The sequence below is a fragment of the Variovorax sp. GW821-FHT10D07 genome (assembly GCF_059415325.1).
On the sequence record NZ_JBWKMZ010000010.1, the window covers coordinates 1 to 57,671 of the forward strand.

The 57,671-nt window shown below is 72.3% G+C and carries 28 protein-coding genes and 1 pseudogene (1 of these 29 running past the window's edge); 7 read left to right on the forward strand and 22 right to left on the reverse strand.

Going from position 1 to position 57,671, the window contains the following annotated elements:
• The 6 genes and pseudogenes from AC07PU_RS25965 to AC07PU_RS25990 form a co-directional block, all read left to right on the forward strand.
• The coding region (locus AC07PU_RS25965) for a response regulator (RefSeq protein ID WP_493196340.1) at positions 1-1,298 on the forward strand (1,298 nt) is incomplete at its 5' end.
• Positions 1,295-2,218, forward strand: a complete 924-nt coding sequence (locus AC07PU_RS25970) for a CheR family methyltransferase (protein ID WP_495321452.1) — start codon at positions 1,295-1,297, stop codon at positions 2,216-2,218. The genes AC07PU_RS25965 and AC07PU_RS25970, both read left to right, overlap by 4 nt.
• Entirely contained in the window at positions 2,215-2,820 is a 606-nt protein-coding gene (locus AC07PU_RS25975; RefSeq protein WP_208511741.1) for a chemotaxis protein CheB, read from the forward strand. The genes AC07PU_RS25970 and AC07PU_RS25975 overlap by 4 nt, the downstream gene beginning before the upstream one ends.
• Positions 2,810-4,033, forward strand: coding sequence for a hybrid sensor histidine kinase/response regulator (locus tag AC07PU_RS25980; RefSeq protein ID WP_495321453.1), 1,224 nt, complete (start codon positions 2,810-2,812; stop codon positions 4,031-4,033). The genes AC07PU_RS25975 and AC07PU_RS25980 overlap by 11 nt, the downstream gene beginning before the upstream one ends.
• Before the next feature lie 101 nt (positions 4,034-4,134).
• Positions 4,135-4,503, forward strand: a complete 369-nt coding sequence (locus AC07PU_RS25985; protein ID WP_177239277.1) for a response regulator — start codon at positions 4,135-4,137, stop codon at positions 4,501-4,503.
• Positions 4,504-4,534: 31 nt separating this feature from the next.
• Positions 4,535-5,601, forward strand: a pseudogene (locus AC07PU_RS25990) (S41 family peptidase).
• 1 nt (position 5,602) lies between these two features.
• Here the strand turns inward: AC07PU_RS25990 and AC07PU_RS25995 are convergent.
• The 21 genes from AC07PU_RS25995 to AC07PU_RS26095 all read right to left on the reverse strand — a co-directional run bounded on the left by AC07PU_RS25995 (position 5,603) and on the right by AC07PU_RS26095 (position 49,436).
• The gene (locus AC07PU_RS25995; protein WP_495321454.1) at positions 5,603-5,857 is read right to left on the reverse strand and encodes a hypothetical protein; all 255 of its coding nucleotides are present in this window, start codon (positions 5,855-5,857) and stop codon (positions 5,603-5,605) included.
• Between the two features lie 96 nt (positions 5,858-5,953).
• Positions 5,954-7,309, reverse strand: coding sequence for a SidA/IucD/PvdA family monooxygenase (locus AC07PU_RS26000; protein WP_495321455.1), 1,356 nt, complete (start codon positions 7,307-7,309; stop codon positions 5,954-5,956).
• A gap of 88 nt (positions 7,310-7,397) precedes the next feature.
• A complete protein-coding gene (locus AC07PU_RS26005) occupies positions 7,398-7,871 on the reverse strand; it encodes an energy transducer TonB (protein WP_296799654.1) in 474 nt (157 codons plus the stop codon).
• A gap of 46 nt (positions 7,872-7,917) precedes the next feature.
• Complete coding sequence (locus tag AC07PU_RS26010; RefSeq protein ID WP_093341888.1) at positions 7,918-8,652, reverse strand: S1 family peptidase; 735 nt, start codon at positions 8,650-8,652, stop codon at positions 7,918-7,920.
• Between the two features lie 98 nt (positions 8,653-8,750).
• Positions 8,751-21,131 (reverse strand): filamentous hemagglutinin family protein, encoded by a 12,381-nt coding sequence (locus AC07PU_RS26015; RefSeq protein WP_495321456.1) that lies wholly within the window; start codon positions 21,129-21,131, stop codon positions 8,751-8,753.
• Between the two features lie 290 nt (positions 21,132-21,421).
• Complete coding sequence (locus AC07PU_RS26020; RefSeq protein WP_495321457.1) at positions 21,422-22,432, reverse strand: FecR family protein; 1,011 nt, start codon at positions 22,430-22,432, stop codon at positions 21,422-21,424.
• Between the two features lie 112 nt (positions 22,433-22,544).
• A complete protein-coding gene (locus AC07PU_RS26025) occupies positions 22,545-23,063 on the reverse strand; it encodes an RNA polymerase sigma factor (protein ID WP_218159363.1) in 519 nt (172 codons plus the stop codon).
• Positions 23,060-23,656: a secretin and TonB N-terminal domain-containing protein gene (locus AC07PU_RS26030; RefSeq protein ID WP_495321458.1), complete on the reverse strand. Its 597-nt coding sequence runs from the start codon at positions 23,654-23,656 to the stop codon at positions 23,060-23,062. The genes AC07PU_RS26025 and AC07PU_RS26030 overlap by 4 nt, the downstream gene beginning before the upstream one ends.
• Before the next feature lie 231 nt (positions 23,657-23,887).
• Positions 23,888-24,121, reverse strand: a complete 234-nt coding sequence (locus tag AC07PU_RS26035; RefSeq protein ID WP_093341882.1) for a hypothetical protein — start codon at positions 24,119-24,121, stop codon at positions 23,888-23,890.
• 26 nt (positions 24,122-24,147) lie between these two features.
• The gene (locus AC07PU_RS26040; protein WP_495321459.1) at positions 24,148-24,684 is read right to left on the reverse strand and encodes a YbjN domain-containing protein; all 537 of its coding nucleotides are present in this window, start codon (positions 24,682-24,684) and stop codon (positions 24,148-24,150) included.
• 46 nt (positions 24,685-24,730) lie between these two features.
• A complete protein-coding gene (locus AC07PU_RS26045) occupies positions 24,731-25,672 on the reverse strand; it encodes a peptidylprolyl isomerase (RefSeq protein ID WP_495321460.1) in 942 nt (313 codons plus the stop codon).
• Between the two features lie 22 nt (positions 25,673-25,694).
• Positions 25,695-26,465: a hypothetical protein gene (locus AC07PU_RS26050; RefSeq protein ID WP_495321461.1), complete on the reverse strand. Its 771-nt coding sequence runs from the start codon at positions 26,463-26,465 to the stop codon at positions 25,695-25,697.
• 10 nt (positions 26,466-26,475) lie between these two features.
• On the reverse strand, positions 26,476-28,275 hold the full coding sequence (locus tag AC07PU_RS26055) for a putative porin (RefSeq protein ID WP_093342445.1): 1,800 nt from the start codon (positions 28,273-28,275) through the stop codon (positions 26,476-26,478).
• Positions 28,276-28,325: 50 nt separating this feature from the next.
• On the reverse strand, positions 28,326-29,072 hold the full coding sequence (locus tag AC07PU_RS26060; protein WP_256222422.1) for an energy transducer TonB family protein: 747 nt from the start codon (positions 29,070-29,072) through the stop codon (positions 28,326-28,328).
• A 10-nt stretch (positions 29,073-29,082) separates the two neighbouring features.
• Entirely contained in the window at positions 29,083-29,493 is a 411-nt protein-coding gene (locus tag AC07PU_RS26065) for an ExbD/TolR family protein (RefSeq protein WP_057590202.1), read from the reverse strand.
• Positions 29,494-29,503: 10 nt separating this feature from the next.
• A complete protein-coding gene (locus AC07PU_RS26070) occupies positions 29,504-31,387 on the reverse strand; it encodes a DUF2341 domain-containing protein (RefSeq protein ID WP_093341878.1) in 1,884 nt (627 codons plus the stop codon).
• 77 nt (positions 31,388-31,464) lie between these two features.
• Positions 31,465-33,156 (reverse strand): ShlB/FhaC/HecB family hemolysin secretion/activation protein, encoded by a 1,692-nt coding sequence (locus AC07PU_RS26075; protein WP_093341877.1) that lies wholly within the window; start codon positions 33,154-33,156, stop codon positions 31,465-31,467.
• 244 nt (positions 33,157-33,400) lie between these two features.
• Positions 33,401-46,984 carry a filamentous hemagglutinin family protein gene (locus tag AC07PU_RS26080; protein WP_495321462.1) on the reverse strand — a complete coding sequence of 4,528 codons (13,584 nt, stop codon included), beginning with the start codon at positions 46,982-46,984 and terminating at the stop codon, positions 33,401-33,403.
• A gap of 146 nt (positions 46,985-47,130) precedes the next feature.
• The gene (locus AC07PU_RS26085) at positions 47,131-48,093 is read right to left on the reverse strand and encodes a FecR family protein (protein ID WP_398494225.1); all 963 of its coding nucleotides are present in this window, start codon (positions 48,091-48,093) and stop codon (positions 47,131-47,133) included.
• 46 nt (positions 48,094-48,139) lie between these two features.
• Positions 48,140-48,700: an RNA polymerase sigma factor gene (locus AC07PU_RS26090; RefSeq protein WP_093341874.1), complete on the reverse strand. Its 561-nt coding sequence runs from the start codon at positions 48,698-48,700 to the stop codon at positions 48,140-48,142.
• Positions 48,701-48,710: 10 nt separating this feature from the next.
• On the reverse strand, positions 48,711-49,436 hold the full coding sequence (locus AC07PU_RS26095; RefSeq protein WP_495321463.1) for a secretin and TonB N-terminal domain-containing protein: 726 nt from the start codon (positions 49,434-49,436) through the stop codon (positions 48,711-48,713).
• Between the two features lie 212 nt (positions 49,437-49,648).
• Between AC07PU_RS26095 and AC07PU_RS26100 the strand changes: the two genes are divergently transcribed.
• Positions 49,649-50,002 (forward strand): hypothetical protein, encoded by a 354-nt coding sequence (locus tag AC07PU_RS26100; protein WP_490880280.1) that lies wholly within the window; start codon positions 49,649-49,651, stop codon positions 50,000-50,002.
• Positions 50,003-50,035: 33 nt separating this feature from the next.
• Here AC07PU_RS26100 and AC07PU_RS26105 read toward each other — a convergent pair whose 3' ends face one another.
• On the reverse strand, positions 50,036-57,671 hold the 3' portion of the coding sequence (locus AC07PU_RS26105; protein ID WP_495321464.1) for a putative filamentous hemagglutinin family protein. Its footprint extends 4,349 nt past the window's final position; the window shows 7,636 of its 11,985 coding nt (coding positions 4,350-11,985); its start codon lies off the right edge, out of view; the stop codon is at positions 50,036-50,038.

Genomic DNA, 57,671 nt, shown 5'->3' on the forward strand with positions numbered 1-57,671 from the left:
GCCTGCCCCCGCGCGCGCCGGTGCCCGCCGTGCCCCCGGCCCCGGCCGCGCCGGCCCCCGTGGTGCCCGCGCCGCAGTTCGCCGACGACCGCGCGCTGCCGCGCGACCTGCAGGTTCGGCGCGTGCTCGTGATCGAGGACGAGCCGCAGTTCGCCCACATCCTCTACGACCTGGCGCACGAGCTCGGCTACCGCTGCCTGGTCGCGCATGGCGCGGCCGACGGCTTCGCGCTGGCCAGCGAGTTCGTGCCCGACGCGATCCTGCTCGACATGCGGCTGCCCGACAGCACCGGCCTGGACGTGCTGCAGCGCCTGAAGGACTCGCCGCTCACGCGCCACATCCCGATCCACGTGGTCTCGGCCGCCGACAACGCCGAGGCCGCGCTGCACATGGGCGCGATCGGCTATGCGCGCAAGCCCGCCACGCGCGACGAGCTCACGCGCGTGTTCGCGCGGCTGGAGGAGAAGCTCACGCAGAAGGTCAAGACGGTGCTGCTGGTGGAGGACGACGACTTGCAGCGCCGCAGCGTGATCCAGCTGATCGGCGACGACGACATCGAGATCGTCGACGTGGCCTCGGGCGAGGAGGCGCTGGAGCTGCTGCGCAGCCGCATCTTCGACTGCATGATCACCGACCTGAAGCTGCCCGACATGCAGGGCAGCGAGCTGCTCAAGCGCATGGCCTCGGAGGACATCGTCTCGTTCCCGCCGGTGATCGTCTACACCGGGCGCAACCTCACGCGCGAGGAGGAGGCCGAGTTGCACCGCTACTCGCGCTCGATCATCATCAAGGGCGCGCGTTCGCCCGAGCGGCTGCTCGACGAGGTGACCCTGTTCCTGCACAAGGTCGAGGCCGAGCTCTCGAGCGAGCGCCAGGGCATGCTCAAGGCCGCGCGCGGACGCGACCGGATCTTCGAGGGCCGCACGGTGCTGCTGGTGGACGACGACGTGCGCAACATCTTCGCGCTCACGAGTGCGCTCGAGCAGCGCGGCGCGAAGGTCGAGATCGGCCGCAACGGCCGCGAGGCCCTCGAGCAGCTCGACCGCGTGAAGGAGATCGACCTCGTGCTGATGGACGTCATGATGCCGGAGATGGATGGCCTGGAAGCCACGCGCCACCTGCGCGCCGATCCGCGCTTCGCCAAGCTGCCGGTGATCGCCATCACCGCCAAGGCCATGAAGGACGACCGCGAGCAATGCCTGGCCGCGGGCGCCAGCGACTACCTCGCCAAGCCGGTGGACCTGGACCGCCTGTTCTCGCTGCTGCGCGTATGGATGCCGAAGATGGAGCGCCTGTGACCGGATCGCCGCCGCCCTCGCCGCCCGAACGGCCGTCGACCGGCCGCCCGGTCCTGCCCGCCTCGCCCGCCGTACCGGGCGCGATCGCCGCGCCGCCGCAGCCGCTGAGCGACACCGAGATCGAGCTGCGCCTGCTGATGGAGGCGATCTACCTCAAGTACAGCTACGACTTCCGCGACTACACGCTGGCCTCGCAGAAGCGCCGCGTGCTGCACGCGCTCACGCAACTCGGCCTGCCCTCGATCTCGGCGCTGCAGGACCGGGTGCTGCGCGACGCCGCGCTGTTCGGGCGCCTGCTGCAGTTCCTCACCGTCCCGGTCAGCGAGATGTTCCGCGACCCGGCCTACTTCCTGGGCCTGCGCCGACACGTGGTGCCGCTGCTGCACACCTATTCGTCGGTCAAGGTCTGGGTGGCGGGCTGCAGCACCGGCGAGGAGGTGTTCTCGCTCGCCATCCTGCTGCGCGAGGAAGGCCTGCTCGAACGTACGCAGATCTATGCCACCGACATCAACCCGGCCTCGCTCGAGAAGGCGCGCCAGGGCATCTTTCCGCTCGAGGCGATCCGCGGCTACACCGCCAACTACCAGCGCGCGGGCGGGCTGCGCGCGTTCTCCGACTACTACACCGCGGCCTACGACGCCGCGCGCTTCGACCCCTCGCTGTGCGCCGACACCATCTTTGCCGACCACAGCCTGGCCACCGACAGCGTGTTCGCCGAGACCCAGCTCGTGTCCTGCCGCAACGTGCTGATCTACTTCAACCGCGAGCTGCAGGACCGCGCGCTCGGCCTGTTCCACGAGTCGCTGAGCCACCGCGGCTTCCTCGGCCTGGGCGCCAAGGAGAGCATCGACTTCTCGGCCTACGCCGAGCGCTTCGAGCCGCTGGCGCGCCCCGAGCGCATCTACAGGAAGGCCACGTGAGACAGGCGCTGCCCTCCCACCTGCGCCGCCGCGTCGAGGCGGTGGTCATCGGCGCCTCCGCGGGCGGCATCGACGCGCTGCTCGCCCTGCTGATCGGCCTGCCCCTGGTCAGCCGCATCCCCAAGGTGGTGGTGCTGCACCTGCCCGAGGGGCACGACAGCCGGCTGGCCGAGGTGTTCGGCGAGCGCGTCGCCATGCCGGTGCGCGAGGCGGCGGACAAGATGCCGCTGGTTCCCGGCACGCTCTATTTCGCGCCGCCCGGCTACCACCTGTCGATCGAGCGCGATCGCTGTTTCTCGCTGAGCTGCGAGCCGCCCGTGCTGTTCTCGCGCCCCTCGATCGACGTGCTGATGGCCTCCGCGGCCGACGTCTACGGCGCCGGCCTCGCCGGCGTGTTGCTCACCGGTGCCAACGACGATGGCGCCGAGGGCATGGACCGCATTCACCGTGCCGGCGGGCTGACCGCCGTGCAGGACCCCCAAGAAGCCCTGGTTTCCGTCATGCCCAACGCCGCCATAGCGCGCCATTCGCCCGACTTCGTGCTGCCGCTGCGCGATCTCCACACCCTGCTGATGCACCTGGAGACCGCTCATGGAAATTGACGTCGAAAGCAAGCTGCTGATCGTCGACGACCTGCCCGAGAACCTGGTGGCGCTCGAGGCGCTGATCCGCGCGCCCGGGCGGCCCGTGTTCCGTGCCCAGTCGGCCGAGGAGGCGCTGACGCTGCTGCTCGAGCACGAGTTCGCGCTCGCCATCGTCGACGTGCAGATGCCCGGCATGAACGGCTTCGAGCTGGCCGAGATGATGCGCGGCACCGAGCGCACGCGGCACATCCCGCTGATCTTCGTGAGCGCCGCCGGGCGCGAGCGCAACTACGCCTTCCAGGGCTACGAGAGCGGTGCCGTCGACTTCCTGCACAAGCCGCTCGACCCGCATGCCGTGATCAGCAAGGTCAACGTGTTCGTCGACCTGCACCGCCACCGCAAGGCGCTGCGCCACGAGATGGAACTGCTGGCCCACGCGCACCGCAAGCAGGAGGAGCTGGTGGTGCAGCTGCAGGTCACGCAGCGCGAGCTCGAGCGCGCGGTGCGCATGCGCGACGACTTCATGTCGATGGTCTCGCACGAGCTGCGCACGCCGCTCAACACGCTCTACCTCGAGGCCCAGCTGCGCCAGCTGCACGTGTCCAAGGGCAACCTCGCGGCCTTCACGGCCGACCGCCTGCCCGCGATGATCGAGCGCGACCAGCGGCAGATCCGCAACATGGTCCGGCTGATCGACGACATGCTCGACGTCACGCGCATGCGCAAGGACGCGCTCTCGATCCAGCCCAAGCCGACCGATCTCGCGCAGCTCGCGCGCGCCGTGGTCGAGAACCTGCGCCAGCAGGCCGAGGCCGCCGGCTCCGAGATCTCGCTGCAGGCACCGGCCGAGCTGCCGGGCGTGTGGGACGAGTTCCGCATCGAGCAGGTGCTGACCAACCTGCTGACCAATGCGCTGCGCTACGGCGGCGGCCGGCCGGTCGAGATGGTGGTGGCGCAGGTGGGCACCGGCGACGACGGCTTCGCGCGCGTCAGCGTGCGCGACCGCGGCATCGGCATCGCGGCCGAGGACCAGGCGCGCATCTTCGAGCAGTTCGAGCGCACCGAGCACAGCCGCAAGCATGCGGCCGGGCTCGGCCTGGGCCTGTACATCACGCGCCAGATCGTCGACCTGCACGGCGGGCGCATCGGCGTCGAGAGCGCGCCGGGCGAGGGATCGACCTTCAGCGTCGAGCTGCCGCTGGCCGCGCCACGAGGATCGGCACAACCGTAGGCTTGCTCCTACCCCACGCGCGGCGCGGTGCCGGGACAATGTTCCATTCCGGACATTTTCAGAAAACCAAAGGCCGCAAAGGCCACCAAGGACCGACCGCCGTGAACGTGCTGATCGTCGACGACAACGAAGCCGCAGCCGACCTGCTGCAGGAACTGCTGACCCTGCAGGACCACACCGCCCGCTGCACCTACACCGGCCAGCAGGCGCTGGACGCCGCCGCCGCCGAACGCTTCGATGCCGCGCTGATCGACCTCACGCTGCCCGACATCCCCGGCACCCAGGTCGCGCGCCGGCTGCGCGAGACCGAGGCGCAGGGCGCGCCGAAGCTGCTGATTGCGATCTCGGGCTTCTCGGCCGCCGATGCCGGCGCCGCGGGCGGCCCCGACGGGCGCAAGCTGTTCGACCACCATCTGCAGAAGCCGATCGACATCGGCGCGCTCGAGGACATCCTCGCGGCCGCGGGCTGAGGCCTTTTTCCGCGGCCTTAGCATCGCGGCCATGCGCCGCTTTCTTCCCTCCGCCCTCCTCGCCCTTGCGCTCAGCGCGCTGGCCGCATCGGCCGCCGCGCAGTCCCACGACACCGTTCCCATCGCGCCCGCCGAGCGCGACCGCCTCGTGGCCCGCACCGCCGAGCTAATGCAGGCCCACTACGTGCTGCCAACGCAGGCCGAGGCCATCGCGGCCCACCTGCGCGCGCGGCTGCGCGACGGGGCCTATGCGGGCATCGAGACGGCCGACGCGCTGCGCGCGCAGCTCGAGCAGGATCTGCAATCGGTGAACCAGGACAAGCACCTGCTCGTGGGCTTCAGCCGCGAACCGCTGCCGAAGCCGGCCGATCCGAAGGCTGCCGCGGCGTCGCAAGCACAGCTGGCGCGGCAGTACGTGCGCCACAACCACTGCTTCTACAAGGCCGAGCGCATGGCCGGCAACGTCGGCTACATCGACCTGCGCTGTTTCGACAAGCCCGAGGCGCTGGCGGCGACCGCCGCGAGCGTCTTCGGTTTCCTCGCCCACACCGATGCCCTGATCGTCGACCTGCGCCAGAACGGCGGCGGCTGGCCCGCGGGCGTGGCCCAGGTCAGCAGCCATCTGCTCGAAGGCAAGGTGCACCTCAACGACGTGCTGCATCGCGAAGGCCGCCGCGTGGAGTCGCACTGGACCCGCGCCAGGCTGCGCGGCCCGCGCTACCTGAACCGGCCGGTCTATGTATTGACCAGCAGCCGACCTTCTCGGGCGGCGAGGAGTTCGCGTACAACCTGCAGGCGCTGAAGCGCGCCCGCATCGTCGGCGAACGCACCAAGGGCGGCGCCCATCCCTCCAGGAACCATCGGTTGAACGATCACTTCGAGGTCACGATCCCCTTCGCGCGCTCGATCAACCCGATCACGCGCACCAACTGGGAAGGCACGGGCGTCGTGCCCGATCTGCCAGCCGGCGCGGACGAGGCGCTGGGCGTGGCGCACCTGGCGGCGCTCAAGGAGCTGGTCGGCAAGGACAGCGATCCCGCGACCGTGGGCGATGTGAGCGCGGCGATCGAGGCGGCGGAGGCCGCGGCGAAACGCTGAGCTATCGGGCCTTGGCTGCCGCGCCGGCGGCTGGCTTCGTCTTCGGTGCGGCCTTCCTAGCGGCGGCGGCATCTGCCTTGACCGAATCTGGCGCTGCCGGCTTGGCGGCTTTGCGCGCGGCCTCCATGCCAAGGCTCAGGTATTTCCGGAAAAGATCGTTCTTGCTGGTGCGCCCGGCGAACGCCTCGTTGCGCAACAGGTCGTCCACTTCCGGATCGATGTAGACCGTCCGAAGGACCAGATTTTTGGACGTCATGACAAGCTCCTGGTGGCTGAAGAGATCGGGCCACGTGGCCCGCTCCTCATTTTAGGCGACATGTACAGGTGTACGTATATGGTGGTGTATGGATGTTCAGATGTAGGCACCGAGGATACGGTCCGCCATCGCCCCCAGGACCATCAAGCTCCCATAGCCGGGTCCGATATGGCTCGAGACCATCGGCGCGTGCAGCGGCGGATAGCCTTTCCAGGGGCCGCCCGTCAGCGAAAGGTTCTTCGACATCGCGCGCTCCCACCTTTCCCGCTGCGGCTTGGTGGGCTTCGCCGCCGCCTGCGGCCATCCCTTGATCATCGACAGGAACCACCACGGGTCGAATCCCGTGGCGTCGATCAAGAGCGAGGGACGCAGCTGGACCCTGGTCTTGTCGCCGCGTTCCACGGACAAGGACCACTGGTCCGCCGAGTCCACCTGGATGCTTTCGGCCCGCCCATCGAGCATGGTCAAGCCCGAGGCGGTGGCAACCCGGTCCATGACCGTCGCCCAGACCACACCCCGGTTGAGCCGATCGAAGAAGGCTCGCCGGCTCTCCTTCGACAGGGTTTCCCAGACGGTCTCGTCGCTGAAGAGCCGGTTCTCGAAGACGCTGTCGACGCGCGTGTACAGCGAAGCCTGGCTCGCGACGATCACGATCCGCCGGTCCCTGGCGCCTTCTTCGATCAGCCAGGACAGAACCGCGGCCGCCGTGCCTCCCGCACCGACGATGACGATCTCCGCGTCGTCGTCGCCGCGCTTTCCCATCTCCTTCAGGCAGCGCCTGACCTCCTCGGCACGTTGCCAGAAGTCCCGTCCGTTGAAGATGTTCATCGAAGGGGCGGTGACACCACGCTTCTTCACGATGCCGATCTGACGCGCAGGACCGGGTCCCGTGACGATCACGCCATGGAACCGCGTCTTCTCCAGCACCGGGCGATCGGTGCCTTGCCGACTGCGAATCTGCCAAAGGCCGTCGTCCTTCGCCAGTTCGACGACCTGTGCCTCGACCGTGGGCCGGGAACTGGAAGACGCCACTACCCACGACAGATAGTCGGCGTAGCTGGCGTGATACGGCGGCTTGCGTCCCGCATCGAGCCAGGTGCGGAAGCCATGCTCATAGCCGCTCGGCCGTTCGTGCAGGAAGCGCCCCCAGGAGTAGTCGGCCGCCATCCGCAGGTCGACGTCCTTGCCGAACAGCGATGAGTACGGGTAGCCGACGTCGCGCTCGGCCAGCGTGCACAGGCGCTGCTCGCCATCCGTGTAGCCGGCAAGGCCGCGCCAATGCGCTCCGATGCCATCGGGCTCGAAGATCGTGATCCGGACGTCCAGCTGCCCCGTCTCGCGAAGCACCTTGGCCTTCGCCGTCAGCGCGGCCGCCTTCGGCCCGCCCCCGATGACCGCGAGTTCGATCGGGTCGCTGGCATTTCTTTTCTCGTGTGCCGGGATGACCGCCATGTCCGAGTGCCCTCCTCCTTGCATGCGACAAGGCCGGCCCCACTCCCTCCGGCTCGTCAGGCGCCCAGCATACCCAGCCTTCCGCGCCTCAACTCGCCGTCAGCACCTTCAACGTCAGCTGCAACACCATCGGCTGCCGCATGTCCCGCGGCGGCGGCTCCGACAGCGGCTGCGCGGTCAGCAGCTGGCGCAGGTCGGCATCGGCCTGCGCATTGCCCAGCGAATCGAAGGCCACGCGCTCGGGCCGGCCGTCGGGTGCGACCCACACGCGCACGATCAGCGGCGGCGGCGGCAGGGTGCGGCCCTCTTCCAGCAGGCGCTGCTGCATCCAGGCATGCAGGCGCTGCACGGTCTCGTCGGCCGGGTCGCTGAGGCGGCCCTGGAACTGGTTGCCGGCCAGCTCGGCATAGCTGATCCAGTGCTGCGGCACCGGTGCGCGCGCCGAGGGCGCGGGCTGGGCCTGCACGGGCATGTGCACGGCGGCCAGGCCGAGGCCGGCGAGGCCGAGCGCGCGGAACAGGCTGGCCCAGGGCCGCGGCGCGGCGGCGGAATGACGGTGCAAGGGGAACATGCGTTCTTTCGGGAAAGTTCTGGAAATCGGTGCCGGCTCAGCCGCACAGCACGCCGACCGACAGCGTGGCGGCGCGCGCGGCCGGCGACTGCTGGGGGCCGAGCTGCGGCGTGTCGCTCTCGCTGTAGGCCACGCCGTTGTCGCGCAGGAAATGCTTGATGCGCGCGGCGGTCTCGGCGCGCACGCGCGTGGAGCCCGCCGCCGCGCCGCTGCCCGACAGGCTGGGCAGCCGGCTCAGCGTGCCGCCGCTGGCGCCGGGCGCGGCCGCGATGCGCTCCACCACCACGCCCAGCAGCAGGCCGCCGGCGTCGAGCACCGCGCTGCCGCTGGCGCCGGGCTTGGCGCCCGACAGCAGCTGCAGGCCCTCGGCGCCCGGCACGGTGAGCGCGTTGCCGAGCACGGCCGAGCGGTCGGCCATGCGCTGCAGCGGACCGTGGGCCTCGGAGAACACCGAGATCGTCGCGGCCGGCAGCACCTCGCTGCGCGGGAAGGTCGCGCCCAGGTAGGGCTTGATGTCGCTGTGCAGCACGGCGATGTCGAGGTCGGCCAGCGGGCTCGTCACGCGCACCGTGGCTTCGGCCACGCGGCCGTCCTTGAGCACGAACAGCGAGCGGCAGCCGGTCACGGCATGGCGCGCGGTCAGCACGTCGCCGGCTTCGTTGAGGAACACGCCGCTGGCGTTGCCTTCGAGCCCGCGCGCGGGCTGTTCATCGGCCGCTTGGGCGGCCGGCCACGCGAGCACGGCAGCGGCCGCGCAGGCGACAGCCGCCATGCGGCGTGCAAAGCGTAGGGAAGTCATCGCCATAGAGACGGATGAGCGGGCCGCCGAATGCGCTTTGTCACGCAAGTTTCACGAAACTCTTCCCGCGCCTAGCGGCCACGCGCGCCGGCGCCGCCGAGTTCGGCCAGCCGCGCGCGCTCGGCCGGCGTGAGCTTCGCGAGCTGCGCGGCGTCGAGCGCGCCTTGCCCCAGCATCTGGAACGGACTGGCCGGGTCGTAGCGCACGCTGCGCTGCGCGGGTGCCGCCGGTGCGCCCGTGGCACCGCCGGACGGTGCCGGCGCGGGGGCCGGTGCCTCGTCGCCGAAGCCCAGCACGCGCACGGTGAACACCGAGGGCAAGGCCTGGCGTGCGCTCGCGCGTTCGCGCTGCATCACGTCCTGCGCCGCCATCGTGGCCTGCGCGGCCGCGGCGCTCGCATTCGTGAGCGCGCCGACGTTGACCGAGGCCACCACCGGCAGTCCGGCCGACTCGCCCTTGACCTGGATGTTGGCGGCATTCACCACCTGCAGTGCCGCGAGATTGACGTTGCCCGACACGCGAATCCCCGCCTCGCCCGCGTCGATGGTCCCGAGAGGCGCGATCAGGTCCACGTCGCCCGGCGGCACTTCCGGAATCGGATCGAGCGTCGCGATGCCCGCGCCCGTGCTCGGCACGTTCGGCGAGAGCTTGACGTTGCCCAGCGCGTCGTACTCGCGCTTGGGCGGCGTGTAGACCAGCGTGGTCTTCGAACCGCGCCCGGCATTGATGTCGCCCGTGGCCGACCAGCCGAGGATGTCGCCGCCGAAGGTGGTCATGATGCGCGACAGGCCCAGCAGGATGCTGCCCTGGCTGTAGATGTCGATGCTGCCCTCGCCCTGGGTGATGAGGCCCGCGGGACTCACGCTTCCCACGCTCGCCGGCGTCACGCCCTCCACGCCGACGATGGTGCTGCCGCCCGGCGTCAGGGTCTGGATGTCGCCGCCCACCACGGTGCGGATGCCGGCGTTGCCGTTGCTGCCCTGGTAGAGCGTGAGGCCGCCCGCGCGCGCGATCGGCTGCCCGTTCGCGTCGCGTTCGGGAAACAGCGCCGTGATCGCGTTGCGTCCGCGCAGGTAGCTGCCGTAGCGCTTGCTGTCGGGGTCGTTGTACTCGCGCCCGCCGGCCGTGAGCTCGGCATAGAACACCGCGCGCACGAACACGCGCTGCTGCTCGGGCGGCAACGCCTGGAAATGCGCCAGCGCATCGGCCGGCGACGAAGCCGCGTAGCCGAAGCGTTCGCGCAGCCATTGCGCGAGCTCGGCGTCGTAGGTCTTCACCACCTTGCCGGGCTGGTCGGCCAGCGCCGCCGAGGGGTCGATCGCGCGGGCCGGGTCCAGGTACTGCGCCGCGAAGCCCGCGAAGTCGCTCGCGCCCTGCCCGCGCGGGCCAGCGCCCAGGCCCGCCTGCACCACGATGTCGGCACCGGGGCGCCGGTCGCCGAGCGCGATGGCGCCCAGGCTGGTCAGGCTGGCGCGGTTGCCCTGGTAGACCTGCCCGCCCGCCGACACCTCGAGCGTGCCGGGGCCGGCGATGCTGAAGTTGGTGTAGAGGATGTCGCCGCCGGCCGCGATCATCGAGATCTCGGCCGGGTCGCTCTGCACGATCAGGCCGCTGCTGTTGACGATGTCGCCGCCGGCGAGGATGCGCAGCGGCTTGGAGGCCAGGTAGGTCGGGATCGGCGCCTCGCCGTTGCCCAGGCTCACGTTCTGCAGGCTGCCGATCTGCACCGCCAGCACGTCGCCGTCGACCGCATAGATGTGCGAGGCCACGCCGGTGCCGGCCATGCTGGCGTCGCTCACGGTGTTGAGCCCGAAGTTGAACAGCGTGCCCCCCGTGCCGATGTGCGCGGGAATGTAGTCGGCGAAGCTGTTCTGGTACATCGCGTCCCACTCGTACTGCTGCAGCTTGCTGGCGTTCCAGTAGTTGGTGGCGGCCAGCGGGTTGCTGGGGACGTCGCGCAGCATGCGCCAGCCCGGGCGCAGCGGCGTGACCATGCTCGACAGCGCCGTGCCCAGCGGCCCGATCGCGTTGTGCCCGAAGGTGACGGAATTGGTCGCGTCGCCGCTCACGAGATCGCGCGCCAGCAGGTCCAGGTGGCCGACCGGCGACGGCATCATCTGGCCGGCACCGGGGCTCTCGGTCGCGTAGTAGATGCTGCCGCCGGCCGCCACCGCGCTCAGCGTGGCCGGCATGATGTTCGTGCTGCTGCTCACGTCCTGGATGTTGGTCACGGGATCCATGTTCGGCATGCCGAAGGGCGAGATGTTGCCGCCCGCGGAGAACAGGTCGAGCGCCGTGCGGTCGGTCCACAGCGTGAACCAGCTGGCGGTCGGGCCGCTCAGGCTGCCGTTGCTGGCCTGCGTCTCGACGCGCTCGCCCGCGCGGCCCGCATCCACCACCGCGCCGATCGCGAGGTCGCCCAGCGTCTCGATGCGCAGCACGCCGTCGCCCGGCGCGAAGTTCACGACGCCGTCGCGCTGCCCGCTGTAGGGCGTGTGCGGGTCGACCGCGCGCGGGTCCTGGCTGTTGGGCGTGGCGAAGTTCTTGAGCACCACGCTGCCCACGTCGGCGGCGGCCATGCGCGTGTCGCCGCGCAGGTTGGCATACAGGCCGGTGCGGATCTGCCCGCCGGCCGAGACGTCGAGATTGCCGCCGCCGGTCTGCGCCAGCACGCCGCCGTCGGCGACACGGCCGGTGCTGCCCACCGCGACCAGCAGGCCGCGCGTGAAGGAGCCCGTGGTGCCGATGTTGCCGCCCGCGTGCACGCTGGCATTGCCGCCGCCGAGCGTGCCCATGCCGGCGAAACCGCCGAAGCCCAGCCGCGGCTGCGCGAGGGTCGGCCAGCCGTCGATGGCATAGCTGCCGAAGTTCAGGCCCCAGGCCGTGCGCTCGCCGATCTCGGCGCCGCCCTGGCGCCACAGCCACTCGCCGGTCGACAGGGTCTCGGGCTGCAGGTAGCCGAGGATGTCGCCCTGCGCCGAGAGCGTGAAGTCGCCGCCGTTCTCGGTGAACCACATGCGCTGCGCGGGCAGCGTGCGCTCGTAGTCCGCGTTGCCCGCGCCGAGCACGCTGCCGTCGGGCAGCCTGGCGCGTGGCGCGTTGTAGCCCGAGTCGTTGCCGGTGCCGGCCACCGAGGTGCCCGCTGTGTACACGCCGAACAGCGACTCCTGCCGGTAGCTGCCGCCGGCGTAGAGCTCGAGGTCGCCGGTGCCGGTGCGCACCACGCTCGGCGCCTGCACGGTGAACTGCGTGGTCGTGCCGGCCAGGTGCAGGTCGTCGAGCACCAGGTTGCCGCGGCCGGCCAGCTGCGCGGCGCCCTGCAGCCGGCGCGTGTCGGCGGCGCCGAGATCGGCGCCGCTCACCAGCCGGATCGAGGCCGACAGGCTGCCCGCGGCCAGCATCGGCGACGCGGCCCACAGGCGGCCGGGCTCGGCGCGCGGGCCGCTGAGCAGGATGTCGGCGCCGCCCGGCGCGACCGCGGTCAGCACCGTGCCGGCCGCGACCGTGATGGTGCCGGCGAGGAAGCCGTTGTAGATCGTGTCGCCCGGGCCGTAAGTGCCGTAGTCGTCGCTGAGCGAGCCCGACACCACGACCGGGTAGTCGCCCGAAAAGATGCCGGGGAACACGTACCAGAAGTCGCCCCAGGTGGCGTTGAAGGGCACGCTGACCGTGACGTCCTTCGGCGCCGGCTGGTTGGTGAACAGCACCTGCAGGCGGGTCTGCCAGCCGCTGTCGTCGGGCGTGGCCGGCGGCGGCGCGAAGCCGTCGTTGATGCTGCCGTGGATGTTGAGGTCGCCGCCCGCGCGCAGTGCCAGCGACATCGGCTCGCCCGCGCCGTAGCGCGTCGAGGCCAGGTCGCGGTCGGCCTCGGGGCCGTAGCGGTAGCCCGACAGGTCGAGGTCGCCCTTGACCGTGAGGTTGCCGGTGGGCGTGCTGCTGGCGATCTCCACGCCGGGGCGCAGATGGAAGGCATCGCCATAGGCCGTGAGCCCGGCCATGCGCGCGCGCAGGTCGGCGTTGCCGCGCGCTGCGGTGTCGAAGGCGCGGCTGTCGCTGTCGATGCGGTCGAGGTAGTCCTGGTCGACGATCTGGCCGTTGGCGTCGTCGGGATCGGGCCGCGCATTGGTGTAGCGCGCGACGCCGTTCAGCGCGATCGCCTGCGCGCCCTTGATATTGAGCGGGCCCGCGGCCGAGATCGCGATGTCGCCGCCGGTGGCGTTGGCCGGTGCATCGGGACCGGTGGCGCTCGGGCCGGTGCTGCCCAAGCGTGGCGCGTCGATGTCGACATGGCCGCGCGCGACGCCGTCGGGCGAACGCAGGTCCAGCGTCGCACCCGGCTCGAGGCGCACCGTGCCGCCGGTGCTGCCCAGCGCGATCTTCGCGCGGTTCGACGCATCGATGGGCACGCCATAGCTGTCGGTGACCAGCGTGGTGGCATGGGTGTCGAGCACCGCGCCGGCCGCCAGCGTGAGGTCGCCGCTGGCGTTCAGGCGGATGCTGCCGGGCGTGGCGCCCGAGGCGTCGATGGTGCCGTTGACCGTGAGGCGGCCCGCGTCGGTGGCGATGCTCACCTGCCGCGCGCGCACGCCCTCGCCCACGTTCAGGTCGCCCTGCTTCACGACGAAGCCGCGCGCGCCGAAGAAGGCGGCATCGTTCAGGCGCGCATTGAGCGCCGCGAAGTCGGCGTCGGAGATGGCGCGCGTCGTCAGGTCGAACTTGCCGTCGTCGAAGCCGGCGCCGCCGCCCGCGCCGAACAACGCGCCGGCCAGCGTCACCGTGCCGGCTTTGGCGTCGAGCGTCAGCGACCCAGCGTCCTCGTGCGCGGCCGACACGTCGATGCGCGAGCCCGCGGCCTGCGCGATGCTGCCGCCGGTGCTCGTCAGCGTCGCGGCGCCGCCCCAGCTGTACTTGGTGATGTCGTAGAACTGCACGGCGCGGCCCGACAGGTCGATGCGCGCGCCCTCGCCCAGCGCGATGTCGCCGTCGGCCAGCAGCTTGAGCACGCCGCTGGGCAGCGCCACCGTGGTATCGAGCGATATGCGCCGGCCCTGCAGGCTCAGCGAGGCGCCGAGTTCGGCGATGGCGGCGGTGTCGACAGCGGGCGCACCCGCGGGGGCCGACACCTCGATGTCGCCACCCGCCACATAGCGCATCGCCGAACCGGCCTGCCCCGTGAGCAGCGGCGTCACGATCGACAGCGACCCGCCCTGCAGCGTGCCGTCCGCGTCGCGCGAGCGTCCCACCAGCAGCGCGGCCTTGTTGTTGGCCGTGACGCGGTCGCTCGCCTGGATCTTCACCGCGCCGAAGCCCAGCGCCAGGCGCTCGAGTTCGGCCTGGCGCTGCGGCTGGCTCAGTGCGTCGTAGCCGAACTGCACCGTGCGCGCATCGATCACCAGCGTGCCGCTGCCCGTGCCCGGACCGCCGGGCTGCACCGCCACCGGGGCCGCGCCCGCGTACGGCGTGGTGGTGCCGTTGCCCGTGGCGATGCCGTTCCAGACGAAGTCGCGCGTGGCGATGCGCACCGTGTCGGCGTCGCCGCCCAGGCCGTAGAAGGCGGGCGTGTTGAACACCAGCTGCACCGGCGAGTCGCCGGTGTCCAGCGTCAGCGCGCCGTAGAAGTTGAAGGCGCCGCCGGCCGTGAGACTCAGCCGCTCGAGCGCCGGCACGCCGGTGCTGGCCGAGGGGCGCAGCAGGCGGTCGAGCGTGCCCTGGGTCAGTTGCCAGCCCGGCTGCATGGCACCGGCGGCCTGCGCGGCCGCCAGGCTCGCGGCGGTGCCGATGTTGATCTGGTCCTGCGCCACCGTGAGGTAGCGCGCGCCCAGGTTCACGTCGCCCAGCGCCAGCCCGCCGGGCGCCGCGAAGGCGATGGTGCCTTCGCTGAGCACCGTGGCGCCGTCGCGCACCGTGATCCGGCCCGTGCCGAGCGCGGGCAGGAAATCCAGCCAGCCGTTGCTGACGGCGAACACCGCCGGCGAGTACGGGGCGCTCGACACGCCGGGTGCATTGGCATAGAGGAAGCCCAGATCGGAATCGACGCCGGGCCGGCCCATGCCGCGCGTGTCGAGCACCGCGCCGCCCTCGACCTCGACCTGGTTGCCGATCAGGAAGATCTGGCCCGCGCGCAAGGTCGCGCCGCTGCGCACGTTCACCAGGCCCGCGCCCAGGCCGTTCGAGAAGTACACGCGCGCGCTGTCGCCCGACGAATCCTGGCCGTTGAAGAAGGTGTAGATGCCGCCGATCGCCAGCGTGTCGGCGCGGAAGGCATTGAGCATGTCGGCCGACACCTCGATGGCGCCGGCCTTGGGCTGCGCGGTGCCGCCCACGATGTCGATGGGCTTGTCGCCCAGCAGGTTGACCTGGCCGCGCAGGCCGCCCGGGGCGGCATCCAGCAACGCCCGGCCCTCGAACTGCAGCGGTGCCACCGCGTCGTTCTGGGCGAAGCTGAAGCGCAGCACCTTGCCGTCGACCGGCAGCAGCGGCCGCACGTTGCCGAACAGCGCCGCCTGCGCCTTCGCGAAGTCGGCGTAGCTGGTCTCGTTGTATTGCGAGAAGCGCCGCACCGTCTGGCCCGGCGTCACCAGCACCTCGCTCGGCAGGCTGTCGCGGATGCCGGTGCCGGCGATGCCCAGCGTGCCGGTGGTGGCCCACGAGCCGCTGCCATCCGCCAGCGCACCGGTGGCGGCCGTGCTGCCGGACAGGGCCCCCATGCGCGCCCCCACCTCCACGCGGAAGGCGCCCGGCATCAGCGCATAGCTGGCGGGCAGCAGCGTGTAGGTGCCGGCGGGCAGGCCTGGCACCCCCGCGCCGACCGTGATCTGCCGGCCCACGGCCGGATCGCCGGCGCCCTTGTCGCGCACCACCGGCGCATAGGCCGAGGCGTAGCCGGACACGATCGCATAGACCGCGCTGCCCTTCGCGGCGGGCGCATAGGCCGCCGGATTGGCATTCGCCAGCGCCGTCGTCAACACGTCCACCGAGCCGCCGCGGCCTGTGATGAAGCCCGCGCCGCGCAGGTCGCCGCCGCCCGAGAGATCGAGCACCGAGCCCGGCTCGGCCACCACCGAGCCGCCACCGATCGAGATGCCCTGCGCCAGCACGTAGGAATCGCTCGGCGAATTCGAATTGAGCCGCTGCGTGAAATTGCCGCCGAGGCTGAACAGCGTGCCGTCGGTGCCGCGGTAGGTCAGGCCGTCCTGCGTGCCGCCGTAGGGCATGGTCAGGCCCGCGGCGCTCACCGAACTCAGGCTGCCGTCGCGCAGCACCAGCTTCATCCAGGGCAGCGCCTCGGGATTGGCGATGACGCTGTTCATCCAGGCCGGGCCGTAGAGCGAGCCGCCGATGTCGTTGAGCCCGATCGTGCCCAGCGGCGCGCGCACCACGCCGCCCTGGTCCAGCGTCGGGCCCATCAGCACCAGCTGGCCGAACACCGAATCGGGCACCGGCGCATCGTGGCCGTTCGAGCGGATCACCAGGCTGCGCGCCTGGTCCCAGACATTGGAGGAATTCGGCAGGCTGGCCTGGCCCGCGATCACCACGCCGCGCTGCCCGCTCACCGGATAGAGCTGCGCCGCCTCGATCAGCAGGTCGCCGGTGACGATGAAGGCGGCATTGCCGAGCCGGATGTCGCCCTCGCTGCGCAGCGTGACGGCCGCGAAGCCGTCGGCCTCGACGGTGCGGCTGGCGCTCGAGCCGCTCGGCGTCACGGAACCGTCGCCGTAGCCGGCGACGACGCCCGACTGCATGCGGCCGTAGATGTCGATCAGGCCTGCATCGAGCGTCAGCGCGCTGTCGCCGTGCGCCGGGCGGCCCACGGCGCGGCCGCCGATGATGATGCCGGGGCTGAAATAGCCCGAGGCGCCGTCCCAGCTGCCGCCATCGAGCCGGATGTAGGGCGCGGCCAGCCGCACCTTCGCATCGGGCGTGGCGTCGGCCACCGTCAGGAAGCCGTTGCGCAGGTTGAGGCTGCGGCCGAGCTGGAGGTCGATGTCGCCGTCGAACAGCAGCAGATCGTGCGCCGACAGCGTCAGCGCATCGAAGCCGCCGGCGGCCACCCGGTCGGCCGAGAGCACCGCCGCGCCGTACTTGAGGCCCGCGTCGGTCTGGCCCGGTGCGAGGCCGTCGGCCAGGCCGCCGGGGCGGTAGTGCTGCGTCAGCGTGATGTCGTGCATCGTCTGCACGGCGTCGGAGAGGTTCTCCACGCCCGCGAGGTAGCGCCGGTTGGCCATCTCCAAGGTCAGCGAGCCGCCGGCCGCGCCGGCGCCGCCCGCGCGCGCGACCAGCGTGCCGTCGATGACCATGCCGACGTACGAATGCAGCCCGATGCTGCCGCCCCCACCGGCCAGCGCGAGCGGCCGCGCGGGCACGCCGGCGGCGCCGCCGGCCGAACCATCGACCTCGGCATAGGTGCCCGAGGCGTCGAGCACGGCACCCGGTCGGATCACGAGGAAGGAATCGGACAGGCCGAGCTCGATCGAGCCGCCGTCGGGCGCGACGCCGTAGGCGCGACCCTGCGCATCGCGCGCCACGTAGGCGCGCGCGGCCGCGTCGAGCACCGCGTTGTCGCCGATCCAGATCGAGCGCGTGGTCGAGGCCTGGTAGCTGAACTGGGAAGTCGGCTGCGAAGCGATCGAGATGGCGCCGCCCCAGGCGTCGAGCCGGCCGTCCACCGTCAGCTGGCCGCCGTTGCTCCACAGCGTGATGGCCTGGCCCGGATCGACCGCGATGTGCGCATCGGTGCCCACCGTCAGCGGCGCGAGCAGGCCCGGGCCGGCGATCCTCGAGCCCGCGTCGAACTCGATGCTCGCGCCGCCGCGTTGCGCGAGCCGGGCGTGCTGCGCATCCTCCTGGTAGAGCGGCGGCGTCCACACCGGCAGCGCGGTGGCGAGCCGGCTGCCGCCGGGCAGCGCCTGCAGGCCGTCGACGTCGGTGCGCAGCACCGGCATGGCGACCTCGATGCGCGTGCCCGGCACCACCACGAGGCCGTCGCTCGCCGTCACCACGTAGTGCGAGAAGCCGGTCTGGAACAGCGTGGGCGACAGCGTGCCCGTGGGTGCCACGGCGACCGACCGCGCCAGCACCGCGCCGGCGGCGAGCGAGCTGCCGGCCGCCAGCGTGAACGGCATGTCGAGCACGCTGCCGGCGTTGTAGCGCACCAGCGTCGGCACGATCGGCAGCCCGTCCGGGAACACGTCGGCGGGAATGGTGACGCCGACCGGCAGGAAGAAGCCCTGGGTCACCGTGGTGCCCGCGGGCACGGTGCTGCCGATGCGATGGAGAACGCCATTCGAATCGAAGAGGTTGAACGGCACCACCCAGTCCGCCTCCAGCACCAGCGGCGCATTGCCCGGGATCCGGATCTCGACCTGCTGGCCCGTCACGGTGTAGCCGGCCGGCCGGCGGGTCAGCGTCACCGTGAGATCGATCGGCGCAATGTCGCCCGCGACCAGCTGGTAGTCTTGCAGCAGCCGCAGGTTGACCGGCGCGGCCTGCCCGGCCGCGAGCAGGCCGTCGGTGTCGAGCGCCTGGCCGCCGATGCCGACGGCGGTGCCCGAGCGCACGTCGAGCGTGCCGCCGCCGTTCACGCCGAAGGCGCGCAGTTCGCCCGCCAGCGTGAGCAGCGCGGTGGGGTCGGTCGCGGTCGAGTTGGCGTCGGTCACGTAGCCGGCCGCCAGCGTCACGTCGCCGCCATGGCCGCCGCGCAGGGCGCCGTTGCGCAGCAGCGCCGCGCCCGAGGACACGTCGATCGCCGCGCCCTGCGCCAGGGTCACGTCGCCGGTGCCGCGGATCGACACGCTGCCGCCGTCCACGTAGGGCAGGCCCGCATCGTCGCGCGGATCGGCCAGCAGGTTGGTCCACAGGCCGCTCGCGTCGAGCGTGGCGCCCGCGGCCACGGTGGTCCGCGCACGCTGGCCCGCCGCGGGCGGCAGCGCGATGCTGATCGTGGTGCCCTGGCCGGCCACCGAGGGCAGCACGTTGCCCAGCGCGATCTGGCCGCCGCGCGCCACGAGATCGGCGTTGATCTCCACCTGTGGCGCATACAGCGCGATGCTGCCGCCCGGCACCACCGCGAGGGCCGCTTCCACCGTCAGGCTGCGCGTGCCGCCGGCCATCAGTTGCCCCAGCTTCCAGCCGTTGACGCGGTCGCTGTCGACATGGAGCACGTCCTCGAGCGCCTGCGGCAGCGGCCCGTCGGGCGCGATGCCGTCGCCCAGCGCCGGTTGCGCGGTGCCGAACACCACCTGGCCGAAGCTCGGCGTGAAGTTGTGGAACACGCCCTGCGGTCCGTTGGTCTTGTCGGCGTTGAACACGGTCGTGTAGTTGCCGAGGATCAATTGCGCGGCGAGCGCGGCCGCGTCTTGCGACTGTGCATAGCCGTCGATGCCGCCATCGCGCTGGATCGTCTGCCGCGGGCCGCGGTAGACCGTCGTCGTCAGGTCGCCCTCGAGCACGGCGGCGCCGGTCGAGACGATCAGCTGCCCCGCGTCGCGCCCCACCGTGTAGCCGTTCTCGAGCCGCTGCTGCGGCCCGATCAGCGGGTTGTAGAAGAAGCCCGTGGTCTTGTCGCCCCAGCGCTTGTGCGCGTCTTCGTAGCCCTTGTAGAGGCCCGTGTACTGCACATCGGCCGGCGCACTCGACACCTCGTAGAGCCGCCCGTCGGAACCCTTGAGCCAGCTCTGCTTGATCATTCCGGTCTGCACGTCCAGCGTGCCGCCCGAGAGGTTGATGTTCGAGCCCGCCTGCGCGACCAGTTCACTGCCCGCGAACACCACGCTGCCGCCCTGCGCCCCCCACTCGCCCACCGTGTGGCCCTGCAGGCCCAGGTAGCCGCCGACCTCGAGCAGGCCGCCCGGCGTGTACCAGCGCTCCTTGTCGTAGCCGCCCACACCCGCCGCCACGCGCAGCAGCTTGCGCCGGTCGATCCACACGTTGCTGTTGTTGAGCATCGTGGTGTCGCGGTTCAGCGGGGCGTCGCGCTGTTCGTTGCCCTGGATGTTGATCTCGACGTTGTTCGAGGACATCGCGACCTGGACGCCCACGGCGCCCGAGACATCGAGCCGCGCGCCATTGGCCACCGTGCTGCAACCATTGCTCGCGGCCACCGCGATCTGGCCGCCCGTGGCGAGCGTGGTCGATCCGCCTTCGAACACCACACCGCCGCCCGAGACGATCTCGATGCGCGACTGGTCGCGGCGGTCGTCGAGGCGCGCGAGGTTGTCGAAGCCGCCCGAGGCTGCAGTGCGGCGCGCCAGGTCCTGCACGGCGGAGTCGGCGATCAGCGCATCGCGCTGGCTGTCGAGTGCGGTGCGGCCGTTCTGGTCGTCGAGCAGGATCGCATTGAGACCGCGTGACGTGACGGTGACGCTGCCGAGCTTGTCGCTGGCCGAGTTCAACAGATGGATCGTGCCGCGCGTGTCGACCGTCGTCGTGGACACGGCCACGCCGTCCTGCACCACCTTGCGGCCCGCGAGCGTGATATCGCCTTCGGGCGCCTGCAGCAGGCCCGTGTTGGTCACCGCGCCCGCCGTGCTGTCGGCATTGAACTGCGGCGCCACCTCGTTGCCGCGCGTGGTCGCGTACTGGTTGCCCGTGGTGCTCTGGCCGGGCCGTACGATGAAGAAGTCGCCCGCGGCCATCTGCACCTGGCCGCGTGGCGTGGTGATGGCACCCGCGTTGCTGACCTCCTTGCCCAGCAGCAGCGCATAGCCGCCACCTTGCGTGACGGTTGTCGGCACCGCGGTGTTGATGCGCGCACCGGCCTGCACCTCGACCTTGCCGTTGGCATCGGTGAAGCTCGGCGTGTAGGCCCCGCTCTCCTGCGCGCTGTAGATGCCGCGCGCCTTGAACTGGTCATCGCCGATCTTCGCTGCGGCCGCCACGAGGTTGCGCGTATCGGTCTGGCTGCTGCCGCTGAACACGATGCCGTTGCGGTTCGCGATCAGCACCGTGCCATCGGCCTTGATCTGGCCCTGGATCTGCGAAGGCCGCGCCTGTGGATCGTTGATGCGGTTGAGCACCGCCCAGTCGGCCTGCTGCTTGAAATCGACCGTGGTGCGCTTGCCGACGTTGAAGGTCTCCCAATTGAGGATCGCGCGATCGCCGGTCTGCTGGATGGTGACCGTAGTGCGGCCATCACCGCCTTGCGATTGCACAGGGGCCTGCGCGTTGAGCCAGCCAGCGGTCAGCGAATTGGTGTCGACGCGCAAACCACCATCGGCCAAGCCATCAGGCACCGACGAAGGATCGTCCAGCGCCGCCTGACGTGCCGCAGCCTGTGCAGCCTGCTGCGCTGCAATGCTCTGCGCGGCCAGGTTCAGGTTGCCGAGCGAACGCTGCAACTGCTCGCGCGCCTGCTGCTGTTGCGCGCTCGGCGTGTTGAGCGACGACACCGGCAGGCCATTAGGCAAGCGCCCGGTGGCGATCGCCTGACCCTGCGCGATGTTCTTCTGCGTCATCCAGGCGGCACTGAATGCGCGTTGCTGCGCATGCGCCGCGCCTGCCGCGCCGACCGCGATGACGACGGCGACGGCATGGGCCAGGGGTGCGAGGCGTCGCGGTCCGGTGCGGCGGCCAGGGCGTGCGGGGAACGCGGGCTTCACCGGGGCAGGATGGAGGGGCGGCATGACAGGAATCTTTCAGTGGCGTTTCGAATGGACAGGAAGCCATGCGATGGCTTTGCCCATAGACGAATGCCGACGACGAAAGCTGTACACCTCGCCGCGCATCGGCGGCGAAGAATGCCGCCTCAGTGCAGGATCACGATGCCGCCTGGCAAGGCTGTGAGCTCGAGCCGGAACAGCCGCTGGATCTGCGCCAGCGCCTTGTCGAGGTCGTGGATATGAAAGCGCCCGCTGACCGGCTTGCCCGCGAGCCCGCTGCCCAGCAGCATCACGCGGCCCGGCCGGTAGCGGTTGATCTCGTCGACCACCTGCGCGAGCGCGGTGCGCTGGAAGCGCAACACGCCCTCGCGCCAATCGGAACGCTCGCCGGCCTCGATGCTGCGCACCGGCTGCGGCTGGCGGCCCTCGTACACCAGTTCCTGCGCGGCGCGCAGCGCGAGCGACTCGGCGCCGAGCGTCACGCGCACCTGGCCTTCGAGGCAGCGCACGCAGACGCTGCGCGCATCGGTGTGGCGCACCTCGAAGCGCGCGTCGACGGCCTCGATGCGCCCGAGCGCCGCGCTCACGGTGAAGGGCCGGCCGCGCCGCATGGCATCGACCGCGACCTCGCCGCCGATCAGCTCGATGCCGGCGGTCTCGCCCTGCGCGGCCTGCAGCGCGATGCTGCTGCGCGTGTTCATCTCGACCGTGAGGTCGGGCGCGAGCGCGAGGCTGCGCTGCTCGCCGGTGCCGGTGCGGTAGTCGGCCTGCCAGCTCTCGGGCGCGGGCCACAGGCCCAGCGGCGGATGCATGACGACCACGCCGGCCGCGACCGCCGCGGTGGCGATGCCGGCACCGAGGAAGGCGCGGCGCGGCAGCGTGCGCACGGGCTGCGCTGCCGACCGCGGCGCGGCCCGCAAGGCCGCGAGTGCGGGATCGTCGGCACCGGCCAGCGCGGCCGCGCCGGCCATGTCGCGCCACAGCCGGTAGGCGCGGCCGAAGGCCTGGGCATGGGCTTCGCTGAGCGCGCACCAGCGCTTGAGCGCGCGCGCATCGCGGGCCCGCGCGCTGCCCGAGGCCAGGCGCTGCACCCAGGCATGGGCCTGGCGCTCGAGGGCCTCGGCATCGCGCGGCGGCATGGGGGACGAATCGGACACGTTCAACGGCCTCGCAAGGAACCAACACCGGGCCGCGGCGCGCCTGCGCGCGGCGCCCTCTTCTTCCAGACGTTTGTCGCGGCCCGGAACTGCACGGCGGCGGCGAGGAATTTCATCGCGTGCGCTCCACGATGTACTCGTGCGCGCGCCGCAGTTCGCGGTCGACCAGGCTCAGCGACACGCCGAGCCGGTCGGCCACCTCCTGGCGCGGCATCTCGTCGACGCGCACCAGGATCAGCACGTGGCGCCGGCGCGGCGGCATCTCCTCGATGATCGCGGCCAGCTGCGCGAGCTCCGAGCGCCCCAGCGCCTCCTGCGCCGGGCCGGGCGCGGGATCGCTGAGCTCGGCGAACACCTGCTCGACCTCCTCGCCGTTCATGAAGCGCGCCTCGGCGCGGATGCGGTCCAGCGCCACGTTGGTGGCCATGCGCATCAGGTAGCTCAGCGGGTACTGCACGGGCTCGCGCGGGTCCTGCGCCTCGGTGGCGCCGGCCTGCAGCCGCAGCCAGGTGTCCTGCAGCGCATCGCCCGCGAGGTCGGCACTGCCGAGCTGCAGCGTGAGCCGGCGCTTGAGGTCGTCGTAACGGCCCACCAGGTAGTCGCGCAGCATGCCGAAGCTGGAACCGCTCACCGTGCCGCCCCCATGCGCGCATCGCAGCGCCAGCCACCGCCCTCCGCGCGCGGCGCGATCAGCATCACGTAGGGCGGCTGCTCGGCGCCGGCCAGCGGCGGCCGGCCCAGCTGCACATCGGCCAGCGCCGCGAGCACCGCGCGGTCGCGCGCGGCATCGCCGGTGGACCCGAGCAGCAGCGGGCGCACCACGCGGCCCTGCGCGTCGAGGCCGAAACGCAGCGCCGCGCGGAAATCGCCCGTGGCCAGTCGCGGGTCACCGCAGAAGGCCTCGTTGACGCGTGCCTGCACCAGCCCGTCGTCGGGCCCCGGTGCGCGCGCCGCTTCGGCCGGTGCTTCAGTGGTTGCCGGCGCGCCGGGTTCGAGCACGAAGGCATCGGGCGCGGTGTAGTGGATCGCGAGGCCGGTGCCCTCGAGCAGCCGCTGCAGCGCCACCTCGGGCGTGTAGCGGCCCTGCACCGCCGCGCTGCTGCGTCCCGCGATCGACTCGGCCGTGTAGAAGCCCGAGCGCCCGGTGAGCGCGCCATAGGCATCGAGCGCGCCCTGCAGCGGCTGCACGCGCAGGTCGAAGCGCAGCAGTCCGGCGGACGGCATCGTCGAGGGAGTGGATGGCAACGCAGGTTCTGCGGCGGCGATCGGGTTCAGGAACGCCATGCACCCCGCCAGTGCGAGCGCACCGGCCGACGGGACCGTGGTTGCCATACGCGGGACATGCTCATGCCATTTCGGAGGAAGGGAGCGAAGCGGCGGCACCGCGGCGCGGCCGTTGTTCGGAGGCGATGCTAGGCAGAAAGTTTGACGGCGGCGTGACGCGCGCCGTGCGTTTCACTTCGGCCGCGTCGGCGCGAGCGCGCGCCGCGCCGCGTTGAGCTCGGCGTTGGTGATGTGCAGGTCGGCCATGACGCGCGCGAGCATGTCGAGCAGCGCCTCGCGCTGCCGCAGCCGCACGGTCTCCGCGCGCCGCGCGCGCTGCACCTGGCGCGCGGTGGCGTGGATCGCGCGCAGCGTCGGCGAGTCGTGGCCGTCGAAGGACTCCCCGGAACGAAGGCTGTCGGGCATCGCGCTGGGATGCGTTCGGCGCGCGCTCAGGCGGCGGCTTCGACCCGGTCGGCGGCACCAGCGGCCGGCGCTGCGCCGTTGGCGGCATCGCCGCGCGTGGCGGCGGCCGGGCCGTAGTTGCGCAGGTGCAGGAAGAACTCGCCCATCATCTGCATCCACAGGCGGGCGCTGAACGCGAGGTGCGCGGGCGTCACGCCGCCGGCGACCACCACGTCCATCTCGAGCACCACGAAGTCGCCGTGCTGCGCGACGCGCGCGAAGCGCTTGCTGCGGTGCCAGGCGGCCAGCACGGCCTCGGGCAGCGTGCCGCCCTGCACGTGCAGCGGGCAGCTGAAGGTGAAGTCGGTGTACTGGGTGGTGGTGACGGGATTGCCCCACAGCACCTGGAAGCCGATGCCGTGGCTGGCGCTGTGCAGGCGGACCACGCCGTCCTGCTCGATGGTGGAGACGGCGGCGCCGGCGGCCTTGATGGCGTCGGAGACCTGTTCGGGCGTGACCGCGTCGAGCAGGTCGAGGGCCTCGGCGGGCGTAGCGGTGGTGGTGTCGGTCGGGGTGTTCGTCATGAGGTTCCCTGTCTGTGGATGGTGGTTGTTGGTTGTGGAAGGCGGTTCAGTTGGTCTTGCGCAGCGCGGCGTCGAGCGCGGCGGCATCGATGCTCAGCTGCGTGGCCGGCGCGAGCTGCGCCAGGTGGGCCTGGATCAGCTGCTGCTGGCGCTGCTGGCGCAGCGCGGCCTGCAGCTGCGGGCGCATCTCGTCGAGCGTGGCGGTGCGCGCGGGCTGGCTCTCGAGCAGCTTCACGACGTGGAAGCCGGCGGCCGATTGCACCGGGTCGCCGACCTGGCCGGTCTTGAGCTTGCCGACGGCGTCGCGCACCTCGGGCAGCATGCGCGCGAGCGGCAGGTTGCCGACCTCGCCGCCGCGCTCGGCGCTGCTCTTGTCCTGCGACTTCGCGCGTGCGAGCGCCGCGAAGTCGGTGCCGCGCGCCTCGCGCGCCAGCTTCTGGGCTTCCTCGCGCACCTTGGCGACGGCCGCGGGCGCGGTGTCGGGGGTGGCGAGGAAGATCTGTGCCACGCGGTAGGTGGCCGGCAGGTTGAAGCCGGCCTTGCCCTGCTCGTAGGCGGCGGTGAGTTCGGCATCCGACGGATAGCCCGCCGGCACCTGGCTCACCGACTCGAGGTAGCCGGTGGTCACGATGCGGGCCGTGAGCTCGCGCACCGCGGCGTCGATCTTGGCCTTGACCTCGGGCTTGTCGGTGAAGCCCTTGTCGCGTGCCTCCTTCAGCAGCGCCTCGCCGAGCAGCCGCTGGCGCAGCCAGCCCTCGACGCTGGCGCGGTTGTCCTTGACGGCCGCGCGCTCGGCATCGGGCAAGGCCTGCAGCAGCTTCTCGACCTCGTCCTGGCGCACGGTGAGGTCGCCCAGGCGGGCGACCACCGGCGCGCCGCCGGGCGCGGCGATCTGCTGCGCCGCGGCGCCGAGGCAGGCCGACGAGGCCAGCAGCAGCGCGACCAGCGTGCGCAGGCGCGCGGGAGCAAGGGGTTTCTTCGGGTTCATGGGCTGGGTTCCTTCTGGCCGCTCACTTCGCGGCGGGTGCCGATGCGGCGGCGGCCGGCGGCGTGGCCGCGGCCTCGGCCGGCTTGGGTGCATTGACGGCGCGCGCGTCGAAGCGGCCTTCGTACAGCTTGTCGCCGTACTGCTGCGCGATCTGCTCGAACTTCACGCGGCTCTGGGCCGCGAACGGCTGGCGCGCGGCGAACACGCTGCCCATGTCCATGGTCTCGTAGGCGCGCAGCACCTCCTGGCCCACGGCATAGAGCTGCGTGTTCTTCGCCTCGCACTGGGTGAGCGCGGTGCGCTGCGTGCCGGTCTCGGCCAGCAGGCGCTGGCGCTCGGCTTCGGAAGCGCGCGCGGTGCGCAGCAACTCTTCGTAGGCGCTGCGGAACTGCGCGATCTGGCCGCCGGACTTCTCGGCCGCAGCCTGCGCCTGCTGGCGGATCTGCTCGACGCCGGCACTGGCCTGCTCGCGCGCCTGGCGCTCGCCGGCGAGCTGGGACTGGGCGCGCGCCAGGTCCTTGCGCAGCGCCTCGACTTCGGCCGCCGGTGCGGGCGCGGCTGCGCCCGGTGCCGCGGCGACCGGCTTGCCGGCCTTGAGCGCGGCCAGCTCGTTCTGCGCCTGCTGCAGCTGCGAGGTGGTGATGCGCAGCTGCGCACGCAGCCGCTCTTCCATGCTCTGCGCACCGGCCGCGGCCGGTGCGCCCTGGGCGTGCGCGCCGCCGGCCAGGCCGGCCTGACCGGCGAAGGCGAGCGCCAGGACGAGCGCTGGGGTCTTGAAATGGGATCGGGCCACGGCGACGTCCTCAGAAGCGCGCATTGAGTTCGAGCTGCAGCGTGTCGATCGACAGCGGCGGACCATAGACCTCCTTGGTCGAGATCCAGCGGCCGGTGAACCAGAGGTTCTTGTCGAACGCGTACGAACCGCCGAGGAAGTAGCCGCGCGCATTGGTGCCGCCGCCATGGAAGGTCGAGTCGTTGTAGCCGTCCGGCAGCGCATCGGGTTCGATGCGCTTGTAGCCCGCGAGCACGTTCCAGTCGCCGCGCGCGGCCGGTGCCGGGCGGCCGTAGGTGGCCTGCAGCATGAAGGCGTTGCCGCCGCTCTTGTAGTCGGCCTGGGTGGTGCCGCCGGTGTTGCCGAAGTTGTTGACGATGGCACCGCGGATGCCCGCGCGGCGCCAGATGTCGTTGGCGTCGTAGGCGGTGTTGCGGATGAAGTTGGCGTCCAGGCGCAGGTTGTTGCCCGCGACCTTGGTGTCCCAGCGCATGTTCAGGTCGACCAGGCGGAACTTCGAGGCCAGGCCCACGTACTGCGGCTGCGGCGTGCCGGCCGGGTTGAGCGGGTCGAGCGAGATGTCGCGCAGCAGCATGAGCGTGTTGCCCTTCTGCATGAAGGCCGGGCGCGACCAGTCGGTGCTGCAGCCGTCGGCGCCCGCGTACAGCGCGCAGGGCTCGGAGACCTTGCCGCTGATGTTGCGGAAGTTGTAGTACGCGAGGGCGCCGCGCAGGCGGTTGTCGTCGTCGATCTTCCAGTCGGCGCCGACCTGCGCGCCGAACAGCCACTTGTTCTCGCTCTTGGCCTTGTCCTGGCTGCGGCTGGGCGCGTTGTCCGAGGAGTACTCGAGCGGGATCAGGCCCACCGTGCCGAACAGCGACAGGTCCTTGTTGCTCGCCAGCGCCTTGTCGAACTGGAACGCGATGCCGTCGAAGTTGAGGTCGCTCGAGAACAGCGTGTCGGTCGACATGAAGGGGTTGCCGAAGCGGCCGCCCGTGACGGTGAGCCAGTCGACCGGCTTGTGCGAGATCCACATCTGGTCGAGCCAGACGCTCTTCTTGCTCAGGCCGCCGCCCAGGGTCTGGGTGGTCGAGACCGGGTTGTCGTCGCTGCCCGAGGCCAGGCGCACGCCGGCCTTGGTGTTCTCGCTGAGGTCCGCGAAGATGCCCACGCGGGCCCGGGCGCGGAACAGGTTGCGCCGGTCCTGGCGCGTGTTGAGCAGCGAGGGCAGCGCGAGGTTGGTGTTGGGGTTGACGTCGTAGCCGCTGCTCTTGTTGAGGTCGGGCCAGTTGATCTCGATGTTGCTGTTGTTGCCCGCATAGCTGCGCGACTCGTTGCGCACGCGCACGTCGCCTTCGAAGCGGATGCGCTTGCTCCACTCGGGCGTTTCGTTGGGCGCGGCCCAGCCTTCGTCCTTGGCCTGCGCCATGACCTGGGCCTTGACCTCGTCGCGGATCTGGTCGCGCACGGTCTGCGAGATGTAGGGCACGCGCACGTCGCCCGGCTCGAGCCGCAGGCCACCGGCGCTGGCGCCGGCCACGGCACCGGCCGACACGGCGGCCAGCCGCTGCTGGGCCTGCTGCGAGGCCATGGCTTCGGCCTGGGCCTGCGCCAGCAGCGCCTCGCCCACGTCCTTGGCGAGCGTGCCGCTCTGGATCAGGCCGCGGATCAGCTTGACCATGGCGGTCTCGCCGGCCGGTCCGGCCGGGGCCGACTGGGCGGCCGCGCCGCCCGCGGCCAGCGCGAAGGCCGCGGCCACCGCGGCGGCCAGCGCGCCCTGGCGCAGGGCCGGCGCGAGGCGTCGGGCTGGGGAATATTTGGAGGGGTTCATCGCTTCGTTCACAGGATTGAATGGGGGGATGGGCGGGGCTTCGGCGTGCGTCACTGCCGGCGCCCCTTCATGGACACGCGCATCGGGAAGCGCAGCGAGGCCGGTGGCTTCTCGTCGAAGCGCTCGAGGCCGCGCACCATTGCCAGCACCGCTTCGTCGATGTCGGTGGTGCCGGTGCCGCGCACCAGTTGCGCCCGCGTGGTCCGGCCCTCGGCGTCGAGCCAGATGTCGATCTGGATGTCGTCGAAGCCCAGGTTGCGGGTGCGCGGGTCGCGCAGCAGCGCCTGCTGCAGCACGCTCGCGGCATAGCGCGAGAACGAGCCGCTGCCCAGGCCGCCGCCGGCACCGGTGCCGCTCATGCCGCCGCCGCTGCCGGCCTGGATGCCGAAGGCATCGCTGCCCGCCTGCGCGGCGCTGTCCATGGTCACGGGGTCGCCGAGGTCCTTGTTGGGACTGGGCGGGGTGTCGTCCTTCGGTGGCTCCAGCGGCTCGATCGGCTTGGGCTCGGGCTCGGTCACCGGCTTGATCTTTTCCGGCTCGGGCTCGGGCAGCTTCTCGGGTTCGGGCGGCGGGGGCGGTGGCGGCGGCAGCATCAGCGTGGGAGCGTCGGCCACCACGCGCTTCTGGCTCGCGGTGTCGGCCAGCAGATACCACACGAGCGCCGCCAGCAGCGCCAGCAGCACCGTGCCGATGGCCCAGCCGCCCCAGCGGCGCCACAGCGCGTGCGCGTCGGCAGGCGCGCCGCCGCCGGCCGCGGCGCGGCCCTCGAAGGCGAAAGTCGGATCGCGAGGTTTCACGCGCCGGTCCTCACTTCTGCTTGCCGGTCACGAGGCCGATCTGGTTCAGCTCGATGCGGCGCAGCAGGTCCAGCACGTCGACCACCTTGGCGTACTGCACGCTCGAATCGCCGCGCACGATGACGGGGAAATCGGGCGACAGGGCCTTCTCGGTGCGCAGGCGCTCCTCGAGCTCCGGCAGCGAGACCGGGTAGGCGTCGAGGAACACGTTGCCCGCGTTGTCGATCGTGATGGCCTTGGTCTTGGGCTTCTCCAGCGCCACCGAGGAACTGGCCTTCGGCAGGTCGACCTTGATGCCCGGGATGCTGGCGTTGCTGGTGAGGATGAAGATCACCAGCACGACCAGCAGCACGTCCACGAACGGCGTGATGTTGATGCCGCCGGTGCGCTTGCGCACGGCGAACTTGGCTGCGTTGGGCATGTGCGTCGCCTCAGGCCGGAACCTGTGCCGGCGAGGTCCAGCCGCCACGTGCCGCGTTGTCGTCGGCCGTGCGGCGCGCGCCGCCCTGGGCCGCCACGGCCGCGGGCACCGACCTGCCCTCGCCCTGCTCTTCGGCCAGGCGCGTCACGAACTCGTCGACGAACACCGCCATGTCGGCGCCGATGGCGTCCGAACGCGAGGCCAGCCAGTTGTAGCCGAACAGCGCGGGGATCGCGACGCCCAGGCCGGCGGCGGTACACAGCAGCGCGGCCGCCATGCCCGGTGCCACCGAGTTGATGTCCACGGCACCGGCCATCGCCGCCACCACGAACACCAGCATGATGCCGATCACGGTGCCGAACAGGCCGACGTAGGGCGCGCCTTCGATGGTGGTCGAGAGCCAGTTCATGCGCTTGGACATGCGTTCGGTCTCGCGCACCATCACGCCGTCCATGGCGGCGCGGATGGCGCCGATGGTCGCGCTCGACACGGCGCTCAGGTCATAGCCGCGTTCGTGGCGACGGCGCATCTCTTCGATCGCCACCTGGTAGAGGCGCCACAGCGAGGAGTCGTTGCGGACTTCCTGCGACACGGTGTTGCTGATCGCGAGGCGGTCCAGCGGGGCGCCGGCGGCTTCGCGGAAGTGCTCGATGAAGCGGGCATTGGCGCGCGAGGTGGCGCCGTAGCTGCGGCCCTTGCCGATCATGATGGCCCACGACAGCACCATCATCAGGCCCAGCAGGCCGACGACGATCCAGGCGTCCAGCGGCATCGCGGCCAGGATGAAGCCGAAGTGGCTCTTGCCGGCCTGCTGCTCGTCGGCACCGAAGGCCGTGAGGCGCGATTCGGCGCCTTGCGAGACGGCGTCGGCCAGCAGCAGCGCATCGCCGCGAGCGACCTTCGACAGGCGCACTTCGTCGATCGCGCCGGTGAACGGCGCCCAGGCGGCGGGTGCGGGAGCGTTCTGGCCGGCGGCCGGTGCGACCGGCGTGGCGGCCACATCGGCGCCGAGCGCGGCGGCCGTGTTCAGCGCCGGCAGGCGCGCGGCCAGCGACACCGCGGGGCGGCCACCGACGTACAGCGCGACGCTGTCGCCCTCGGCCTTGACCGCGATGTGCGACCACTGGCCGGCCTGCACCGGCTGCGCCGGGGTGCTGCGCTGGCCGTTGACCTGCACGAAGGGCACGCCCTGGTCGATGCCGACCAGCAGTTCGCCCGCGCCGTCGCGGCGCGCATAGATCACCTGGCGCGCGCCGAGCTGGTCGGGCCGCACCCAGGCGGAGAAGGTGAAGCTGGAACCGGCGGCCAGTGCCAGCGAGGGTGTGGCGGGCAGCATCAGCGGGGCGCCGGCGAACTGCGCGCCCTTGCCGATCACCGTGCCTTCGGCCGGCACGGTCGGGGTCTGGCCGTTGTTGCCGTAGGCGGTCGTGTCACGCGGCGGCACCGCGCCTTCGGCGAAGTGGTAGACCAGCGTGTAGTCGGGATCGAAGCTGCGCTGGCCGTTGCCCGAGGCCGGGGCCTTGGGGTTGCCGTAGTACATCCAGAGCTTCTGCGGCGTGCCGGCCGAGACGTTGGGCACGTCGACCCAGACCAGCGCGATGCCCAGCAGCGGATCGAACTGCTCGATCTGGTGGTTGAGCACGGTCTTGTCGTCGCCGGCCACGAAGCGCAGGTCGGCACCGGTCTCGCTCACGCCTTCGAACTTGAAGTTGCCCGTGTGCAGGCGCACCAGCACCGGCACGCGGCCGGCGTCGCTGCCGATGGCGCCGGCCTGCGGGCCGCCGTCCACGGTGATCGGCTTGCGATAGGCCCATTCGGGCTGCCACCATGCATGGGCCAGGCCCGGCAGGAGCGTGCTCAACAGCGTGAGCGCGAGGAAAAGAAAGCGTCGCATGACAGGGGTTCTCCGGAAAGCTCGTGGAAAAAAATTCTTGAAAGTGGCGTTGCCGCGTTCGGATTCGGGTTCGGTGATCAGTAGCTGGCGTTGATGCTGAAATTGACCTGCGTGTCGCCCTTCTTCGTGCGCGGGCCGTCCTTCAGCGGACGACCGACATCGATGCGGCCCGAGAAGTACTGGCCGACCTTGAAGGTGGTGCCCAGGCCCACCGAGGCGAGCGCGAAGCGGTCGGCCTGTTCGGGCAGCGGGTTCTTCAGGCGCAGACGCGCGCCGTCGAAGAAGGCATAGGCGCGCCAGCCCTCGACCCAGGGGTTGAGCCAGGTCAGCGGCGGCGTGCGCCATTCGACCGAGCCGACCACGCCGTAGTCGCCGGTGGCCTCGGCCGAGAGATAGCCGCGCACCGAGTTCATGCCGCCGCCGGCGATCTGTTCGCTCGACACCAGCGGCGAGTCGGTCATCTGGCCGTTGACGCGGAAGGCGAGCTGCGAGCCGCCCTCGAAGGTGTAGCTGCCGTTGAGGTCGGTCTTCAGCACCATGAAGCTCGGCGAGGACTTGTAGCGCTTGTAGTCGAACTGCGCCTGGTCGCTGCCGTAGCTGAAGAAGCTGCGCGTGCCCACCACCAGCGACACGCCCACGCCGTACTGGCTCTTCTCGGTCTGGCGCAGGCCCGAGTACGACAGCGTGATCGGCGCGTACTTGAGCGGCACCTCGTCGCTGCTGTTCTTGAGCGTGAGCGCCTCGCGGTTGTTCTTGAGGTCGACGCCGGCGCTGAACGAATGCCACCAGTTGCCGGCATTGGGCACCGTGTAGGTGGCCTTGATGCCGAGCGAGTGGCCCTTGCCGAGCACGTCGGTGCCGCCCACGGTGGCCACGTTGCTGTCGGACCAGAAGGCCGAGCCCTCGAGCGACCAGTTGCTGTTCGGCAGCGGCGCCAGGTACGAGGCCGACACCACCTGCGTCTGCTTCAGGTCCTGCGGCGCGCCGAAGAAGCTGATCGAGGCGCTGTGCCCGAGCTGCCACAGGTTGTCGTGGCCGATCGAGGCCGAGGCGCGCAGCTTGCGCGTGTCGGCGCTGTAGTCGTTGTTCAGGCCGACGCTGGCGCGCCACGGGCTCTGGTCCTCGACCTTGAGGTCCACGTCCATGGTGCCGGGCATCGCGCCCTGGCGCACCAGCGGCATCACCTGCCGCTTCGGACCGCGGTTGAGCGCGGCGAGCTGCGACTGGGCCTTGTTGAAGTCGGGCACGGTGCCCTCCTGCAGCGCGGGCACCTGGTCGCGCACGTCCAGCGGCGAGTTGTACTCGGCGCCGACCACGCGCACGCGGCCGACGCGGGTCTCGCTGACCTGCAGGAACACCACGCCCTGCGCGACCTGCTGTTCGGGCAGGTCCACGTAGACCGACTGGTAGCCGGCGGCCTGGTAGGCGGCGAGCAGCGCGTCGCGTGCGCCCTCGATGTCCTTGAGGGTGCGCTCGGGACCGAGGAAGGGCGTGACCGCCTTCTCGATCGCGCGAGCGTCCAGCGCGGTGTTGCCGCGCACGATGTATTCGGTGACGTCGACCTTTCGTTCGGGTGCGGCCGGCGCGGCAGCTGCCGCGGCCGCGGGGGGCGGGTTCTGGTTCGGGGCCTGGGTGTCGGCGGGTGCGGCGGCCGCCGGCGCGGTGTCCGCGGCTTGCGCCGACGCGACCCCGTGCGCACTCAGCGCCAGCACTGCCAGCCACACCGCTCTCCAGCACATCGGTGGGGCGTTCTTCTTCAAGTCATGCATTTCCAGCTCGGTTCTCAAGGATGAAGCTCGCTCGGCAGCGGCCCATGGTGGAGAGCCTTCATGTCGCCGCTGCGTACGTTTCCTAGACGCCCGGCAAGCGCGGCGACTGTCGTTTGTCACGAAAACTTCATCAAGAAAAGTCGGACGGGTCCTGCACGGGGTCGTCGCCGCACATAAGAAGAAGGGCCTCCACGCGGGAGGCCCTTGCTGGAATGACGCGGCGGATGCCGCGTGGTCCTTCGTGCTACTGCTTGAGGTTGCGGCGCTCGCCCGGCGTCAGCGACTGCATCTGCGCGGTGCTCAGCGCGCCGGCGCCGAGCACCTGCACCACGCCCTTGGGGTCGTAGGCGGCGCCGGTGGTGCCGCGCTCGCGCGCGCCGCCGTTGCCGGCCGGCGCGCCTTCGGGCGCCTCGTTGCCGAAGCCCAGCACCCGCACCGTGAACACCGAGGGCAAGGCCTTCCTCGCCTCGGCGCGCTCGCGCTGCAGCGAGTCCTGCGCCGCGATGCCGGCCTGCGCGGCCGCCGCGCTGGCGTTCGAGAGCGCGCCGACGTTGACCGCCGCCACCACCGGGATGCCGGTGGACTTGCCCTGCACCTGGATGTTCTCGGCATTCACCACGTGCAGCGCCGCCAGGTTGACGTTGCCCGAGACGCGGATGCCGGCCTCGCCCGCGTCGATGGTGCCCAGCGGCGCGATCAGGTCGATGTCGCCCGGCGGGATCTCGGCGATCGGGTTCAGGGTGGCGATGCCCGCGCCGGTGGTCGGCGCGTTGGGCGACAGCGTGACGTTGCCCACGCCGTCGTAGACGCGCCGCTGCGGCGTGTAGACCACCGTGGTCTTGGCACCGCGCCCGGCGTTGATGTCGCCCTCGGCCGACCAGCCCAGGATGTTGCCGCCGAAGGTGGTGAAGATGCGGCTCTGGCCCATCAGGATGCTGCCGTGGGCGTAGATGTTGACGTCGCCCTCCCCCTGCGTCATCACGCCCGAGCCCGGCCCCGGCACGAAGCCGCCGTCCACCCCCACCAGCGTGCGCCCGCCCGGCGTCATCACGTGCACGTCGCCGCCGAACTGGGTGTGGATGCCGGCGTCGAGCACGTCGTAGAAGTTCACGTCGTAGGCCGGGCTGCCCAGCGCCTCCCACTCGGCCTTGGTGATGTAGGTCTTGCCCGGCGTCGGACGGTCCTTGCCGACGCCGTTGCTGACCACGTAGCCGTCGATGTAGATCGCGCTGCTGAACAGCGTGAGGTCGCCCTCGTAGCTGCGCGGGCGGCCTTCGGCATCGGTGTCGGGCAGCAGGGTGGCGATGGCCTCGCGGCCGCGCAGGTAGCTGCCGCGGCGCTTGCCGCCCTCCTCGTTGTATTCGCGGCCCGAGGCCTTGAGCTCGGCGTAATAGACGTTGCGCAGGAAGGCACGCTGCTGCTCGGCCGGCAGCGCCGCGAAGAAGGCGCGCGCGTCCATGGTGGCGGCGTCGAAGTGCAGGCCGAGGCGGTTGGCCCCGCCGAAGCGCTCCGTGAGCCAGTTGACCAGGTGCAGCCGGCTCTCGACCTTGTACTCGCGCGCCAGCGAGCGGTTGGCCGCGCTGTCGCCGCGCGAGAGCGCCTGCTGGCGCTCGCGGTCGAGCTCCACCTGCTTGCGCGCCAGGAAGGCCGGGGCGCCGGCCTCGTCGCCGTCGTAGCCGAATTCGCGCACGAGCCATTGCGCGAGCGACAGCGCGCCGTTGTAGACCGCCACGGCCTTGCCCGGCTGGTCGGCCAGCGGCTGGCCCGGATCGGCCAGGTTGGCCGGATCGAGGTAGCGCTTCGCGAAGGCCTGCCAGTCGGCGCCCGCGCCCATGCCGGCCGACACCGCCACGCTGGCGCCGCTGCTGCGGTCGCCGGGCTTCACGTCGACCACGGCGCCCAGTGTCTTGACCTCGCCGCGGTCGGCGAAGTAGAGATCGCGCCCGGCCGTCACCTCGAGCAGGCCCGGGCCGGTGACGTAGAAGCTGCTGTGGCGGATGTCGCGGCCGGCCTCGACCACCGAGATGTCGTCGGCCAGGCCGTGCGAGATCAGGTTGCCGCGGCCCTCGCCGATGGTGTCCTTCTGGCCCAGGCGCGTGCCCGAGTCGGTGATGTCGCGGCCCGCGCGCACCGCCACCGGGATCGAGCCGTCGTAGCGCGTGCCTTCGCGGCCCAGGTGGCCCAGGCTCGCCATCTGGCCGAAGCGCAGGCCAACGATGTCGCCTTCCACCGCGTAGTAGCGCGCCGGCTCCTGGCCTGTCGCGGCATAGGCCGAGGTGGCCTGGCTCGCGAAGGTGAACAGCGGTGCGTTCGCATAGCGGCCGCTGGAGTTCGCGAGCCAGTCGGTCCGCTCGTTGACCACCGACGGATGCAGGTTGTGCACCAGCATCGGACTCAGGCCGTAGGGGCCGCCGCCGGTGTAGGCGATCAGTCCCATGAAGCCCGGACGGAACGGGCTGGTGAGCGCCGCCGGGTCGGCGGTCGACGCGGTGATCGCATAGCCGCTGGCCTGGATCGAGTCGCGCGCCAGCAGTTCGAGCACGCCCTTGCCGGTGACGTTGGTGTATTGCTCGCCCTGCGGCGCCGGCGAGAGCGTGAGGCCGAACTCGGTGCGCGTGAAGGCCGCGCCGTTGTTGGCCAGCAGGTTCGCGGTGCCCACGCCGTAGTAGAGGCTGCCGCTGGCCGCGACCGCGCGCAGGATCGACGGATAGAAATGGCCCTGGTAGGTCGCGCCGACGTTGGTGTCGCGGCGCGCGTTCACCACGTCCTCGGCCACGGCGCCCTCGCCCCAGGCGGTGGTCGGCGTGAGGTTGCCGCCGGCGCTGAACAGGTCCACGCCGGTGGCCGGGGTCCACAGCGAGAACCAGCTGTAGCCCTGGCCCGTGTATTCCTTGCCCTGGTAGCCGAACGGCGTGGCGTTGAGCAGCTTGGTGCGGCCCGCGTCGGCCACGCCGCCGAGCACCAGGTCGCCGCGCGCGTCCAGCCGCGCCGCCGAGTCGCCGAGCACCAGCACCGGTCCGCCGCTGGCACCGGCGCGGCCGGCGCTGTAGGGGTCGCCGCCGCGCGAGTCGAGCTGGTCGCGCGTGCCCACGCCCACGTCGATGCCGCCGATGGCGCCGGCCTGCACGCGCAGCGCGCCGCGCAGGTTGACCAGCGTGCTGTTGAGGTCGTGCTCGTTCCTGCGCAGCGTCGCGTTCGGGTTCAGGGTGCCGCCGATGCGCAGGTCGAGGTCGCCGCCGCCCGTGAGCACGAGCTCGCCGCCGGGCGTCATGCGGCCGGTGCTGGCCACGGCCAGGTGCAGGCCTTCGCTGCGCGGCACCCGCGTGGTGTAGCTGCGCAGCGGACCGTCGTTGAAGTAGACCTCGCCGCGCGGGCCGATCATGCCGGCGTCGCGCCCGGCCTCCACCACCAGGTTGCCGCCGCCCAGCGTGCCGAAGCCGGTGAAGCCCACGAGGTAGGGGTCGTTGGTGTAGCTGTTGCCCCCGTACGGGTAGTACTCGCCGTTCGCGCCCACCACGTAGGTGCCGAAGTTGATCCACCAGGCCGCGGGCCGCGCGTCGGCGCCGGTCGCGACGCTGCCGCTGCCCTGGCGCCAGAGCCAGGTGCCGGTGGCGGTCGAGCCGATCTGGCCGCGCATCTCGGACAGTTCGAAGCCCTGGCGCGGGCTGCCGCCGCTGCCGACCAGGTCGCCGCGCAGGTCGCCGCCGGCGCGCAGCAGCAGGTTGCCGCCCTGCTCCGGATACCAGGCCGCGTAGAGGCTGCGCGCACCGCCGTCGATCAGGTGCTCGTAGGGCTTGCCTTCGATGGGGAACAGGATCGAGCCGTCCTTGAGCAGGCCGCGGGCCTGGTCGTAGAGCCGATCGGCCGCGCCGCCCACGCCGGGCGCGGTGGCGGTGCCGGCCGTGTAGACGCCGTAGGGCGAGCGCAGCGTGAGGTCGCCGCCCGACACCAGGTCGAGGTCGCCGGTGCCGGTGCGCAGCACGCTGAACAGCTGCTCGCGCGCCGGGTGGTAGGCCGCGACGCGGTCCGGCGGCACGGCCGGCTTGTCGACGGTGGCGTATGCGCCGTAGCCGTAGTCGTTCATTTCGGCGGGGTCGTTGACGACCATGCCCCACATGCGCAGCTCGTCGACCTGCTCGGGCGTCATCGGCGTGCCCGGAACGATCTGGAAGCTCAGCACGTACTCGCCGAAGAAGTCGATCACCAGCTTCTCGCCCGCGTCCGGTCCCCAGAAGTAGGTGGCCGGCGAGCCCGTGCCCGGCACGTCGCTGACCTTCGCGCCGAGGCCGAAGTGGGTGTCGGCCAGCTGCAGCCGGCCCGTGGCGTGCGGCTGCGCGAGGCGGGTGTCGGCCGCGCCGAGGTCGGCGCCGGCCACGAGGCGCAGGTCCCACGACAGCGAGCCCGCGGGCAGCATCGGCGCCAGCGCCCAGGTACGGCCCTGGTTGCCGTCGGCATCGGCGGGCCGCAGGTTGATCATCTCGACGCCGCCCGGCAGCTTGACCTGGGTTTCCGAGGGCACCACCGCGCCCTTGGCCAGCGCGAGCGGGCGCGACAGCGACATGCCCACCGGCAGCGGCACGCCCGCGGGCCAGATGCCCGCGGCCATGCGCACCGCGGCCGGCAGGCGGAAGCCCGCGGCCAGGCGCGTGCCGGCCGGCAGCGTCACGGGCTCGCCCAGCACCGAGCCGGCCGCATGCAGCAGCTTGCCCGCGGCGTCGCGCACGTCCGCGCCGAGCACCAGGCCCGCGGGCACGGTCAGCGGCTGGTCGAGCACCATCGCCCCCGGCAGTTGCGTGCCCGAGGGCAGCGTCACGGCGGCGGCCGGCAGGTCGAAGTTGAGCGTGCGGCCCTGCTCGAAGCCGGTGCCGGTGTCGAGCGTGACCAGGCCGCCGTGCGGGATCACGAGGTCGCCGCCGAAGGGAATCCGGCCGCTCGGCAGGATCCAGCCCTTGTCGTCGGGCGTGGCGCCGCGCACCAGGCGCGAGCCGTCGAAGCCGTCGTTGATGCTGCCGAAGACCTCGAGATTGCCCGGCGCGCGGATCACCAGCGCGCCCGGTTCGCCCGAGCCGTAGGCCAGGGTCTTCTGCGTGCGCGGGTTCACGCTCGCGTAGCGGTGGCCCGAGAGGTCGATGTCGCCGTCCACGTGCAGGTCGCCGTCGGGGTTGATCACGGCGTCGGTCACGATCTGCACGCCGGGGCGCAGGTGGAAGCGCTCGCCCTGCGCGCGCAGGCCCGCGAGGCGGCCGTTCATCAGCGCGCCGTTGCGCAGCGCGGCCTCGATGAAGGTCTCGCTTTGGCCATGCAGGCGGTCGAGGTAGGCCTGGTCGATGACCTGGTAGGTACGGCCGTCGACGCTCTTGTCGGTGCCCTTCGTCGCGCTCTTGTCGGTGACGAAGGCATTGACCGCGACCGACTTCGCGCCCTGGATGACGATGCTGCCCGCGGCCTCGATGGCCACGTCGTCGGCGCCGCGGCGCGGTGCGTTGAGCGCCACCGTGCCGTAGTCCTTCGCGGCGCCGGCCACGCGCAGGTCCATGCGCGCGCCGCTGGCGATCGAGAGCGTGCCGCTGCCGGCATCGAGCTCGATGACCGCGCGGTTGGGCGCGTCGATGGCCTGGCCGTAGCTGTCGCGCCGCAGCACGCTGGCGCTGGCATCGAGCACCGCCGTGCCCGCGAGCGACACGCCGTCGCGCGCGGCCAGCCGGATGCTGCCGGCCTGCTCGCCGCTGGCGTCGATGCGACCTTCGACCGTGAGCCGGCCGCCGTCGACCGAGAGGTTGATCTCGCGCGCCTTGAGCTCGTCGCCGACCACCAGGTCGCCGCGCTTGAGCTGGAAGCTGCGCACGCCGAAGGCGCCGCCCTCGTTGAGGCGCGCGTTGAGGCCCTGGAAGTCGGCGATGGTCTGTGCGCGCAGCTCGATGTCGCCGGCTGCGTAGGGCACCAGCGTGCCGCCCGCGTCGTAGGCGCCGCTGCTGCCGGCCGCGATGGCGCCGCGCAGGTCGATCGTGCCCGCGCCGGCATCGAGCGCCAAGGCATCGAGGCGGCCCGCGCGGTTGTTGCGCGCCGACAGGTCGATGCGCGCGCCCGCCGCCTGCGCGATGTTGCCGGCGCGGCTTTCGAGCACCAGGTCGCCGCCCCAGCCGTACTTGCTGACGTCGAAGAAATCGACGCGCCGGCCCGCGAGGTCGAGCATCGAACGCTCGCCCAGCAGCAGGTCGCCTTGCGCGACCAGGCTCAGCTTGCCGCTGGGCAGCAGCACCGTGGTGTCGAAGCGCAGCTGGCCGCCCGCGTCGAGCCGCAGCTCGGCGCCCAGCGCCTCGGGCGCCACCGCGCCGACCGCCGGTGCCACCGCGCCCTCGGGCGCCGTCACCGCGATGCGGCCGCCCGCGCGGATGTCGTTGACCGAGCCGGCCTTGCCGGTCATCAGCGGCGTGGTGATCAGCAGCTCGCCGCCGCTGCGGTCGAAGGCCTTGGTGCTGTCGTTCCAGGCCCCCTGCGACTGGTAGACGCCGAGGCTGCCGCGGTGGTTGGCCGTGATGCGTTCGCTGGCGTTCAGCGCCACCGTGCCGAAGCCCAAGGTCAGGCGGTCGTGCGAGATCACCGACTTGGGCTGGGTCTGGGCCGCGTAGCCGAACACGATCTCGCGCGCATCCACCTCGAGCCGGCCGCTGCCGGTGCCGGCGCCGCCGCTCATCACGCCACCGGCCGGCGAGGCCGAGCCGTTCCACACCAGCGTGTCGGTCTCGATGCGCGCCACGTCGCCGGCGCCGCCATGGCCGTAGATGGCCGGCGTGGTCAGCACCAGTTGCGCCAGCGAGGGCTGGCCGTTGGCGGACGACAGCGTCGACAGCCGCACCGATTCGTAGAAGTTGACCGAGTCGCGCGCGGTCAGCACCAGGTTCTCGAGCGCCGGTGCGCCGGTGCTGGTGTCGCCGCGCAGCAGGCGGTCGAGCACCTGCTGGTTGAGCGTCATGCCCGCGGGCAGCGCACCGCCCGCGCGGGCGCGCTCCAGCGCCTCGGCGCTGCCGACGTTGATGCCGCCCACGGCCAGCACCAGGTTGCGCGCGCCGTAGCGCACCGAGTCGCCGAGCTCGAAGGCGCGGTCGGTCGCGGCCGTGATCGTGCCCTCGGCATAGAGGGTGGTGGTGCCGCCGCAGCGCACGCTGCCGCCGCACACGCCGATGCGGATCGGCCCCTGGCCGTAGCGGGTGTCGGTGCTCAGGCTCGGGGCCAGCATGTCGAGCCAGCCGTTGGAGACCGCGAGCACCGACACATCGCCGGGCTTGAAGACGTAGCCGGCCTTCGAGTCCCAGGAGACCGGGCCGCGGCGCAGCGTGTCGATGGCCGCGCCCTGCTCGAGCACGATGCCGCCGTCGCGCTGGCCCGCGACCAGGAACACCTGCGGCGCCGACAGCACGGCGCCTTCGCGCAGCACGATGCCGCTGGCGGCCTGGTAGGCCGTGCCGAAGCCGGCGAGGTACGAGGACTGGGTGTTGCGCTCCGACTCGAAGCGCGACTGCGGCGCACCGCCGATCGCCATGGTGCCCGCGCCGATGCCGTTGAGCATGCCGGCGTCGAGCGTGACGCCGGTGAAGCCCTCGGTGGGCCCCTTGCCCGCGGCCACGATCTCGAACATGCGCGTGCTGCCGCTCACCACCAGTTCGCTGCCGAAGCCGCCCGGCGCGGCCGCGTGCCGCACCGTGCCTTCGGCGATGCGGATGCCGCGGTCCTCCATCGGCTTGATGCCCGGGGTCAGCGTCAGCCGGCCCGCGTCGCGTTCCAGGCGCGGGCGCGGCACGCCGTCGCGCGCGGCCCAGTCGAGGCCGAACTGGGCATAGCTGGTCTCGTTGTACTGGGAATAGGTGCGCAGCAGGTCGGCCGGCGTCACCACCAGCTGCGTGGTCAGCGCGTCGAGGATGCCGGTGTTGGCGACACTGACCCGGCCCGCGGTGCTGAAGGAGCCGTTGCGCATCGCCTGCGTGGCGCCGAAGGCCGCCTGGCCGCTCGCCAGCCCGTTGAGCTCGACGCGGAAGGCGCCCGGCAGCAGCGCATAGGTCGAGGGCAGCAGCGTGTAGGTGCCCGGCGGCAGGCCCGGCACGCCCGCGCCGATGGTGACCTGGCGCCCGACCATCGGGTCGCCCGCGCCCTTCTCGGGCGCGATCGGCGCGGCACCGGGCTGCGCGCCCGGCACGATGGCGTAGACCGGGTTGGTCGCGAGGCCCGGCAGCACGAAGGCCGCGCGGCCGGTGCCGCTCTGCACCAGCGGGTTGAGCCGCGCGTCGGTGGAGCCGCCGCGGCCCGAGAGGAAGGCCGCGCCGGTCAGCGTGCCGCCGCCCGACAGGTCGATGAGCGCCCCGCCCTGCACGTCGATGCGCTCGCCGAGCAGCGTGACGCCGCCGAAGGCCGACGCCGAGCCGCCGATGCCCACGTAGCCGGCATCGAGGCCGTTGTGGACATAGGTCAGGCCGTCCTTGGTGCCGCCGTAGGGCATGGCCAGGCCGGCGCCGCTGGTCGAGGTGATGCTGCCGGCGCGCAGCAGCACCGTGGAGGCGAGGTCCTCGGCCTGGCCCTCGGGACGGCCCAGCGTCACGCTGCCCAGCGGCGCGCGCACCACGCCGCCCTGGTCGACGTTGGCCGACATCAGCAGCAGAGAGCCGAAGGCCGAGTACGGCACGGCGGGTTCGCCCTCGCCGATGCGCTCCACGCGCAGGCTGCGCGCCGTGTCGTAGAGGTTCTTGTAGTTGCCCCAGGTATCGAACTCGCCCCTCTTGCCGGCACGGATCTCGGCGCGCGCGCCGGTGGCCGGATAGATCTGGCTGGCCGCGAGCACCAGGTCGCCCGCGGTCTCGAGCGAGGTGCGGTCGCGCACCAGCGAGGCCTGCAGCCGCAGGTCGCCCTGGCTGCGCAGTTCGAGGCGCTCGAAGCCGTCGCGCTCGACCTGCACGTTGCCCTCGAGCTCGGGCTGGGCGCCCGCGGTGCCGAAGGCCACGGTCTCGATCACGTCGAGCACCGAGGACTCGATGCGCAGGCCCGAGCCGGCGGCCAGCCGCGGCACGCGCGGATTGACCGGGATCGGCAGGATGTACCTGTCGCGGCCCAGGCCGGTGTTGCCCCCGAGGCGCACATAGGGCGCCGCCAGCAGCACCTGCGAGCCGTCGCCCGAGCCCTGCGCGAGGCTGAAGCTGCCCGAGGTCATGCGCAGGGCCTGGCCGAGCCGCAGGTTCACGCCGTCCTCGAAGCTGATCACGCCGTTGACCAGCAGCGAGAGGCTGTCGAAGCCGCCGGCCTCGATGCGGTCGACGCCAATGCGCGCACGGCCGTAGGCGAGCGCGGCATCGGCCTGGCCCGGGCGCAGGTCGGCACGCAGCGAGTCGGGGCCCTGCTGCGCACCCACCTTGATCTCGCGCAGCGAACGCACGCGCGCGTCGGGCGCGTTGGCCTCGGGATAGGCCGGCGCCTCCAGCGTCAGCCCCAGCGTGCCGCCGGCCGCGCCCGCGCCACCCGCCGCGGCGTGCAGCGTGCCGTCGATGAACAGGCCGTTGAAGCTGCTCAGGTAGATCAGGCCGCCGTCGGAGGCGACCGCCGTGGCGCCGGCCAGCGGCAGGTCCAGCGTCGCGCTGGTGCCCGAGGCCTCGAGCCGCGCGCCGGGGCGCACCACGATGAAGTTGTCGGCGCCCACCGTGCTGGTGGCGCTGGCGTTGTAGCGCCCGCCGATCTGGATGCTGCCGCCGTCGCCGACCAGGCCGTAGCGCCGGCCGCGCAGGTCGGTCGCGATGCGGGCCTCGCCCGACACGTCGAGCACCGCGTGGTCGTCGAGCCAGATCGAGCGGTCATGGCCCTTGGACGAGGCGCCGTCGGAGCCATAGCCGAAGGTCTGCAGCTCGATGCGCCCGCCCGCGGCGCGCAGCGTGCCGTCGATGGTGAGCTGCCCGTTGCCGACGAGCGTGATGGCGCGGCCGGCATCGACCTGCACCCGCGCGTCGCGGCCCACGTCCAGCGGGGCCAGCGAGCCGTAGCCCCAGCCGGCCGTGAGCTGCAGGTCGGCGCCCTGGCGCTGCGTCAGCAGGCCCTTGGCCGCGTTCTCGGTGTATTCGGGCGGCAGCCAGGTCTGGAACACGCCGGCGGTGTCGGCGCCCGTGGGCAGGCTGCGCGCGGCGGTGGTGTCGGCGCGCTGCACCGGCATCTCCACGCGCAGCGCGGCGCCCGGCGCGACCGCGAGGCCCTGGTGGCCGATGAGCTCGTAGCGCGAGAAGCCCGTGCGCAGCAGCTCGCCATCGAGATGCAGCACGCGGCCGACCGCCACGTCGCGGTCGAAGCGCGCGCCCACGGCGATGCGCGTGCCGGCCGCGAACTCGAGGTCGCGCGGCGCCGCGGTGCCGGCCGGGAGCATGGCCGCGGTCGGCTGGATGCCCATGCCCTGCGGGAACACCTCGGGCGACACCACGTAGCGGCTCGGGAAGCCGCTGCCGGACTGGTTCGCGAGGCCGATGATCACCGTGCCGGCCGGCAGCGTCGGCACCTGGCTCCACGAATAGATCGAGTAGGACTGGCCGGCCGCGGTCTGCAGCACGTAGCTGTCGTTGTTGCCGATGGGCTTCGGTGGGGTCCAGCTCGCGGCCAGCGTCAGGTGGGTCTCGGGCCGCGCGCGGTCCACCAGCGGCCCGGCGCCCAGTGCCTCGCCGGGCTGGGCGCGCGTGCGCATGTAGCTGAAGTCGGCCGGCAGCGTGGCACCGGCGTTCACCACGAAACCCTCGCTCGCGATCAGGTCGATCGGCGCGACCTCGCCCGCGGCCAGCACGCCGCGGCCGCCCGCGATCTCGCCGCCGATCACCACCGCGCCGCCCGACTGCAGCCGCAGCGTGCCGCCGCCCTTCATGCCCTGGCTGCGCAGCGCGCCGCCGAGCACCAGTTCGCCGACCGGTTGGCCCACGGTGCCGGCCTGGTAGGCATTGGCGGCCAGCGCGATGTCGCCGCCGCGGCCGCCCTGCACGCTGTGGTCGGCGCGGTAGATGGCGCCGGCCGAGGTGTCGAGCACCGCGCCCTGCGACAGCACCACGTCGCCGCTGGACTGCACGCGGATGCTGCCGCCCGCCACGAAGGGCACGCCCGCCGTGCCCGCGCGGTCGAGCGCGAGGTTGGACCACAGGCCGCGCGCATCGAGCAGCACGTTGTCGGCGATCTTCACGCCGGCCGCGAGCTCGGGCTTGAGCGGCGCCGCGAGGCGGTCGACCCAGCCGAGGCTGGCGCTCCACTTCTGGAACACGTTGCCCAGCGCGATGCTGCCGCCGCGCGCTTCGAGTCCCGCGTCGACCTGCACCTGCGTGGCATGCAGCGCGATGTCGCCGCCCGGTGCCACGCGCACCGCCTCGCGCACCGCGATGGTGTCGGTGGCATGCAGGCGCAGCGCGCCGAGCTCGAGCGCGTCGAGCCAGCCGGCGTCGAGGTGGAGGTCCAGCCCCTCCTCGGCCGCGCCGCCGATGGCGATGCGCTGCGCCACCGCGTCCTCCATGTAGCGCAGGCCCTCGGTCGCCTTGTCGTAGACCGGCGTCTGCTTGCCGACGATCAGCTGTCCGCGCAGCGCCACCGCGGTCTGGGCCTGGCGATAGCCGTCGAAGGACTTGTCGCGCGCCTGCGTCTGGCCCTGGCCCTGGAAGGCGCTGGTGTCGATGTCGCCCTCGAGCGTCGCCTTGGCCGTCGCCACCACCAGGCGGCCCGCGTCGCGGCCCACCGTGTAGCCGTTCTCGAGCCGCTCCTTGGCGCCGATCAGCGGGTTGTAGAAGGCGTCGGTCACGCCCCAGCGCTTGTGCTCCGATTCGAAGCCCTTGTAGAGACCGGTGTAGAGCAGGTCGCCGGGCGCGCGCGAGGCTTCGTAGAGCCGGCCGTCCGAGCCCTTGAGCCAGGTCTGGCGGATCTTGCCGGTCTGCACGTCGAGCGTGCCGCCCGCGAGGTTGATGCTCGAGCCCTTGTCCGTGCGCAGCTCGCCGCCGCCGAACTGCACCGTGCCGCCCTGCGCCGACCATTCGCCGATGCCGTGGCCCGCGATGCCGAGGTAGCCGCCGACCTCGAGCAGGCCGCCGGCCGTGTACCAGCGGTCGGTCTCGTAGCCGTTGGTGCCCGCGGGCACGCGCACCAGGTAGCGCCGGTCGAGCCAGATGTTGTTGTTGAACAGCGCGCGGCCGTCGCGGTTGCGCGGCGCATCGCGCTGCTCGTTGCCCTGCACGTTGATCTCGACGTTGTTGGCCTCCATCGCCACGCGCACGCCGACCGCGCCCGCCACGTCGATGCGCGCGCCCTCGCGCACGCTGCTGCGCTTGGCATCGACCAGCACCTGGCCGCCGGTGGCCAGCGTGAGCGAGTCGCCGAGGAACTCGACCTCGCCGCCGCTGGCGATGCGCACCAGCGACTGGTCGCGCCGGTGCGCCACGCCGTCGCCGGCCTTGTCCGAGTCCTTGATCATCGCGTTGCGCTGCACGTCGAGCGCGGTGGTCGCGCTCTCGTCGAGCAGGATCGCCGTCACGCTGCCGGTCTCGAGCGTCACCTTGCCCGCGGCGTCGGCCGTGTCGTTGAGCAGGTGCACCGTGCCGCGCGTGTGGACCGAGGTGGTCGACACCGCCACGCCCTGCTGGCGCACGTCGCGGCCGGTGAGCGTGATGTCGCCCTGCTCCGCCTGCAGCAGCCCGGTGTTGCGCACCAGCCCGGCGGCGCTGCCCTCGAGGCGCAGCGGCGTGATGGTGTTGCCGCGCGTGGTCGAGGCCTGGTTCTCGTCGGTGCCCAGGCCCTTGCGGATCACGAAGGCATCGCCCGCGGCCAGCATGACCTGGCCGTTGGGCGTGCTGATCTGGCCGTGGTTGTGCGCCTCGCGGCCGGCCAGCAGCACGTAGCCGCCGGCCTCGGTCACCGTCTCGGGGCGGCGCGTCGCGATGCGCGCGCCGGCCTCGACCACCACGTCGCCCGTGGCCGCGCCATGGCTGAAGCTGTTGGCCGTGGTCTGCAGGTCGTTGGCCAGGCTCGGAACGAACTTCGTGCCCTGGGCTTCGCTGTACAGCCCCTTCTTGAACTGCGCATCGCTCATGCCGACGGCCGAGGCCACCAGGTTGCGCGTGTCGACCTGGCTGCTGCCGCTGAACACGATGCCGTTGCGGTTGACCACCATCACCGTGCCGTCGGCCTGGATCCGGCCCTGGATCTGCGAGGGCCGCGCCTGCGGATCGTTGACCCGGTTGAGCACGGCCCAGCTCGGCTGCTGCTCGAACTTCAGCGTGGTGTTGCGCCCGACGTTGAAGGTCTCCCAGTTGAGGATCGCCTGCGGCGCGGTCTGCGCGATGGTCACCTGCGTCTGGCCGCCGTTGTGCGATTCCACCGGCGCGTTGGCATTGGCCCAGCCTGCCGTGAGGCTGGCCGTGTCCACGCGCAGGCCACCCTCGGCCAGGCCGTCGGGCACGCCCTGGCCGCTGGCGATGGCCGTGCGCCGCGCCGCTTCCTGCGCGGCCTGCTGGGCCGCGATGCCGCGCGCCGCGAGGTTCAGGTTGCCGATCGAGCGCTGCAGCTGCTCGCCCGCGCGCTGCTGCTGCGCCTGCGGGCTCACCAGCGCCGAGGCCGGCATGCCGTTGGGCAGCCGGCCGGTGGCCAGCGCGGTGCTCTGCGCCATGTTCTTCTGCGCCATCCAGCCGGCGCTGAAGGCGCGCTGCGCATGCGCGGCGGGCACCGTGGCGCCCGCGGCCAGCATCAGCGCGATGGCATGCACCAGCGGCCGCGGCCGGATCTGGGGAGTGAAGGAAAAGGGGCTGCTCTCGTTGCGCCGGGACACCGTGCTGCTGCTGCGTTGCATGCGGACTTCCATGGGTTCGTGTTGCGTTGCTCGATCGATGCCGCGAGGCCCGCGGCCTCGTGGTCTACCGAGCTATGACAGCGAAGCCACGGCGCGACTGCACCATGTCACGAAAACTTCACGAACGGCCCGCGCCACCCCGGCGCTCAGGCGCTGGCCAGGCCCAGCAGCACGATGCCGCCCGGCAGCTGCGTGAGCTCGGCGCCATAGACGTCGCGCACCAGGAAGGCCACGTCGTCGAGCCGGTCGATCGAGAAGCTGGCCTGCACCCTGGTGCGCCCCAGCGCCGCGTTGGTGATCACCAGCCGGCCATGGCGGTAGCGGTTGACCTCGGCCACCACCTCCGACAGCGGCACCCGGTCGAACACCAGCTGGCGCCGGCGCCAGGCGCTGACCGCGCCGGTATCGACCGCCGCGACCGCGCCGAGGCCGGCCGCGCTCCAGCGCAGCTGCCGCCCTTCGTCGAGCCGCACGCGCTGCGTGCCGCGCGCCACCTCGACCTGGCCCGACAGGCAGGTCAGGCAGACCTCGCCGTCGAGGTTGCGGATATTGAAGCGCGCGCGCTGCGCCGACACCGTGCCGCCCGCGGCCGTGACGGTGAAGCGCGCCGAGCCCGAGGCCTCGTTGGCGAACTCGGCCTCGCCGGCCACGAGTTCGACGCTGTCGCCCCCGCCGCCATCGCCCGCCGCGCGGCGCAGGTTCACGCGCGTGCGCGTGTTGAGTTGCAGCACCACGCCGCCGGCCACGTGCACCTCGCGCTGCTCGCCGGTCGCGGTGCTGTAGTCGGCGTTCCAGTCCGTCACCGGCGACCAGAGCCCGAGCGGCGGCGACACCGCGAGGTAGGCGACCGAGGCCGCCACCGCGCCGCCGAGCCAGGCACGGCGGCCCGGCATCGGCAGCCGGTGGCGCGCCGCGCGCTCTTCCTGCCGGCGCAGCTGCAGCCCGGCCGGCGCCATCGCGCGCCAGACCTCGCGCGCCTGCGCGAAGGCCTGCGCATGCGCGCGGCTGCGCGCGCACCAAGCCTTGAAGGCGCGCGCGTCGTCCTCGTTCGCCTGGCCCGAGGCCAGACGCACCGCCCAGGCCTGGGCTTCGCGTTGCAGGGTCTTCATCGCGTCGGGATCTCCGGGTTCGTCGAAGGGCGCGGCTTCATCGTTTTCAGCCTTCATCTTGCTTCGACTGTTTTCCGGCGCCAGGACCGAAGCGCTGGATGAAATCCCGGCCCAATCGCTCGCAGCAATGCTCGAGGCCGGCGCGCAATTCCTTCTCGACCGTGCGCACCGAGACGCCGTAGCGCGTCGCGATGTCCTTGTGCGGCATCTCGTCCACGCGCGCAGCCAGCACGATCGCCTTGCGCCGGCGCGGCAGCTCGGCCAGCGCGCGTTCGAGCGCCGCGAGCTGGTCGCGCGCCTCGGCGCCGCGCGCCGGGTCGGCCATCTCGTCGGCCATGTCGTAGAGCGCCTCGACCTCGCCCACGCTCAGCAGGCGCGCGTTGCTCTTGCGCTGGTCCTCGGCCACGTTGAGCGCGATGCGGAACAGGTAGGCCGAGGGATAGCGCACCTCGCTGCGCACCGTGCTGTTCTCCACCCGCAGGTAGGCTTCCTGCAGCGCGTCGTTGGCCAGGTCCTCCGAGCCCAGCCGCATGTGCAGGTGCTTCCTGAACTGGGCGTAGCGCGCGAGGAACAGCGTCCGCAGTGCGGCCTTGAAGCGGTCGGGCATCGCCGCTCCCTCAGCCCGCGCGCGACCGATGGGGCCGGCAATCGCGCGCCGGGTCGGTGCGCGGGGTCAGCAGGATCGTGAGCGGCTGCGGCAGCGCGGGCGGCGGCGCGTCCAGGGCCAGGTCGCGCAGGCTGCGCAGCACGCGCGCATCGCGCTCGCGCTGGCCGCTGCCTTCGAGCACCCGGATGTCGCGCACCGCCCCGTCGGCGTCGATCCACAGCTGCACGCCGAGCCGGTAGCGGCCGAAGGCATCGGGCTGTGCGATGCACAGCACGCGCGTGATCGAGGATTGCAAGGCGGCCGCGTAGTCGCGCAGGTCGGCGGCGGCTTCGTCGTCGCGGCCGCTGCCCTCGCCGCGCGAGGCCACGGGAGCGCTCGCCTCGGCCACCGATTCGGGCACCAGCGTGAACGACTGTTCGCCGACATAGCGCGCCACCAGGCCGGACCCCACCAGCAACTGGCGCAGCGCATCGCGCGGCGCGAGCCGGCCCTGCACCGACGAGGCCGTGCGGCCCTCCGCCAGGCTGCTGCTGACCAGCACCGAATGGCCGGTGATGCGGGCGAATTCGGCCAGCGCATCCTGCAGCGGCTGCGCCTGCATGTCGAAGTTCAGCGCGCCGGCCCCCTCGCGCGGACCGGGCAGTTGCGCGTGGGCGAAGCGCGCGCCCATCATCAGCAGCACGACGAGGCACCAGGACAGCGACAGGGCACTGCCCGAGGCGGAAGCACGTGTCATGAGGCGGAGGAGAGAGGCAAGGAAGTGCTGCGGGGAGAAAGTGGGGGCGCGACCGTCCGCCTCGCGGCCTGGCTCGATGTTCGCGGCCTGAGGCTATTCGGCTGACATGACCGACCCATGACAGGTGCCGGACTCCCGAGTTCGCGACACCGCCGCGACTTGTTTCCGGCCTACACTGGCGCGTTTTTTTCTTCCAGGGATCGGAGACTTCGATGCGCGCAGCCTGTGGATGGATCGCGATGCTGGCCGCCCTCGGCAGCCTGGGCGCCATGGCGCAGGAAGCCGCCCCGGCCAATCCCTGCATGGAGGTGACGGTGAACGGCGAGCGCGCGCCCTCCTACGACTGCCTGACGCAGAAGATGCGCCCGCCCGCGTCGGCGCCGCGCGACACCGACGGCGTGCCGCAACTGGCCTCGGAAGCGATCGCCAACCGGCCTTCGAACCAGCTCGGCCTGTTCAACCGCGCGGCCACCAGCACCCGCATGGGCAATACCTTCGGCACCTCGGTGTATCCGCAGCGGCCGCCGACGGTGGCGCCGGTGTCGCCGTTGATGCCGGGGCGTTGAGGGAACGAGGCCGCGCCGCGGCCTCGCCTCGTCTCAATAGCCCAGCGTTCGCCGCTCCGCCGGCGTGAGCTGGTTGCGCTCGGCCGGCCCCATGGCCGAATCGCCGAGCACCTGCACCGCGCTGCCGCTGCGATAGCCGGTGCGCTGCGGCGCGGCATCGTTGCCGGCCGGCGCGGCGGGTGTGCCGGGCATGGGCTCGTTGCCGAAGCCCAGCACGCGCACCGTGAACACGGAGGGCAGCGCCTGCCGCGCGGCCGTGCGTTCGCGCTGCACCGAGTCCTGCGCGGCCATCGCGGCCTGCGAGGCGGCGGCGCTGGCGCTGGTGAGCGCGCCCACGTTGACCGAGGCCACCACGGGCAGGCCGCTCGATTCCCCCTTGACCTGGATGTTGGCCGCGTTGACCACCTGCAAGGCGGCGAGGTTGACGTTGCCCGAGACGCGGATGCCGGCCTCGCCCGCGTCGATGGTGCCCAGTGGCGCGATCAGGTCGACGTCGCCGGGCGGTACCTCGGCGATCGGGGCCAGGGTGGCGATGCCGGCGCCGGTGCTCGGCACGTTCGGCGCCAGCGTGGCATTGCCCAGGGCGTCGTAGCTGCGCTTGGGCGGCGTGTAGACCACGGTGGTCTTGGCGCCGCGCCCGGCGTTGATGTCGCCCTCGGCCGACCAGGCCAGGATGCCGCCGCCGAAGGTGGTCATGATGCGCGACAGGCCCAGCAGCACGCTGCCGCGCGTGAAGATCTCGACCTCGCCCGCGCCCTGCGTGAGCAGGCCGGTGCTCGGCGGCGGCAGCACGCCGTTCGCGCCGAGCGTAAGGCCGCCGCCGGGCGCGAGCACCTGGATGCCGCCACCGAACAGCGTGTGCGTGCCCGCCGCGCCCTGGAACACGATGCTGCCGCGCCGCTCGACCGGCTGCCCCTGGGCATCGGCTGGCGGCAGCAACGCGCCGATCGCCTCGCGCCCGCGCAGGTAGCTGCCCGCGCGCCGGCTCTCGGGGTCGTTGTATTCGCGGCCGCCCTGGCGCAATTCCTCGTAGAACACCTCGCGCACCAGCACGCCCTGCTGCTCGGCCGGCAGCGCGAGGAAGGCCGCGAGCGCGCCCTCGGCACCGCCCGCATAGCCGAAGCGCTCGCGCAGCCAGGCCAGCAACCGGTCCTCGTAGGTCTTCGCGACCTTGCCGGCCTGGTCGGCCAGCGGGCTGGCGGCATCGGCGAGCCTGGCGCGATCGAAATAGCGCGCGGCGAAGCCGGCGTAGTCGGGCCCGCCCGCGCCCACGCCGGCCGACAGCACGATCGAGGCGCCGGGACGGGTGTCGCCCTCGGCGACCGGACCGATGCTGCGCAGCGTGGATGCGCTCACCTGGTTGCCCAAGAGCGGCTGCCCCTGCAGGATGTTGCGCCCGGCCGAGACGTCCAGCAGGCCGGGCCCCGCCACGTCGAGCGTGGCGTTCAGCACGTCGCGCCCCGCATCCAGCAGGGAGACGTCGAGCGCGCCGTTGTGCGCGATGTAGCCGGTCGCGATGATGTCGCGGCCGGCGCGCATCTGCACCGGCTTGCCGGCGATGTAGAAGTTCTCCACCGCGGCGCCACCCTCGTAGCGCGCGACATAACGGCCGGTGTTGGCCAGGATGTCGCCGCGCACGGCATACAGGCGGATCGGCTCGCTGCCCGGTGCGTGCAGCAGGGTCGCGCGGTCGACGCCGTGGCCGAACAGCACGCTGCCCTCGATCAGGAGGTCGTAGAGGTCCGCTTCCGGCGACGGCACATCGAGCGGGCCGTAGAAGTTGCTGGCCACCCACGCGCCGGGGGAACCCAGCAGCCACAGCGGGCGCTCGGGCGTCGCCAGCGCGGACAACGGCCCGCTCGACATCGCGGAGGTGCCGGACACCCGGTCGCGCGCCAGCAGCTCGAGCCGACCCTGGCGCGAGGGCGCGAGCGTGATGTTGGTGGCGATCGAACCATTGGCCGCGATCGCCGACAGGCGGCCCGGGTCGTAGCGGATCCACTCCCCGTTGTTCGTGATCGACTTGCGCTGCTGGATGTCGCCGCCGGCCGAGAAGAGCTCGAGCCCGCTGCGCTCGGTCCACAGCGTGAACGAGGTCAGCGCCGGATTCTCCTGCCCGTCGAACGAGGCCTGCGTCGCGCCGCCGAGCAGCACGACACGCCCGGCGTCGCGCGAGGTGAGCGCCATCAGGTCGCCGCGCGCATCGACGGCCATGGTGCCGTCGCCGACCACCAGGCCGAGCCAGCCGTAGCCGAGCCGGTCGCGCGGCGCCTGCGCGTCGACCGCGCGCGGGTCGAGATCGGACTTCAGGCCGTAGCCCGATTCCAGCGTCATGCCCACCGCGCCCGCCCTGACACGGCTGTCGCCGCGCAGGTTGACGAGCTGGCCGCCGGTGGTCGGTATCTCGCCGATATCGCGGCCGGCGTTGATGCGACCGCCGACGTCCACGCTCAGGCGTCCGCCGCCCGATGCGAGCACGGTGCCGTCGGCGCCCACGCGGCCGCTGGAAGCCACGACCAGGTCGAGCGCCGAAGTCGTGCCGCCGACGTCGGCCAGGCCGAGGTTCGAGGTCGATCCGGCATCGCCGCCGGCGCGCACGCTCAGGTGCCCGCCGCCCAGCGTTCCGATGCCGCCGAAGCCCGCCAGCTCGATGCCGCCGGAGAGCGGCGACACGGTGTACTGGCCGAAGTTGATGCCCCAGGCCGCGCGCTGCCCGAACTCGGCACCGCCCTGGCGCCAGAGCCAGTAGCCGATGCCGTTGCTCGACTTGAGGTTGCTGGTGTCGCCGATCGCGAAGCCGCGCACGTCGCCCTGCGCCGACAGCAGCAGGTCGCCGCCGCCCTCGGTGAAGAACATGCGGCGCGCGTTGAGCGTGGCCTCGTAGTCGGGGTAGCCGAGCACCGAGCCGTCCCAGGTGCGCGCGCGCGGGGCGTCCCACGCTTCGCTGCCGGCGATCTGGGTGCCGGCGGTGTAGACGCCGAAACGCGAGGACTGCCGGTAGTCGCGCCCGGCCAGTACGTCGAGGTAGCCGGTGCCGGTGCGCACCACCGAGATCGCGTCCTCGGGTCCCGACTGCGTCGACGAGAGGTGCGGATCGTCCAGCAACACGTCGCCGCGCGCGCCGAGCAGCGATGCAGCGGTCACGCCGCGGGTGTCGGCCGACGCGAGGTCGGCACCGCCCACCAGCCGCATCGACCACGAGCGCATGCCCGGCGCGAGCATGTCGGCCACGACCATCATGCGGCCCTGCCCGTCGGGGCGCCGGCTCCAGCCGAAGTCGTCGGGCGTGTCGGGTGGCGGCGCGAAGCCGTCGGAGATGCTGCCGTTGATCACCAGGTTGCCGCCCGCGCGCAGCACGACCACGCCGGGTTCGCCGGAACCGCGCCGCGATGCATCGGCGTTCGGCCCATAGCGCCAGCCCGAGAAATCGAGCTCGCCGCGCACCGTGAGGTCGCCCTCGCTGCGCAGCTCCAGGCCGGGGCGCAGGTGGAAGGCATCGCCGAAGGCGCGCAGCCCCGCGAGCCGCGCGCGGGTGGCGCCACTGGCATTCGCCGCGTCGATGAAGGCGCGGCTGTCGGCGTGCAGCGTCTCGAGGTAGGCGCTGTCGACCACGCCATCGGCCGGCGCGTGGCGCGCGAAGGCATTGACCGCGATGCTCTCGGCGCCGCGCACCGTGAGGCCGGCGGCCGCGTCCACCGCCACGCCGTCGGCGCCGAGGCGCGCTGCGTTGACCTCGAGGCGCCCGCGCGCCACCGCGTCGGCCGAACGCAGGTCGATGGTGGCGGCGGCGTCGAGCCGCACCGTGCCGGCCGCGGATGCGAGCTCGACCTGGGCCCGGTTCGAGGCCTCGATGACCTGTCCGCGGCCGTCGAGCGCCAGGCGCGTGCCGTGGGCATCGAGCACCGCGCCCGGCGCCAACAGCAGCCGGTCGCGCGCGGCCAGCCGGATGCTGCCCACGTCCTCGCCGCTGGCGTCGATGCGGCCGTTGACGGTGAGCGAGCCGCCGTCGACCGACACCTCGATGCGGTTGGCGCGCAGTTCGTCGCCGATCGCGAGGTCGCCGGTCTTCACGACGAAGCCGCGGCCGCCGAAGACGCCGCCCTCGTTCAGGCGCCGGTTGAGTCCCGCGAAGTCGTCGAGCGAGCGGGCGCGGATGTCGATGCTGCCGGACTCGCGCGCCGCCGGCGAGGCGCCGAGGATGGCGCCCGCGAGCTGCACGCGGCCGTCGGCGCCCGTGGCGGTGACGCGGACCGAGCCCGCCGGCTTGCCCGCCGCCGAGACGTCGATGCGCGAGTCGGCGGCCTGCTCGACCGCGCCATGGGTGGATTCGATCAGCAGGTCGCCGCCGCTGCTGAAGCGCGTGAGGTCGAAGAAGCCCAGCGCACGCCCCGCGAGGTCGATGGCCGCGCCACCGCCGAGCCGCACATCGCGCTCGGCCTCCAGCACCAGCCGGCCGCTGGGCAGCGCCACGGCGGTGTCGAGCTCGATCGAGCGCCCGGCCAGACGCACTTCGGCGCCCAGTGCTTCGGCACCCGCGACGCCCGCGCCGCCGCGGCCCGCGCCCTGCGGCGCCGTCACGCGCACCGCGTCGCCCGCGCGGTAGGCCATGAACGAGCCCGCCTCGCCGGTCAGCAGCGGCGTGTTCAGCAGCAGCTCGCCGCCACGGCGGCTGGCCGCATCGGCGCCCTCGCGGTACACCGACAGCGTCGCGCGCCGGTTGGCCGTGATGCGCTCGGTGGCGTCGAGACCGACGCGCGAGAACCCCAGGATCAGCCGGTCGAGCGCGACCTGGTCCTGCGCCCGCTGCAGCGGGCCGTAGCCGAACTCGATGCGGCGCGCATCGACCACGAGGCTGCCGGCGCCGGTGCCCGGGCCGCCGGGCGCCACCGCGCCGGGCGCGCGGCTCGCGAACGGCGCTTCGGGCGTGCCCGCCCCGGTGGACAGGCCGTTCCAGATCAGCGTGTCGGTCGCGATCCGCGCCCTGTCCCCCGCCGAACCCCAGCCGTAGACGGCGGGCGTGTTCAGCTGCAGCACCGCGGGCGCGATGCCCGCGCCGTGCGCCGCGCGCAGGTCGAGGTCGACGCTGCCGAAGAAGTTGAGCGCGTTGCCCGCGGTCAGCGTGAGCTGCTCGATCGGCGTCTGGCCCGGCACCGTGGGCCGCAGCAGCCGCTCGAGCATCTCCTGGCTCAGGCGCACGCCGGGAGCGATCGCGCCCTGCGCCTCGGCGGCCGCGAAGGATTCGCGCGTGCCGACGTTGATCGCGGGCGCGGCCATGGCCAGGTAGCGCGCGTTGATCTCGGCCTCGCCGAGCGTCACCGGGCCGCTGCTCAGGAAGCTCACGGTGCCGCGGGTGCGCAGCATCGCGCCGTCCGCGATGGTGATCGACCCCCGCGTCGCCGACGGATCGCCCTGCGGCGGCGCGAAGTCGTAGACGCCGTTGCCCACCGCGAGGATCGCGTTGGCGCCCTGGCTCGCCGAATCGAGGTAGACGTAGCCGTAGCTGGAATCGAAGCCGGCGGTGCCGCTGCGCGAGGTGTCGACCAGCGCGCCGCGCTCCACGCGCACCTCGTGCCCGGTCAGGAAGACCTGGCCCGCCGCGAGCCGCGCGCCGTCGCGCACGACCACGGCCGCCTGCTCGGCGCCCGTGATCACCACGTGCGGACCGACCGGCACCTGGCCCGAGCCGACCACCACGAACACGTCGCGCAGGCCGTACACGCCGCCCACGATCAGCGTGCCCGCGTCGAAGGCCGAGAGCTGCGCCGCGTCGAACGAGACGAAGCCCGGCGTGGCCGCCGCGCCCGGCGCCACCACCTCCGCCGCGCGCCGGCCGGTGAGGAACAGGTTGCCGTCGAGCGCGGCCGCGCTGCCCGAACCCGCCCCCGCCTCGCCGCGCAGCCGCGCCACGCCCTCGAAGGACAGTGCCCGGCCGGTCGCGCTGCCGGTGTCGATGTGCACGCTCTGGCCGTCGCGCTCGAGGCGCGCGCGCACCTCGCCGAAGGTGGCGGCGCGCGCGAGCGCGAAGTCGGCGTAGCTGGTCTCGTTGTACTGCGAGAGGCTGCGCACCGCGCTGCCCGGCGTCAGCGTGACGGCGGTGGGCAGCGCGTCGCGCACGGCGGTGTTGGCGATGCCGAGGTAGCCGCTGGCGCGCACCGATCCACTGGCGCGCAGCGACTCGAAGGCCTGGCCCGAGCCGCCGCCGAGCTCGATGCGCCAGGCGCCGGGCAGCAGCGCGTAGGTCGAGGGCATCAGCGTGTAGGTGCCCGCGGGCAGGCCGCCCACGGGCGCATCGAAGCGGATCTGCTGGCCGATGCGCGGCGCGCCGGCGCCCGCATCCGGGGCCACCGGCGCGTAGCCGCCCGCGAAGCCCGGCACCAGCGCATAGACGCCGGCGCCCGCGCTGCTGAAGCCGTAGAAGGGATTGGCGTCGACCAGCGGCGTGCGCAGCACGTCGACCGAGCCGCCGCGCCCCGTGAAGAAGCCGGCGCCGGTGAGCCGGCCGCCGCCCGACACGTCGAGCACCGCGCCCGCCTCGGCCGTGATCCGCGACTGGCCGAAGGCCACGCCGGGGCGCACGAACTGCTCGGCATACAGCTCCGGCCGGCCGGCCACCGAACCCAGCGGCAGGTACTCGACCGTCTGGCCGTTGTAGGCGTAGCGGATGTTGTCCACGGTGCCGCCGTAGGGCATCACCATGCCGGCGGCGCTGGTCGAGGTGAGGCTGCCGTCGCGCAGCAGCACGTCGAACATCTGCTCGCGCAGCGGCGGCGTGCCGATGCCGAAGGCGGGCTTGGTGCCGAAGATGATCGAGCCCAGCGGCGCGCGCACCACGCCGCCCTGGTCGATGGTGGCCGCCGCCAGCGTGAGCGTGCCGAAGGCCGAGGCCGGCATCGCGGGCGGCGCGCCGGTGCCGCGGATCGTGAGCCGGCGCGCGGGATCGTAGCTGTCCGTCTGGCCGATGACGGAGCGCAGGGCCACGCGCAGCTCGCCGGTGGCGCCGGTGGTGGGATAGAGCTGGGCCGCGGTCACCGTGAGGTTGCCGCCGGTCTCGAGCGTGCCGTTGGTGAAGCGCACGTCGCCGCGGCTGGTCAGCGCCACCTCGTCGAAACCGTGGAGGTCCAGCGGCCGGGCCTCGACCAGCCAGCCGAAGGGCGTGGCCACGAGGCCCTGGCTCACGCCGGTTGGGCCGAACAGGTTGGAGGCCCGCACGTCGATCAGCTCGGCCTGGATGTCGAGGCGGCCGCTGTTGGCGGTGGAGGTGCTCCGCGGCACCAGGCCCGACAGGAATTCCGGCGCCTGGACCTCGATGGCGACCTTGCCGTCGAGCAGCACGTACGGCGCGGCCAGCACGACCCGCGCGGGCGGCGCGGCCGTGGAAGCGGCGAAGGCGCCGCGCCGCAGGATCAGGCTCTCGGGCAACCGCAGCTCGAGGTCGCCTTCGATCTCGAGGATGTCGCGGTTCCACAGTTCCAGCGTGCCGAAGCCGCCCGCGCGCACCTCTTCGGCGCTCAGGCGCGCACGCGCATCGACCAGCGAGCCGTCGGCCACGCCGGGCCGCAGGCCGGCGGCGGCGCCGCTGGCGACGCGGTCCTGCGTCAGCGTCATGACCTGGACGCGGTGCGCGTTGCCCGGCGGGTTCTCGAGCGCCAGGTTCAGCGTGCCACCGGCC

Bases quoted from the DNA above. Each gene is read 5' to 3' on its own strand.
- AC07PU_RS26045 (WP_495321460.1), bottom strand. From the start codon at position 25,672: ATGAACCCGAAGAAACCCCTTGCTCCCGCGCGCCTGCGCACGCTGGTC.
- AC07PU_RS26085 (WP_398494225.1), bottom strand. From the start codon at position 48,093: ATGAAGACCCTGCAACGCGAAGCCCAGGCCTGGGCGGTGCGTCTGGCC.
- AC07PU_RS26095 (WP_495321463.1), bottom strand. From the start codon at position 49,436: ATGACACGTGCTTCCGCCTCGGGCAGTGCCCTGTCGCTGTCCTGGTGC.
- AC07PU_RS26030 (WP_495321458.1), bottom strand. From the start codon at position 23,656: ATGCCGTCCGCCGGACTGCTGCGCTTCGACCTGCGCGTGCAGCCGCTG.
- AC07PU_RS26070 (WP_093341878.1), bottom strand. From the start codon at position 31,387: ATGCGACGCTTTCTTTTCCTCGCGCTCACGCTGTTGAGCACGCTCCTG.
- AC07PU_RS26100 (WP_490880280.1), top strand. From the start codon at position 49,649: ATGCGCGCAGCCTGTGGATGGATCGCGATGCTGGCCGCCCTCGGCAGC.
- AC07PU_RS26090 (WP_093341874.1), bottom strand. From the start codon at position 48,700: ATGCCCGACCGCTTCAAGGCCGCACTGCGGACGCTGTTCCTCGCGCGC.
- AC07PU_RS26040 (WP_495321459.1), bottom strand. From the start codon at position 24,684: ATGACGAACACCCCGACCGACACCACCACCGCTACGCCCGCCGAGGCC.
- AC07PU_RS26035 (WP_093341882.1), bottom strand. From the start codon at position 24,121: ATGCCCGACAGCCTTCGTTCCGGGGAGTCCTTCGACGGCCACGACTCG.
- AC07PU_RS26055 (WP_093342445.1), bottom strand. From the start codon at position 28,275: ATGAACCCCTCCAAATATTCCCCAGCCCGACGCCTCGCGCCGGCCCTG.
- AC07PU_RS26075 (WP_093341877.1), bottom strand. From the start codon at position 33,156: ATGCATGACTTGAAGAAGAACGCCCCACCGATGTGCTGGAGAGCGGTG.
- AC07PU_RS26065 (WP_057590202.1), bottom strand. From the start codon at position 29,493: ATGCCCAACGCAGCCAAGTTCGCCGTGCGCAAGCGCACCGGCGGCATC.
- AC07PU_RS26015 (WP_495321456.1), bottom strand. From the start codon at position 21,131: ATGACGCAGAAGAACATCGCGCAGGGTCAGGCGATCGCCACCGGGCGC.
- AC07PU_RS26010 (WP_093341888.1), bottom strand. From the start codon at position 8,652: ATGGCGGCTGTCGCCTGCGCGGCCGCTGCCGTGCTCGCGTGGCCGGCC.
- AC07PU_RS25995 (WP_495321454.1), bottom strand. From the start codon at position 5,857: ATGACGTCCAAAAATCTGGTCCTTCGGACGGTCTACATCGATCCGGAA.
- AC07PU_RS26000 (WP_495321455.1), bottom strand. From the start codon at position 7,309: ATGGCGGTCATCCCGGCACACGAGAAAAGAAATGCCAGCGACCCGATC.
- AC07PU_RS26080 (WP_495321462.1), bottom strand. From the start codon at position 46,984: ATGCAACGCAGCAGCAGCACGGTGTCCCGGCGCAACGAGAGCAGCCCC.
- AC07PU_RS25980 (WP_495321453.1), top strand. From the start codon at position 2,810: ATGGAAATTGACGTCGAAAGCAAGCTGCTGATCGTCGACGACCTGCCC.